General features: G+C 70.9%; 40 protein-coding genes, 1 pseudogene and 1 riboswitch. Of the genes and pseudogenes, 10 read left to right on the forward strand and 31 right to left on the reverse strand.

Features of this window, described 5'->3' with window-relative positions; genetic code table 11:
* From TX83_RS23935 to rlmE, 3 genes are all read right to left on the reverse strand, one after another.
* Positions 1-410, reverse strand: a 410-nt coding sequence (locus TX83_RS23935; RefSeq protein WP_261370137.1) for a dihydropteroate synthase, incomplete at its 3' end; no start/stop codon positions are given.
* Between the two features lie 262 nt (positions 411-672).
* Entirely contained in the window at positions 673-2,574 is a 1,902-nt protein-coding gene (gene ftsH / locus TX83_RS14085) for an ATP-dependent zinc metalloprotease FtsH (protein ID WP_064748602.1), read from the reverse strand.
* Between the two features lie 113 nt (positions 2,575-2,687).
* Positions 2,688-3,335 (reverse strand): 23S rRNA (uridine(2552)-2'-O)-methyltransferase RlmE, encoded by a 648-nt coding sequence (gene rlmE / locus TX83_RS14090; RefSeq protein WP_064748603.1) that lies wholly within the window; start codon positions 3,333-3,335, stop codon positions 2,688-2,690.
* A gap of 78 nt (positions 3,336-3,413) precedes the next feature.
* On the opposite strand from rlmE, the gene yhbY reads away from it, so the two are divergent.
* From yhbY to TX83_RS14105, 3 genes are all read left to right on the forward strand, one after another.
* A complete protein-coding gene (gene yhbY, locus TX83_RS14095; RefSeq protein ID WP_064748604.1) occupies positions 3,414-3,719 on the forward strand; it encodes a ribosome assembly RNA-binding protein YhbY in 306 nt (101 codons plus the stop codon).
* A gap of 113 nt (positions 3,720-3,832) precedes the next feature.
* Entirely contained in the window at positions 3,833-4,207 is a 375-nt protein-coding gene (locus TX83_RS14100; protein ID WP_064748605.1) for an Mth938-like domain-containing protein, read from the forward strand.
* Between the two features lie 130 nt (positions 4,208-4,337).
* Complete coding sequence (locus tag TX83_RS14105) at positions 4,338-4,919, forward strand: D-Ala-D-Ala carboxypeptidase family metallohydrolase (protein WP_064748606.1); 582 nt, start codon at positions 4,338-4,340, stop codon at positions 4,917-4,919.
* Between the two features lie 223 nt (positions 4,920-5,142).
* Here the strand turns inward: TX83_RS14105 and TX83_RS14110 are convergent, their stop codons facing one another.
* From TX83_RS14110 to surE, 4 genes are all read right to left on the reverse strand, one after another.
* A complete protein-coding gene (locus tag TX83_RS14110; protein WP_064748607.1) occupies positions 5,143-5,940 on the reverse strand; it encodes a peptidoglycan DD-metalloendopeptidase family protein in 798 nt (265 codons plus the stop codon).
* A gap of 82 nt (positions 5,941-6,022) precedes the next feature.
* The gene (locus TX83_RS14115; RefSeq protein ID WP_064748635.1) at positions 6,023-6,634 is read right to left on the reverse strand and encodes a YqaA family protein; all 612 of its coding nucleotides are present in this window, start codon (positions 6,632-6,634) and stop codon (positions 6,023-6,025) included.
* 25 nt (positions 6,635-6,659) lie between these two features.
* Positions 6,660-7,340 (reverse strand): protein-L-isoaspartate(D-aspartate) O-methyltransferase, encoded by a 681-nt coding sequence (locus TX83_RS14120; protein ID WP_064748608.1) that lies wholly within the window; start codon positions 7,338-7,340, stop codon positions 6,660-6,662.
* Entirely contained in the window at positions 7,337-8,134 is a 798-nt protein-coding gene (gene surE, locus TX83_RS14125) for a 5'/3'-nucleotidase SurE (RefSeq protein ID WP_064748609.1), read from the reverse strand. The genes TX83_RS14120 and surE overlap by 4 nt, the downstream gene beginning before the upstream one ends.
* A gap of 105 nt (positions 8,135-8,239) precedes the next feature.
* Between surE and TX83_RS24095 the strand changes: the two genes are divergently transcribed.
* Together TX83_RS24095 and TX83_RS14135 are read left to right on the forward strand one after the other, a co-directional pair.
* Positions 8,240-9,007, forward strand: coding sequence for a helix-turn-helix transcriptional regulator (locus TX83_RS24095; protein WP_064748610.1), 768 nt, complete (start codon positions 8,240-8,242; stop codon positions 9,005-9,007).
* A 256-nt stretch (positions 9,008-9,263) separates the two neighbouring features.
* Positions 9,264-9,842, forward strand: a complete 579-nt coding sequence (locus TX83_RS14135) for a Smr/MutS family protein (protein WP_079248232.1) — start codon at positions 9,264-9,266, stop codon at positions 9,840-9,842.
* Positions 9,843-9,889: 47 nt separating this feature from the next.
* Here the strand turns inward: TX83_RS14135 and TX83_RS14140 are convergent, their stop codons facing one another.
* The 12 genes and pseudogenes from TX83_RS14140 to TX83_RS14195 form a co-directional block, all read right to left on the reverse strand.
* A complete protein-coding gene (locus tag TX83_RS14140) occupies positions 9,890-10,123 on the reverse strand; it encodes a hypothetical protein (protein WP_064748611.1) in 234 nt (77 codons plus the stop codon).
* Between the two features lie 173 nt (positions 10,124-10,296).
* On the reverse strand, positions 10,297-11,394 hold the full coding sequence (gene truD / locus TX83_RS14145; protein ID WP_064748612.1) for a tRNA pseudouridine(13) synthase TruD: 1,098 nt from the start codon (positions 11,392-11,394) through the stop codon (positions 10,297-10,299).
* Entirely contained in the window at positions 11,391-11,870 is a 480-nt protein-coding gene (gene ispF, locus TX83_RS14150) for a 2-C-methyl-D-erythritol 2,4-cyclodiphosphate synthase (protein ID WP_064748613.1), read from the reverse strand. The genes truD and ispF overlap by 4 nt, the downstream gene beginning before the upstream one ends.
* Before the next feature lie 115 nt (positions 11,871-11,985).
* The gene (ispD, locus tag TX83_RS14155; RefSeq protein ID WP_064748614.1) at positions 11,986-12,663 is read right to left on the reverse strand and encodes a 2-C-methyl-D-erythritol 4-phosphate cytidylyltransferase; all 678 of its coding nucleotides are present in this window, start codon (positions 12,661-12,663) and stop codon (positions 11,986-11,988) included.
* 142 nt (positions 12,664-12,805) lie between these two features.
* Positions 12,806-13,165: pseudogene (ftsB, locus tag TX83_RS14160) on the reverse strand (cell division protein FtsB); the annotation flags it as partial.
* A gap of 20 nt (positions 13,166-13,185) precedes the next feature.
* Entirely contained in the window at positions 13,186-14,472 is a 1,287-nt protein-coding gene (eno, locus tag TX83_RS14165; protein ID WP_064748615.1) for a phosphopyruvate hydratase, read from the reverse strand.
* On the reverse strand, positions 14,469-14,747 hold the full coding sequence (locus tag TX83_RS14170; RefSeq protein ID WP_261370138.1) for a helix-hairpin-helix domain-containing protein: 279 nt from the start codon (positions 14,745-14,747) through the stop codon (positions 14,469-14,471). Before TX83_RS14170 ends, eno begins: the two co-directional genes overlap by 4 nt.
* Positions 14,747-15,580, reverse strand: coding sequence for a 3-deoxy-8-phosphooctulonate synthase (gene kdsA, locus TX83_RS14175; RefSeq protein WP_064748616.1), 834 nt, complete (start codon positions 15,578-15,580; stop codon positions 14,747-14,749). Before kdsA ends, TX83_RS14170 begins: the two co-directional genes overlap by 1 nt.
* Before the next feature lie 101 nt (positions 15,581-15,681).
* Positions 15,682-17,340, reverse strand: a complete 1,659-nt coding sequence (locus tag TX83_RS14180; RefSeq protein ID WP_064748617.1) for a CTP synthase — start codon at positions 17,338-17,340, stop codon at positions 15,682-15,684.
* A 172-nt stretch (positions 17,341-17,512) separates the two neighbouring features.
* A complete protein-coding gene (locus TX83_RS14185) occupies positions 17,513-17,899 on the reverse strand; it encodes a DUF488 domain-containing protein (RefSeq protein WP_064748618.1) in 387 nt (128 codons plus the stop codon).
* A 217-nt stretch (positions 17,900-18,116) separates the two neighbouring features.
* Complete coding sequence (locus TX83_RS23370; protein ID WP_064748619.1) at positions 18,117-18,344, reverse strand: hypothetical protein; 228 nt, start codon at positions 18,342-18,344, stop codon at positions 18,117-18,119.
* Between the two features lie 234 nt (positions 18,345-18,578).
* On the reverse strand, positions 18,579-18,989 hold the full coding sequence (locus TX83_RS14195; RefSeq protein WP_064748620.1) for a globin: 411 nt from the start codon (positions 18,987-18,989) through the stop codon (positions 18,579-18,581).
* A 346-nt stretch (positions 18,990-19,335) separates the two neighbouring features.
* On the opposite strand from TX83_RS14195, the gene parE reads away from it, so the two are divergent.
* Positions 19,336-21,237 (forward strand): DNA topoisomerase IV subunit B, encoded by a 1,902-nt coding sequence (gene parE, locus TX83_RS14200; RefSeq protein WP_064748621.1) that lies wholly within the window; start codon positions 19,336-19,338, stop codon positions 21,235-21,237.
* Positions 21,238-21,453: 216 nt separating this feature from the next.
* Positions 21,454-21,807, forward strand: a complete 354-nt coding sequence (locus tag TX83_RS14205) for a hypothetical protein (RefSeq protein ID WP_141233511.1) — start codon at positions 21,454-21,456, stop codon at positions 21,805-21,807.
* A 24-nt stretch (positions 21,808-21,831) separates the two neighbouring features.
* On the opposite strand, the gene TX83_RS14210 is transcribed toward TX83_RS14205, so the two are convergent.
* The 5 genes from TX83_RS14210 to TX83_RS14230 are packed head-to-tail and all read right to left on the reverse strand — an operon-like array spanning position 21,832 to position 28,807.
* On the reverse strand, positions 21,832-23,085 hold the full coding sequence (locus TX83_RS14210; protein WP_064748623.1) for a winged helix-turn-helix domain-containing protein: 1,254 nt from the start codon (positions 23,083-23,085) through the stop codon (positions 21,832-21,834).
* Between the two features lie 31 nt (positions 23,086-23,116).
* On the reverse strand, positions 23,117-23,935 hold the full coding sequence (gene hutG, locus TX83_RS14215) for an N-formylglutamate deformylase (RefSeq protein ID WP_064748624.1): 819 nt from the start codon (positions 23,933-23,935) through the stop codon (positions 23,117-23,119).
* 10 nt (positions 23,936-23,945) lie between these two features.
* A complete protein-coding gene (locus tag TX83_RS14220) occupies positions 23,946-26,063 on the reverse strand; it encodes a S9 family peptidase (RefSeq protein WP_075575173.1) in 2,118 nt (705 codons plus the stop codon).
* Between the two features lie 57 nt (positions 26,064-26,120).
* Positions 26,121-27,515, reverse strand: coding sequence for a glutathione-disulfide reductase (gene gorA, locus TX83_RS14225; RefSeq protein WP_064748626.1), 1,395 nt, complete (start codon positions 27,513-27,515; stop codon positions 26,121-26,123).
* The gene (locus tag TX83_RS14230) at positions 27,512-28,807 is read right to left on the reverse strand and encodes an NAD(P)/FAD-dependent oxidoreductase (RefSeq protein WP_064748627.1); all 1,296 of its coding nucleotides are present in this window, start codon (positions 28,805-28,807) and stop codon (positions 27,512-27,514) included. Before TX83_RS14230 ends, gorA begins: the two co-directional genes overlap by 4 nt.
* Before the next feature lie 592 nt (positions 28,808-29,399).
* On the opposite strand from TX83_RS14230, the gene TX83_RS14235 reads away from it, so the two are divergent.
* Entirely contained in the window at positions 29,400-30,998 is a 1,599-nt protein-coding gene (locus tag TX83_RS14235) for a M4 family metallopeptidase (RefSeq protein WP_075575174.1), read from the forward strand.
* A gap of 80 nt (positions 30,999-31,078) precedes the next feature.
* Here the strand turns inward: TX83_RS14235 and TX83_RS14240 are convergent, their stop codons facing one another.
* Complete coding sequence (locus tag TX83_RS14240) at positions 31,079-32,335, reverse strand: DUF418 domain-containing protein (RefSeq protein ID WP_064748628.1); 1,257 nt, start codon at positions 32,333-32,335, stop codon at positions 31,079-31,081.
* 143 nt (positions 32,336-32,478) lie between these two features.
* Complete coding sequence (locus tag TX83_RS14245; protein WP_064748629.1) at positions 32,479-32,958, reverse strand: FKBP-type peptidyl-prolyl cis-trans isomerase; 480 nt, start codon at positions 32,956-32,958, stop codon at positions 32,479-32,481.
* 132 nt (positions 32,959-33,090) lie between these two features.
* Between TX83_RS14245 and TX83_RS14250 the strand changes: the two genes are divergently transcribed.
* The gene (locus tag TX83_RS14250; RefSeq protein WP_079248233.1) at positions 33,091-33,669 is read left to right on the forward strand and encodes a C40 family peptidase; all 579 of its coding nucleotides are present in this window, start codon (positions 33,091-33,093) and stop codon (positions 33,667-33,669) included.
* A 152-nt stretch (positions 33,670-33,821) separates the two neighbouring features.
* Complete coding sequence (locus TX83_RS14255; RefSeq protein WP_261370140.1) at positions 33,822-34,556, forward strand: C40 family peptidase; 735 nt, start codon at positions 33,822-33,824, stop codon at positions 34,554-34,556.
* 526 nt (positions 34,557-35,082) lie between these two features.
* Here the strand turns inward: TX83_RS14255 and TX83_RS14260 are convergent.
* The 5 genes from TX83_RS14260 to TX83_RS14280 form a co-directional block, all read right to left on the reverse strand.
* Positions 35,083-35,379: a DUF2149 domain-containing protein gene (locus TX83_RS14260; RefSeq protein ID WP_064748631.1), complete on the reverse strand. Its 297-nt coding sequence runs from the start codon at positions 35,377-35,379 to the stop codon at positions 35,083-35,085.
* Entirely contained in the window at positions 35,376-35,810 is a 435-nt protein-coding gene (locus tag TX83_RS14265; RefSeq protein ID WP_087960732.1) for a MotA/TolQ/ExbB proton channel family protein, read from the reverse strand. Before TX83_RS14265 ends, TX83_RS14260 begins: the two co-directional genes overlap by 4 nt.
* Positions 35,811-35,883: 73 nt before the next feature.
* Positions 35,884-40,263: a cobaltochelatase subunit CobN gene (locus tag TX83_RS14270; protein WP_064748633.1), complete on the reverse strand. Its 4,380-nt coding sequence runs from the start codon at positions 40,261-40,263 to the stop codon at positions 35,884-35,886.
* A 199-nt stretch (positions 40,264-40,462) separates the two neighbouring features.
* A riboswitch (cobalamin riboswitch) is annotated at positions 40,463-40,743 on the reverse strand.
* A 199-nt stretch (positions 40,744-40,942) separates the two neighbouring features.
* Positions 40,943-41,437, reverse strand: coding sequence for an acyl-CoA thioesterase (locus tag TX83_RS14275; protein WP_064748634.1), 495 nt, complete (start codon positions 41,435-41,437; stop codon positions 40,943-40,945).
* A partial coding sequence (locus TX83_RS14280; RefSeq protein WP_222423769.1) for an NADPH-dependent FMN reductase occupies positions 41,434-42,032 on the reverse strand: 599 nt, incomplete at its 5' end. The genes TX83_RS14280 and TX83_RS14275, both read right to left, overlap by 4 nt.

The following is a 42,032-nucleotide window of genomic DNA, read 5'->3' on the forward strand; positions in this document are numbered from 1 at the left end:
AGTCCGGCGGCGGCGTCGAGCGCGCTCTCGCGACGCAACGCGTAGACGTCGTTGATCAGGCCGGCGCCGGCGGCGACCGCGGCGCGCATCACCTCCGGCTTAGAGGTGTCGATGCTGATCGGCAGCGGGGTTTCGCGCGCCAGCCGCTCGATTACCGGGATCGTGCGCCGCAATTCCTCCTCGACCGACACCTCGCCGGCGCCCGGCCGGGTCGACTCGCCGCCGACATCGAGGAGGTCGGCCCCCTCCTCCGCCAGGCGCAGCGCATGCGCCACCGCCGCCTCGACCGAATCGTGCGCCCCGCCGTCGGAGAACGAATCCGGCGTGACGTTGACGATGCCCATCACCCGCGGGCGATCGAGCTTGAGCGGGCGGCCGTTGCAGTCGAGGATCGGGGAGAGGTCGAACATGGGATTGGGGATTGGGGATTGGGGATTGGGGATTGGGGATTGGGCGAGAGTGTTCGTCCCTTCGGAGCTTACGCAAGCCCTCCCCAGCTTTCACCTGCACTCCAGAACCACGCCTGCCTGCTTCCGCCCATGCTCCCCAAAAACCCCAACCCCGTCCAAAAACAAACGGCGTCCGGTTGCCCGGACGCCGTCTGCTTCAAGGTTTTGTTTTGGGGTTTGGCTACTGACGAATCCCCAATCCCGAATCCCCCATCCCGGCCGATCAGGTCTGCGCCGCCGGCCCGCCGATCGCGCCCGGACGGTTGTCGTCCTTCGGCGGCGGCAGCTTGCCGGCCTTGGCCCAGTCGGCCGGCGGGCCCGGTTCGCGGCCGGCCATGATGTCGTCGATCTGGGTCGCGTCGATGGTTTCGTACTGCAGCAGCGCTTCGGCCATCACGTGCAGCTTGTCGAGGTTGTCCTTGAGGATCTGCGAGGTGCGGCCGTAAGCCTTGTCGAGGATGCCGCGCACGACTTCGTCGATCCGGCGCGCGGTCTCGTTGGACACGTTCTTGTGCTGGGTGACCGAACGGCCGAGGAAGACTTCGTCCTCTTCTTCTCCGTAGGCGATCGGGCCCATCTCGTCGCTCAGGCCCCACTTGGTGACCATGTTGCGGGCCATCTTGGTCGCGCGCTCGATGTCGTTGGACGCGCCGGTGGTGACCTTGTCGACGCCGAAGATCAGCTCTTCGGCGACGCGTCCGCCGTACAGCGAGCACAGCTGCGATTCGATCGCGACCCGGTTCATCGAGTACTTGTCGCCTTCCGGCAGGTACATGGTCACGCCCAGGGCGCGGCCGCGCGGGATGATAGTGACCTTGTAGACCGGGTCGTGCTCGGGAACGATGCGACCGACGATGGCGTGGCCGGCCTCGTGGTAGGCGGTCAGCTTCTTCTCGTCCTCGCTCATCGCCATCGAGCGCCGCTCGGCGCCCATCAGGATCTTGTCTCGCGCCTTGTCGAAGTGCTCCATGCGCACGTCCTTGGCGTTCTCGCGCGCGGCGAACAGAGCCGCCTCGTTGCACAGGTTGGCCAGGTCGGCGCCGGAGAAGCCCGGGGTGCCGCGGGCGATGGTCATGGGCTCGACGTCGTCGTGCAGCGGCAGCTTGCGCATGTGCACGCGCAGGATCTGCTCGCGGCCCTTCACGTCCGGCAGGCCGACCACCACCTGGCGGTCGAAGCGGCCCGGGCGCAGCAGCGCCGGGTCGAGCACGTCGGGACGGTTGGTCGCGGCGATCACGATCACGCCTTCGCCGCCCTCGAAGCCGTCCATCTCGACCAGCAGTTGGTTCAGGGTCTGCTCGCGCTCGTCGTGGCCGCCGCCCAGGCCGGCGCCGCGATGGCGGCCGACCGCGTCGATTTCGTCGATGAAGATGATGCAGGGCGCGTGCTTCTTGGCCTGCTCGAACATGTCGCGCACGCGGCTGGCGCCGACGCCGACGAACATTTCGACGAAGTCGGAACCGGAGATCGAGAAGAACGGCACCTTGGCTTCGCCGGCGATGGCGCGGGCGAGCAGGGTCTTGCCGGTGCCCGGCGGGCCGACCATCAGCACGCCGCGCGGGATCTTGCCGCCGAGCTTCTGGAACTTGGACGGGTCGCGCAGGAACTCGACCAGCTCGCCCACTTCTTCCTTGGCCTCGTCGCAGCCGGCGACGTCGGCCAGGGTCACCTTGACCTGGTCCTCGCCCTGCAGCTTGGCGCGCGAACGGCCGAAGCTCATCGCGCCCTTGCTGCCGCCCTGCTGCATCTGGCGCATGAAGTACACCCAGATGCCGATGAACAGCAGCCACGGCAGCACGTTGACCAGGATCATGATCAGCGAGGGGCTGCTCGACGGCGGCGTCTGCTCGGTGACGACCTTATGGTTGATCAGGTCGTTGATCAGGTAGGGGTCGCGCGTGCTGTAGGTGGTGAACTTGGTGTCGTCCTTGCGCGTGCCGGTGATCGTGGTGCCGTCGTCGGAGATCTTCACTTCCTTGATCTTGTCCGACTGGACCTGGCTGATGAACTGGTCGTAGGCCAGCACGTCGGTGCCCGGGGTCCGCGGGCCGAACGCCTGGAACACCACCATCAGCACGACGGCGACGATCACCCAAAGCAGCAGATTCTTGGCCAAATCGTTCATTTAATTCCTACCCTGCGGCCCCGCAGGGCCTCGTGTCCTCCGACGCCTCGTGCGCCGGCGGGTACCGCCAGATTGCCCAGATTGTCACACCGGCGCGCGGCCGGCACCTGCCGTCATGCGGCGGTTGCGCGCTTGCCCTGCGCCAATGCGTACACCTCCGGCGACCGCTTGCGCGAGGCCGCCGGCTTGCGGATCGAGACCTTGGCGTAGCGTCGGCGCAGTTCGCGCACGTATTCGTCGAAGCCGACGCCCTGGAACAGCTTGATCAGGAACGTGCCGTCGACTTTCAGGTGCCGGTCGGCGAAATCCATCGCCAGCTCCGAAAGGTGCATCGCCCGCGGCAGGGCCACCGCATCCACACCGCTCATATTGGGGGCCATGTCGGACAGCACAAGGTCCACTGCCTGCCCGCCCAGGGTGGCTTCCAACTGCGATAACACCGCATCCTCCCTGAAATCGCCATGAAGGAACTCGACCCCGGCCAGACCGGGCATGTCGAGGATGTCCAGGGCGATGATCCGGCCCGGCTGCTTCGGATTCAGCCGGTCCAACTCCTGCCGGACCCACTGCGACCAGCCGCCCGGGGCGGCGCCGAGGTCGACCACCACCATGCCCGGCCGCAGCAGGCGGTCGCGCTCGACCAGTTCCTCCAGCTTGTAGGCCGCGCGCGAGCGCAGGCCCTCGGCCTTGGCCTTCTTCACGAAGGGGTCGGAGAAGTGCTCTTTGAGCCAGCGATGGCTGGATTTGCTGCGGGTCGCCATGGGCGGGCGGCCGTCCCGGTGGGGTTTGGGGGCGCCATGATACCCTGAGCGACCTTTCTACTCCGTTCGTGTGACCCGATGCCGACCCTGCTGACCTCCGCCCAGACCCGTTTCCTGCGCGGACAGGCCCACGATCTCAAGGCCATGCTCCAGGTCGGCGGCAAGGGGGTGACGGACGCGCTGATCGCCGAAATCGACCTGGCGCTGGAACATCACGAGCTGATCAAGGTCAAGGTCGGCGCCGAAGACCGCGAGGCCCGCGACTCACTCATCGCTGAGATCGCCGACCGCACCGGCTCGGCTCTGGTCCAGCGCATCGGCCACACCGCCGTGCTCTACCGCCCGAGCAAGGACAAGCGCCAGATCGTGCTGCCGCGGGCCTGAACGGCCGGGATTGGGGAGTGGGGATTCGGGATTCGCCACGCGGCCCAGCCTCACCTGTCGCCTCACCCGCGCCCCTGCTTTGACCGAATCCCAACTCCCGAATCCCCGCCCCCATGCTCCTGTCACTCGAAACCCCCGACCACGAGTTCTTCCTGCGCGGGGCCGACGGCCGGGTCGCGCTGGTCAACGACCGCCGGATCGAGCGCAGCTTCGTGCTGGCGCCGAACCGGCTGATCGAGGATTGGGCAGTCGGCGACGTGCGCACGCTGAGCATCGACGACCTCGCCCCCCTGCTCGAGCTGCAGCCGGAGCTGATCGTGCTCGGCTGCGGCGCCAGCCAGGCATTCCCGCCGCCGGCCACCCTGGCCGCCTGCCTGGGCCGCGGGATCGGCGTGGAAAGCATGACCAACGCCGCCGCCGCGCGGACCTTCAACGTGCTCGCCGGCGAAGGCCGGCGGGTGGTCGCCGGCTTCGTCCTCGGCCAGTGAGCCCGGAATGCCCCAGGGACGCCGGGGATTAAGCCCGCTTAATCCCTCCCGTTCCTGGGGCGCGTCCAACGGCCACAGGGGCCTCCGGACCAGCGCACTGCTGGCGGCTCTGGCCGTCGCCGCCCTGCCCTTGCTGCTGCAACGCGACCGCAGCGACACGCCCGAACAGCGCTATCAGGCCTGGCTGTCCCGAGGCCATGCCGAGCAGGCCGAGGCCTACCGCCGCTATCTGCGCGCGCAGCGGGTCGACGACGTGCTGCCGCTGCGCCAGTCGCCGCGCAGCGGCCGGCATTGGCGCCGCTGCGGGGCGGCCGAATTCGTCGTACCGCCTAAACAGTTGTGGGCGGCCACGGTGCCGAGCCTGCGCCTGATCCGCGAGCTGCGCGCGCAAGGCTGGTTGAACGGGGCGACAGTGGAATCGGCCTATCGCGACGAGGCCTTCAACCACTGCGAAGGCGGCGCCCGGCTGAGCCGCCATCGCCATGGCGGCGCCTACGATTTCGACCTCGCCGCCGACGTACCGGTACAGGCGCTGTGCGCATTCTGGCGCCGCCGCGGCGCGGCCACCGGTTTCGGCCTGGGCTTCTACGACCGCCGCCATATCCACGTCGACACCGCCGGTTTCCGCACCTGGGGCGAGGACTTCAGCCGCAAGACCTCGCTGTGCCGAGGGTCGGCCCGGGGTGGCCCCGCCGTGCCGCGGACGCTATGACCGACCGCACTCGGCCGCGGCCGGCGGCCGCGCATGGAGGCGCACGATGGATCCGTCCCCCGCCGCTAGCGACGACCGCGTGCCCCTGGACCCGCGCGTTCGACCCGCCTCCGCCGCGGCCATGAACGGTCGGGCGACACGGGCGCGATGTTCCTGCCGTCTGACCAGGCCGCGCGGCGAAAGGGATGCCGGGATCATGCGCGCTTGATCCTTACGTCCTTGCTCACTTCGCCGGCAGGTACAGCAGCGGATCGACCGGCTTGGCGTTGTAGCGGACCTCGAAGTGCAGCATGTCGCGCGCGGCGCCGCTGCGGCCCATCTCGGCGATCTGCTCGCCGGACTTGACCACCTGGCCTTCGTTGACCAGGCGTTTGCGGTTGTGGCCGTAGGCCGACAGCCATTGTTCGTTGTGCTTGACGATGACCAGTTCGCCGTAGCCGACCAGGCCGGTGCCGGAGTACACCACCACGCCGTCGGCCGCCGCGCGCACCGGCGCGCCGCTGGCGCCGCCGATGTCGATGCCCTGCTTGGTCGGTTCGTTGGCGACGTAGCGACCCAGCAGCGGGCCGTCGGCCGGCCAGCGCCAGCGGATGCCGCTGTTGACCGGCGCCGCAGGCACCGGTGCCGGTGCCGTGCGCGGCGGCGTGCCGGTCGAAGCGGAGGAGGAACCCGAACCGCCGGACGGCGCGCGGCCGCCGGGCGGATACAGGCGCAGGCGCTGGCCCGGATAGAGGTTGTACGGCGCCGACAGGCCGTTCCAGGCGGCCAGATCGCTCATCGCGATGCCGTGGTTGGTGGCGATGCGGTACAGGCCTTCGCCGCGCTGCACGGTGACGGTAGCGCCGTACTTCGGCGTCGACGGGCGCGGCGCCGGGCGCGAGGCCGGCGGGCGCGCGCCGGGGCGGCTGGAACCGCCGCGCGAGGGTTCGCGGACGACCGTGCTCGAACAACCGATCAGGACGAGCGAGGCCAGTACGCAGGCGGCCATCGCCAGGGTCGGGGTTCGGGTCGTCTCGCTCATGCTCTTCCTCTTGCTGCGCCTGGGTTCGCGCGCACTCGTTCCTGATTGCGGCCGCCGGCGACAGTGTCGCGTCCGGCGCGGCTTAGTGTTGTGAACGCCAGATCAGCCAGGCCACTGCCGCGGCCACCAACACGGTGGCGATCCAGCCGATCGGCTCGATATAGCGCCGCAGCGCCGCCTCGGCGCGCTCGCCGCCGATCCGGATCGCCAGCGCCAGCAGGTACACGCGCTTGCCGCGGCCGATCAGCATGCTCAGCACGTATTGCAGCATAGGCACGCCGACGATGCCCGACGCCCAGGTGAACACCTTCATCGGAATCGGCATGAAGCCGCCGAGCACCAGGAAGAAGAACACCGCCCACGGCGACTCGGCCATCTTGGCCTGGACGGTAGCGATGCCCGACTCGATCGCCGGCAGCATGCCCAGCGCGGCGAACATCGGCTTGAGCGCCTCGAAAGCGTAGTGGCCGAGGAAATAACCGACCAGGGCGCCGGCCATCGAGCCGATCAGGCTCAGGGTCGCGAACCAGAATGCCCGCCTGGGCTGGGCCACCGACATCGGCGCCAGCATGACCTCGGGCATGACCGGGAAAATGATCGCCTCGACGAAGCTCAGGCCGGTCAGGTAGGCCGGCGCGTGGCGATGGCGGGCCCAGGCGATGGTGCGCTCGTAGAGCGGTCCGAAGATCTTCAATGCCATGTGGGGTCGGCTGCGGGGGTCAGTCGATCATGCCCGACAGCAGCGGCACGAACACCACCGGCGCGAGCGAGGTTTGGCTGAGGTTGCCGTCGGCGTCCTTGCGCAACTGCAACAGCGATTGCGACGACGCCGCGCCGACCGGCGCGATCAGGGTGCCGCCGGGGGCGAGTTGTTCGGTCAGCGCGTCGACCAGGGCCGGTGCGGCGGCGGTGACGATGATCGCGTCGAAGGGGCCGTTTTCGGGCCAGCCGATGCGGCCGTCGTCGTGCTTGCTGCGCACGTTCAGGCCGAGCTGGCGGAAGCGCTTGCGCGCGGTGCGCAACAGCTCGCCGATGCGCTCGACGGTATGCACTTCCAGCCCCAGTGCGGCCAGAATCGCGGCCTGATAGCCGGAGCCGGTGCCGATCTCCAGCACCTTGGCCGGCACCCGTTCGGCCAGCAGGGCCTCGGTCATCTTCGCCACCACCCAGGGCTGGGAAATGGTCTGGCCGTGGCCGATCGGCAGCGCGGTGTCCTCGTAGGCGCGCATCGCCAGGGCTTCGTCGACGAACAGGTGGCGCGGCACGGTGCGGATCGCGTTGAGCACGCGCTCGTCGCGGATGCCGGCCTCGCGCAGGCGCTCGACCAGGCGGTCGCGCACGCGCTGCGAGGTCAGGCCGCTGCCGATCGCCTCGGGCTGCAGGCGCATGCGCTGGATCATGCCGCCGGCTCCGCGGCCGCGCCCGGCTCGAGCGCGGCGGCCAGGCCGCCGACCCAGCTGGCGACCTGTTCCAGGGCCTGGTAGCGGGTCAGGTCGACATGAATCGGGGTGATCGAGATGTTGCCGGTACGCACGGCATGAAAATCGGTGCCCGGGCCGGCATCGGCCTCGGGACCGGCGGCGCCGATCCACCACCACTGGCGGCCGCGCGGGTCCTGCTGCGGAATGCAGGCCTCGGCGCGATGGCGGTTGCCGAGCCGGGTGACCTCGAAGCCGGCGATCTCGCTCCAGGGCAGATCCGGCACGTTCACGTTGAGGATGGTGTCGGCGGGCAGCGGATCGGTGCGCAGGCGGGCGATGATCTCGACCGCGGCGCGGGCGGCGGTTTCGTAATGCCGGCCGACGTGGTCGACGGTGACCAGCGACATCGCCACCGCCGGCAGGCCGAGGAAGCGGCCTTCCATCGCCGCGGCGACGGTACCGGAATAGATCACGTCGTCGCCGAGGTTGGCGGTGTTGTTGATCCCGGAGACGACGATGTCCGGCTCGGCCTCGAGCATGCCGGTGATCGCCACGTGCACGCAGTCGGTGGGCGTGCCGTAGACGCGCCAGGTCGCCTCGTCGACTTTGTTCACGCGCACCGGCATGTCCAGGGTCAGCGAGTTGCTGGCGCCGGAGCGGTCGCGGTCGGGGGCGACCACCAGCACTTCGTGACCGGCATCGCGCAATCCCTGGGCCAGGACGCGAATGCCCGGGGCGTCGACGCCGTCGTCGTTGCTGACCAATACGCGCATGGGGATTCCGCGGTGAAAGGCCGAATCATACCCGATCCGGCACGGGGCCCGGCCGGCCATTGGGCGGTAAGATGACCGCCGTACGGTCTGAATGCAGGGCAAGGCATGCAGTACTGGGAACATATCGAGCGCGTGTTCCGCGCCCGATCGCTGGACGACGTGAAGTCGGCGACGAGCGCCTATACCAAGGCGCTCGGGTTTCAGCATCATGGCTATGCGATGAAACTGCAGGAGCCCTCGCTCCTGCCCGGCCTCGCCGCGGTCCCCGGCAACGATTTCTTCTACTTCGAGGATTTCGCCAGCGACTGGTCCAAGACCTACCCCGCGCTGGCCGCGCCGCAGGCCGAACGCGCCGATCCGCGCATCATCCAGTCGCGCGAAGGGCTGCCGGCGGCGTCGTGGAACGCGCGCGGCGAGACCAGTTACGAGCTGCGGCCGCGCGTGTACCTGATGCAGCGCACCCGCCGCACCCTGCAGATGGCCGGCGAGCACGGCCTGCGCGGCGGCATCACCGTACCGAGCTGGTCGCCGGGCATGCGCTGGTCGTTCATGACCTTCACCCACACCGCGCTGTTCGACCCGCGCGAGATGCTGCCGACCGTGGCCTCGGCGGTGTATTTCGTCAATTGCATGCAGGCCGCGCTGGACCGCCTGCTGCGTCAGCGCCAGCCGTTGCCGACCCTGAGCGAACGCGAGCGCGAGGTGCTGCGCTGGTCGGCGGTCGGCAAGACCTCGTGGGAGATCTCGATGATCCTGCGGATCAGCGAGCGCACAGTGAACTTCCACCTGCAGCAGGCCTCGCGCAAGCTCGGCGTCAAGGGCCGCCGCGCGGCCTGCGCGCGCGCGGTCGCGCTGGGGCTGATCACGTTGTGAAACCGCAGGCACACCGGGTGTCGAGCGGCGCTCGACCCTTGCCTGCCTTTTGGCGACCTGTCTGTTCTGACAGGCGCGGCGACGGCGGCGGTGCGACGCGTGTTGAACTGTGCCCATGCGGTGTCGCAGACGCAGCGGCGCTGAAGAGCGCCAGGGGGCTGGCCGGCGCGCACCGCGCGCAGGTTTTCCCCGGTGCCGGCCCGATACCGACGGGCCGCAGGTCCCAAGGACGGGCCGGGGCTTTTATCCTGTGGCCATGATGCCGCCTCCCGACCGCCCCGCCGACGACGATTCCGACGATGCCGCCCTGTTCCGGGCCGCGATCGGCGATGTCCGGCGCCTGCCCGACGCCGCGCCGCCGCCGGCCGGGCCGAAGCCGCGGCCGCGCGCGCGCATGGCCGAGCGCGACGAGGCGCAGGCGCGCGAGGAATTCCGTCACGCCCTGGAAGACAGCCTGCTGGAAGCCGGCGACGCGCTCAGCTACCGCCGCGACGAACTGCCGCCGCGGGTGTTCGCGCGGCTGCGCCGCGGCGAGATCTCGGCCCAGGAGGAACTGGACCTGCACGGCAGCGACGTGCGCGAGGCCGAGCAACTGCTGCGCGCGTTCCTGCACGACGCGCGCGAACACGGCCTGGGCTGCGTGCGCCTGATCCACGGCAAGGGCCGCAGCGGCAGCGGCGGCGATTACGTCGACAGCCGCGGCGTGCCGGTGCTGAAGAACCTGGTCGACCGCATGCTGCGCCAGCGCGCGGACATACTGGCGTTCCATTCGGCGCCGCCCGCGCAAGGCGGCACCGGCGCGGTGCTGGTGCTGCTGGCGCCGCGCCGGCGTTGAAAGGGACGAAGGGAGTCGAGCGCGCTAGACGGCTCCGTCCCGCGCATTCATTCGTCCTGGACGGACTCGCGCTGCGGCGGATTGACCCAGACCACATCGATGCCGCGGTTGCGGGCGATGCGCTCGATGGTGGCGATATAGCGCTCGTCGCGCGACATCGACGATTCGGCGCGCGGCGCGCTGGCCGGCTCGACATAGCTGCTCTTGGTCTGGGTGCCGGCGCAGGCGGCCAGGCCCAGGATCGACAACGACAGGACGGCGACACGCACGGTAGCGTTCATGACCAGGCTCCCTGACGCGGTGGAGTCCGGTCCCGGTACGCCCGGCGGCCGGACGGCAACCGGCCCGTGCCGGCTGTCAATTCCGGCTTATACGCCGGCCGGACCGGGGTTCCAGTGCCATCGGCTGCAAACCGACGAGCGGTCGGCCGCAGGGTCGCAACGGTGCGCCGCGCTCAGCCCGCGGCGCCGGAATGCAGTTCGCCGAGTTCGGCCAGGACCACCGTGGCGTAGGCGCCCGCGGGCAGCGCGAAGCTCACTTCCAGCGCACCGTCTTCGCGCCAGCGCCAGCTCAGCGCGTCCGGCCGCAGGCGCAGCGCGCGCCGCTCCTGTTCCAGACCGGCCGCTTCCAGCCCCGCGCGCAAGGCCAGCGCCTGCGCGTCGTCGAGCGCGCCCGACTCCAGCGCGGCCACTTCGTCGCGGCTGCGCAGGGGGCCGCGCCCCCACAGGGGGCCGCTGGGGTGGATGTCGAACGCGGCCAGCCGTCGTGCGAGATCGTCGCTCCACGGTTCCGGCCCGAACACGCTGCGGCTGCCGGCCAGCGCCCAGACCTCGCCGTCCAGCGGCGTGCCGTCGCGCAGGCCGCTCCAGCTGCGGTCCGACACCCGCGCGGCCAGCACGCGATTGAACAGTTCCGAACGCGCCGCCGACAGCAGCAGGCTGCGCTGTTCGCGCCGCACCCGGCGCCCGCCGAACATCGCCAGCGCATTGGCGACGTTGTCGCCGTCGCGGCCGAAGCGCTGTTCGCCGAAATAGTTCGGCACGCCCTGTTCGGCGATCCGGCGCAGCCGGGCCTCGATCGCCTCGCGCTCGCCGGCCGGCTCGCGCAGGGTCAGCACGAAACGGTTGCCGGCCAGCGCGCCGCGCGGCAGCTTCTTGGCGTGCCATTGGCTGTCGAGCACGCGCAGTTCGTCGCTTTGCAGCGCGTCCAGCTCCGGCGCGACCCGCTTGGGCAGGTGCACGCTGAATCGCTGCACGGTCACGGCGTGGCGGTCCTTGAGCCCGGCGTAGCCGATCGCGACCTCGCCGACGCCGGCCCAGGCCGCGAGGCGCTTGGCGGCGAAGGCGGTGTTCATGCCGCGCTTCTCGATGGTCAGCAACAAGTGCTCGCCGCTGCCGCTGGCGGCGAAGCCGGGCAGCTCCTCGACCCGGAAATCCTCCGGTCGCGCGCGCAGGCGCGCACGCAGCACCGCCGCGCCGTGGGCGCGCGGCAACAACGGTTCCTGAGCCGGGCGATCCGCCCCCGGCGCGTCCTGGGTGTCGTGCTCGCTCATGCCACGACCAACAGGCACACCGCCATCGCCGCGATGCCCTCGCGGCGGCCGGTGAAGCCCAACTGCTCGGTGGTGGTGGCCTTGACGCTGACCGCGTCGACCGCGATGCCCAGGTCGGCGGCGATGGCCTCGCGCATCGCCTGCGCGTGCGGACCGACCTTGGGCCGTTCGCAGACCACGGTGACGTCGGCGTTGCCGACCCGATAGCCGCGCTCGCCGATCAGCGCATTGCAGTGGCGCAGGAACTGGCGGCTGTCGGCGCCGCGCCAGCGCTCGTCGCTGGGCGGAAAATGCCGACCGATGTCGCCCAGCGCGAGCGCGCCGAGCATGGCGTCGCACAGCGCGTGCAGGACCACGTCGCCGTCGGAATGGGCGAGCACGCCGCGATCGTGCGGCACGCGCACGCCGCCGAGCATGACGTGGTCGCCGGCGCCGAAGGCGTGCACGTCGTAGCCTTGGCCGATGCGGATGTTCATGAATGAGTCCGGAGAAAAAGACGGAAGCTAGCGTATAGGAGTCGGGCGTCGGCGAAAGCGGGAGCGACTGCGCGCGGGCCGCTTCCGCCAACCTGCGACAGCGATCGGCCGATCGCTAGGCGCCCAGCAGGTACTCGGCCAAAGCCAGATCCGCCGGCGTGGTCACCTTGAGATTGTCCTCGCGTCCCTCGACCAGGCGCGGACGCAGGCCGATGCGCTCCATCGCCGAGGCCTCGTCGGTGACCACGACGCCGGCGGCGGCCGCTTCGGCCAGGGCCGCGGTCAGCGCGCCGCGGCGGAAGGCCTGCGGGGTGAACGCGCGCCACAGGCCGTCGCGCGGTTCGGTGGCGAGGATGCGGCCGTCGCCGGCGCGCTTGAGGGTATCGCGCAGCGGCGCGCCGAGGATGGCGCCGGCGGGGTCGGCCTCGGCCGCTGCGATCAGCGCGTCGAGGTCGGCGCGGCGCAGGTTCGGTCGCGCCGCGTCGTGGACCAGCACCAGGGTGTCGTCGCCGGCGTGCCCGGGCAAGGCGCGCAAGCCGGCCAGTACCGAGTCGGCGCGCTCGCCGCCGCCGATGCAGCGCAGCACCGGCTTGCCGAGCAATTCGCTCCAGCCCGGCCACAGCGCATCGTCGGCCGACAGCGCGACCATCGCTCCGCTCACGCGCGGATGCGCGAGCAGGGCAGCCAGGGCATGCTCGATCAACGGCTTGCCGGCGGCGTGCAGGTATTGCTTCGGGATCGGGCCGCCGAAACGCTGACCGCGCCCCGCGGCGGGAAGAACGGCCCAGATCATGCGCTCGCTCGCCAAGAATCGGTACGGATGAATGCCGCCACCGGCCTCACCGCGCCGGCGCGGGCGGTTGCGGTTCCGGCGCCGCCGGCGGCAACTCGGTCGGCGGTTCGTCGACCTGCTCTTCCAGGCTAGGCTCGGCGGCGTCGGCCGAATCGGCTGCCGCCCCGCTCTGCATCGCGCTGACGGCCGCGGCCGCGTTCGGCCCCGGCGCCTGCGGCTTGGCCTCGACCACGCGGTAGAAGGTTTCGCCGGGCTTGATCATGCCCAGCTCGCTGCGCGCACGCTCCTCGACCGCCGCCTCGCCGGACTTGAGGTCCTCGACTTCGGCGGCGAGGGCGTCGTTGCGCTGCTGCAGGCCCTGGTTTTCGCGGGTCTGGCCATCGACCTGGGCCTGCAGCGCGGCGACGCTGCCGCCGCGCCCGTCGCCGGCCCACCACAGCCGGTACTGCAGGAGGGCGAGCAGCGCCAGCAGCGCCACCACCGAGACCCGCACCCAGCGCATGCCTCCGCCTCCCGTCGCGATCAGCGGCGCAGCGACACGAACGCGTCGCGGCCGGCGTAGCGGGCGGCCGCGCCGAGCTGCTCTTCGATGCGCAGCAGCTGGTTGTACTTGGCGACGCGGTCGCTGCGGCACAACGAGCCGGTCTTGATCTGGGTCGCGGTGGTGGCGACCGAGATGTCGGCGATGGTGGTGTCCTCGGTTTCGCCGGAACGGTGCGAGACCACGGCCGCGTACTTGGCGGCGTCGGCCATCGCGATCGCTTCCAGGGTCTCGGTCAGGGTGCCGATCTGGTTGACCTTGATCAGGATGGCGTTGGCCACGCGCTGGTCGATGCCTTCCTTGAAGATCTTCGGGTTGGTCACGAACAGATCGTCGCCGACCAACTGCACCTTGTTGCCGATCTTCTCGGTCAGCAGCTTCCAGCCCGCCCAATCGTCCTCGGCCATGCCGTCTTCGATGGTCACGATCGGGTACTGCGCGGCCCAGTTGGCCAGGAAATCGACGAACTGCTCGCTGGTCAGGCGCTTGCCCTCGCCCACCAGGTGGTACTTGCCGTTGTCGAAGAATTCGGTGGAGGCGACGTCGAGGCCGAGCAGGATGTCCTCGCCGGCCTTGTAGCCGGCCTTGCCGATCGCCTCGAGGATGGTTTCCAGCGCTTCCTCGTTGCTGCGCAGGTCGGGGGCGAAACCGCCCTCGTCGCCGACCGCGGTGCTGAGGCCGCGGCCCTTGAGCACCGACTTCAGCGCATGGAACACCTCGGCGCCGGCGCGTAGCGCCTCGGCGAAATTGCTCACGCCCACCGGCAGGATCATGAACTCCTGCAGGTCGACGTTGTTGTCGGCGTGGGCGCCGCCGTTGATGATGTTCATCATCGGCACCGGCAGCACCGGCGCGCGGTCGCCGGCCAGCGACTTCCACAGCGGCAGCTTCTTCGAAGCGGCCAGCGCATGCGCATTGGCCATCGACACGCCGAGCAGCGCGTTGGCGCCGAGGCGGGCCTTGTTCTCGGTGCCGTCGAGGTCGATCATGCGCTTGTCCAGCGCGGCCTGATCGCCCGCGTCCATGCCCTTCAGGGCCTGGGCGATGACGGTGTTGACGTTCTCCACCGCCCTGCGCACGCCCTTGCCCAGGTAACGGGTCTTGTCGCCGTCGCGCAGCTCGATCGCCTCCTTGCTGCCGGTCGAGGCGCCGGACGGGACCATCGCGCGGCCGAAACTGCCGTCGGCGAGGGTGACTTCGGCTTCCAGGGTCGGGTTGCCGCGGCTGTCGAGGATTTCGCGGGCGTGGATCTGGGTGATCGTGGTCATGTCGAAGGGGTCAGGGAGGGGTGAGAAGTGGTGTTGGCCAGGCCAACGATAGCCGAGATCGCGGCGCGCGCCTGAGGGCTGTTGCCCCAGCAACTGGCGCGCAGCATACCGGCGACTTCGGCGCAGATGCGCGCCGGGTCGGCCCCGGAGAGGTCGTTCAGCGAGCCGTAGCCCGACTGTTCCAGGCGCGCGATCACGGTTTCGCCGACGCCTTTGAGGGCGAGCAGACGCTGGCGTTCGAACTCGGAAAAGGCCATCGGCGCCGGGTCGGGCATCAGAAATCCTGCTCCAGGAACCCGTTCTTCTTGGTGATCCGGTCCAGCTCGACCAGGGTCTCCAGCAGGCCGCGCATCTTCGGCAGCGGCACCGCATTGGGGCCGTCGGACAAGGCTTCCGCCGGGCGCGGATGGGTTTCCATGAACACGCCGGAGACGCCGACCGCGATCGCCGCGCGCGCCAGCACCGGGACGAATTCGCGCTGGCCGCCGGACTTGCCGTCCATGCCGCCGGGCAACTGCACCGAATGGGTCGCGTCGAACACTACCGGGCAGCCGGTGTCGCGCATCACCGCCAGCGAGCGCATGTCGCTGACCAGGTTGTTGTAGCCGAAGCTGGCGCCGCGTTCGCAGGCCATGATCTGCTGGTTGCCGGTGGCCTGGGCCTTGGCGGTGACGTGCTTCATTTCCCACGGCGACAGGAACTGGCCCTTCTTGATGTTCACCGGCTTGCCGGCGCGGGCCACGTTCTGGATGAAATCGGTCTGCCGGCACAGGAAGGCCGGGGTCTGCAGTACGTCGACCACCGAGGCGACCTCGGCCATCGGCGTGTACTCGTGCACGTCGGTCAGCACCGGCACGCCGATCTGGCGCTTGACCTCGGCCAGCACCTTCAAGCCCTCTTCCAGGCCGGGGCCGCGGAAGCTGGTGGCCGAGGTGCGGTTGGCCTTGTCGAAGCTGGACTTGAAGATGAACGGAATGCCCAGCGCGGAGGTGATCTCCTTGAGCTGGCCGGCGACGTCGAGCTGCAACTGCATCGATTCGATCACGCAGGGACCGGCGATCAGGAAGAACGGCTGGTCCAGGCCTACGTCAAAACCGCAGAGTTTCATGCTTGAGTTCCGGTTGCGTTCGTGGGTCGATCAGATGGCGGCCGAAGCCGGCGCCGGCAAGGCCGGCGCATGCGTCGCGCCGGCCGTCGTTCACGGCGGACTTACTGCTTGACCTCGCGCAGCAGCTTGCCGCCGGCCTTGGCTTCGCGCGCGGCGCGGACGAAGCCGACGAACAGCGGGTGGCCGTCGCGCGGAGTGGAGAGGAACTCCGGGTGCGCCTGGCAGGCCAGGAACCACGGGTGCGCGCTGCGCGGCAGCTCGACCATCTCCACCAGCAGGTCGTCCATCGACTTGGCCGAAATGACCAGGCCGGCGTCCTCCAGCTGGGTGCGGTAGCGGTTGTTGAACTCGTAGCGGTGGCGGTGACGCTCGCCGACCACGTCCTTGCCGTACAGCTCGCGCGCCAGGGTGCCGGGCTTGATCCGCTGGTCCTGCAGGCCCAGGCGCATGGTGCCGCCGAGGTCGCTGGCTTCGCTGCGGCGTTCGATCTCGCCGCTGGCGGTGCGCCATTCGGTGATCAGGCCGATCACCGGGTGCGGGCTGTTCTTGTCGTTCTCGGTGCTGTTGGCGTTGTCCAGGCCGACCACGTGGCGCGCGTAATCCACCACCGCCGCCTGCATGCCGTAGCAGATGCCGAAGTACGGCACCTGGTGTTCGCGCGCGTACTGGGCGGTGGCGACCTTGCCTTCGAAGCCGCGGTCGCCGAAGCCGCCGGGCACCAGGATGCCGTCCACGCCCTGCAGCGAGCCGACGCCGTCGCGCTCGATCTCGCTGGATTCCAACCACTTCAGGTTGACCTTGGTGCGCTGGCGCAGACCGCCGTGCTTGAGCGCCTCGGCCAGCGACTTGTAGGCGTCCTGATGGTCGATGTACTTGCCGACCACCGCGATGGTGACCTCGTCGACCGGATGGGTGCTGGCGTCGACGACTTCGTTCCACTCGCTCAGGTCGGCCGGGCCGGCCTGGATGCGCAGGCGGTCGAGGACGATCGCGTCCAGGCCCTGCTCGTGGAACCACTGCGGCAGCTTGTAGATGTTGTCCAGGTCGACGGCGGAGATGACCGCCTTCTCCGGCACGTTGGTGAACAGCGCGATCTTGCGCCGCTCGCTGTCGGGCAGCGGCTGCTCGCTGCGGCACAGCAGCACGTCGGGCTGGATGCCGATCGAGCGCAGTTCCTTGACCGAGTGCTGGGTCGGCTTGGTCTTGAGTTCGCCGGCGGCGGCGATGAACGGCACCAGGGTCAGGTGCATGAACAACGCGTGCTCCGGGCCGCGCTCGGTGCGCAGCTGGCGGATCGCCTCCAGGAACGGCAGCGACTCGATGTCGCCGACGGTGCCGCCGATCTCGACCAGGGCGACGTCGTAGCCTTCGGTGGCCTCGACGATGCAGCGCTTGATCTCGTCGGTGATGTGCGGGATCACCTGCACGGTGCCGCCGAGGTAGTCGCCGCGGCGCTCCTTGCGGATCACGTTCTCGTAGATCCGGCCGGTGGTGATCGAATTCTTGCGGCTGAGCCGGGTGCGCAGGTAGCGCTCGTAGTGCCCCAGGTCCAGGTCGGTCTCGGCGCCGTCGTCGGTGACGTAGACTTCGCCGTGCTGGAACGGGCTCATCGTGCCCGGGTCGACGTTGATGTAGGGGTCGAGCTTCATCATCGTCACGCGCAGCCCGCGCGCTTCGAGGATGGCCGCCAACGAGGCCGCCGCGATGCCCTTGCCAAGCGAGGACACCACGCCGCCGGTGACGAAGATCAGGGGAGTCATGGATTTTGCAGCCGCTGGAAAGCCGTAGTTTACCGACAGTCGGGTGAAGCCGCACGGCTTGACAGTGCGCACGGACCGTTCCAGACCCCGCAAGTCCCGCCGCAAGTCCTTGTCGGGCGGGGCATTTGCGGTCAGGCGCGGATCGCCCGGGCCGGCCCCGGGGGGCGCGGGCTCAGGCGAAGCGGGCGCCGCGCGCGGCCAGCAGTTCGCGCAGGATCGAGCGATGGCAGTGCGATTCGTCCTCGCAATAGCAACCGACCGAGACCTCGCTGGCCTGCGACAGCGCCGCCAGCAGTGCCAGCGCGTGCGCCGCCTCCGGTGCGGCCATCTCGGCCTTGTACTTGCGCACGAAGGCGTTCCACTGCGCCGGCGTGGCCGCGGCCTGGGCCTGTTTCATCGTCTCCAGGCTCGGCGCCAGGTTCGGGAACCAGACGTCGTACCAGTCCCGGGACGCGAACTCGCTTTTGGGCACCCCGCGCGGCGGCCGCCGCACGGTGCCGATGCGCAGGCCCTCGCCGGGCAGGCGCGGGCTGCCGAGTCTGACGATGCGCAGTGCCATCGGGGCTCTCCTGGCCGGGCGAGGTTCCGGCGTTCGCGGGCGCGGCGGCGCACGCGTCCCCGGAAACATAGCCCAGGGCAGCTGCGCCGGCCAACGCGGCGCGGGGGCCGGATCCGGGCCGCGCCGGTCAACCGACCGGCCGCAAAGAAAACGCCCCGGCAGGGCCGGGGCGTCGCAGGGGTTCGAACGGGCCGGCGGGCGCCGGCGGCCGCTGCGATCAGCGGTCGCCCTCTTCTTCCGGCTCGACGCCGCGGTCGCCGGACTTCTGACGCTTCTCGGCCTCGGCCTTCTTCTTGGCTTCCGCCTTCTTCGCGTCCTCGGCCTTCTTGGCCTCTTCGGCCTTCTTGTCGGCCTGCGGATCCTGCTGCGCGAACGCGGTCGGCGCGACCAGAGCGAACAGCGCGGCAGCGATGGCGGTGGGGAGCAGCAGCTTGCGGATCTTCATGGGGTGACTCCGTACGGATGGGGAACGGCCGGTTGGGAGCGGCGCCCGGGGCGCCCCGGCTCCCGGGCCGGACGGTCGTCGCGCCGCATCCTGCGGCGTCGGGCGAACCCTAGTCCCGCCTGCCTCGCTCGCGCCTGAACGGCCGTGCCCGGCAGGGGGACCCGAAGTCAGCATGGGGGTGCCGCCGGCCCGGTTCAAGCCACCGGCCGACCGCGGCGGGCGCCGGCGACGATCTCAATAGCGCGAACTGAACATCGCCGTGACCGAATGCATCGCCGTGCGCCAGCGCGCCAGCAGGGCGTCGTCGGCGCGCTCGTCGTACTCGCCGATCGCCAGCAGCAGGCTGTCGATCCAGTACGGGTACAGCGCGGGCGGCACCGGCGTGCGGCCCTGGCGCGAATGCACATCGGCCATTTGCTCGCAGGTGCGCTTGACCACGGCGCTGCCGGCCGCATGGAAGATCGCCACGCTGATGCCGCGGCGCAGGGCCAGGCGCTGCTTCTGGAAATCGGTGCGTTCGAACATCGGCGCCACGTCGGGGTGGCTGGCCATGAAGATCTCGTAGAAGCGTTCGATGAAACCCTTGCGGATGAGGCAGCGGCCGTAGCTCTGCTGCAGATCGAAATACTGGTCCTGGGTGGACACCCTGCCCTCCTGTGGCGCGGAAAGAAACGGCGCGCAGGATGGCAGCGCCGGCGCGGGCCCGGCTTGCGCCAGATCAATCCGCGGCGCGAAGGCGCCGGTCCGTGCGCCCAGCCGTGGCCCAGGTCTCAACCGGCGAGACGGCGACAGGCGTGAATATCGCCCGCGGCCGGCGCGGCTTGACCCGGCAGGCCCCGGTCGCCATGCTCGCTGCGCCCCGCGCCGGGCCCGCCCGATGCGCGGCCGTCACCCGCCGATGGCAAGATGGCCGCCGCCCGGCCCGCTCCGCCGGCGCGCCGCTCCTGCGGCGCCGGCGCGGACGCCACTCCTTACTACCGATGCAGGTTTCATGAGCAGTCGTTACAACGCCGCAGACATCGAAGTCCTTTCCGGCCTGGACCCGGTCAAGCGCCGGCCCGGCATGTACACCGACACCGCGCGCCCCAACCACCTGGCGCAGGAAGTCATCGACAACGCCGTCGACGAAGCGCTGGCCGGCCACGCCCGCAGCATCGAGGTGACCCTGTACGCCGACGGCAGCTGCGAAGTGGCCGACGACGGCCGCGGCATGCCGGTCGACATCCATCCGGAGGAGAAAGTCCCCGGCGTGGAACTGATCCTGACCCGCCTGCACGCCGGCGGTAAGTTCAGCAACAAGAACTACACCTTCTCCGGCGGCCTGCACGGCGTCGGCGTCAGCGTGGTCAATGCCCTGTCCAAGCTGGTGGAAGTGCACATCAAGCGCGAGGGCAGCGAATACCGCATGACCTTCCGCGACGGCGACCGCGCCACGCCGCTGGAGGTGGTCGGCACGGTCGGCAAGAAGAACACCGGCACGCGGGTGCGCTTCTGGCCGGATGCGAAGTATTTCGACACGCCCAAGTTCGCCCTGCGCGCGATCAAGCACGTGCTGCGCGCCAAGGCGGTGCTGTGCCCGGGCCTGAACGTCAAGCTGTTCGACGAAGCCAGCGGCGAACGCCTGGAGTGGTACTACGAGGACGGCCTGCGCGACTACCTGTCGGGCGAACTGCGCGAAGGCCAGGCCCAGCGCGAGCTGCTGCCGCCGGATCTGTTCGTCGGCCAACTGAAAAAGGACACCGAAGTCGTCGACTGGGCGGTGGCCTGGGTGCCGGACGGCGAACTGGTCCAGGAAAGCTACGTCAACCTGATCCCGACCGCTCAGCACGGCACCCACGTCAACGGCCTGCGCACCGGCTTCACCGACGCGCTGCGCGAGTTCTGCGACTTCCGCAACCTGCTGCCGCGCGGGGTCAAGCTGGCGCCGGAGGACGTCTGGGACCGGGTCGCCTTCGTGCTCAGCATCAAGATGACCGACCCGCAGTTCAGCGGCCAGACCAAGGAACGCCTGTCCTCTCGCCAGGCCGCCGGCTTCGTCGAGGGCGCCGCCCACGATGCCTTCTCGCTGTGGCTGAACCAGCACACCGAACTGGGCGAGAAGATCGCCCAGCTGGCGATCGAGCGCGCCGCCGCGCGCCTGAAGACCGAAAAGCAGATCGTCCGCAAGAAGGTCACCCAGGGCCCGGCCCTGCCCGGCAAGCTCGCCGACTGCACCTCGCAGGATCTCTCGCGCACCGAGCTGTTCCTGGTCGAAGGCGACTCGGCCGGCGGCAGCGCGCGCCAGGCCCGCGACAAGGACTTCCAGGCGATCCTGCCGTTGCGCGGCAAGATCCTCAACACCTGGGAAGTCGCCTCCGGCAGCGTGCTCGGCTCGCAGGAAGTGCACGACCTGGCGGTGGCGATCGGCTGCGACCCCGGCAAGGAAGACATCGCCGGCCTGCGCTACGGCAAGGTCGTGATCCTGGCCGACGCCGACTCCGACGGGCTGCACATCGCCACCCTGCTCAGCGCCCTGTTCCTGCGCCACTTCCCGGCCCTGGTCGCGGCCGGCCACATCTTCGTGGCGATGCCGCCGCTGTTCCGCGTCGACGTGGGCAAGCAGGTGTTCTATGCGCTGGACGAAGAGGAAAAGCGCATCCTGCTGGAGAAGATCGAGCGCGAGAAGATCCGCGGCGCGGTCAACGTCACCCGCTTCAAGGGCCTGGGCGAGATGAACGCCGCGCAGCTGCGCGAGTCGACCATCCATCCCGACACCCGCCGCCTGGTCCAGCTGACCGTCGACGACAACGCCCAGACCCATTCGCTGATGGACATGCTGCTGGCCAAGAAGCGCGCCGGCGACCGCAAGCAGTGGCTGGAGACCAAGGGCGACCTGGCCACGCTGGAGGTCTGAGTTCCGCCTGCGGACTGCGCTCCGCCGCGACGACGCAAGCGCCGCCTCCGGGCGGCGCTTCGTTTTTGCAACACCTCTGCGGTCCGGCGCTCACGCCGCCGTGCGCCGGGATAAGGCATGCTGGGCGCGTCGATACCGGCCCGGAGATCGATATGAACGGACGCTGCCGCATCGCCCGCCGCGCCGCGCGCGGTCCCCGTCGCGGAGGACGCGGCCATGGCGGTTGAACGCCTGCACCTCCCCTTCCGCCTCAACATGCACATGCCGCCTGCGGCGCAGACCCGTTTGTTCGGGATTCTGGCCTGGTGCGCGCTGCTGCTCGGCCCGCTGCTGTCGTGGATGCTGGTGTTCGCTTTCACCAGCGACGATCAATGCGGCAGTTGGGACCTGCGCTGCACCGGCCAGGCGATTCTGTGCACCGCCGCCTGCTGGCTGTTCGGCAGCCTGTCGGCGATCGCCGCGCTGTTCCGCCACGAACCGCACGACACCGCGGTGCCGGCGCTGGGATTGAACCTGGTCGCCCTGGCGGGGTTGATCGGCGCGATCGTGCTGATCTCCAAGTTCGGCTGAGCCGGCCGCAGCGCGCCGTATCCTTCACTCCGCCGCTGCGGCGCTGAGCGCGCGCCTGAGCGAAGGCGCGAACGCGGCCGGCCGGCAGCGGCCGAGCCTGACCTTCGGTGTGCCGTGCCAGCGCGCGCATTCGTCGATCGCTGCGGCGACGTCTTCGGCCAGGCGCTCGGACGGTTCGACGCCGCCCTCCAGGTACAAGGCCTTGACCTCGAACTCGCCGGCGGCGCGATGCGCCTTGGCGTCCAGGCGCCCGACCAGGCGGCCGCCGGCCAGGATCGGCAGGACGAAATAGCCGTAGCGCCGCTTGGGCTCGGGGACGTAGCACTCCAGGGTGTAGTCGAAGCCGAACAGCTCGCTGGCGCGTTCGCGGTCCCAAACCACCGGGTCGAACGGCGACAGCACGGTGGCGCGGGTCGGGCGCAGGCGCCCGGCCGCGGCCTGCGCCAGCGCCGGCGCGTGCGCGGGGTGCACGTAGCCCGGCGCGCTCCAGCCCTGCACCTGGACCCGCAGCAGCGCGCCTTCGGCGACCAGCGGCTCGAGATCGGCGTCGCGCAGGCGCGGCTTGATGCGGAAGTAATCGGCGATCCAGCGCGCCTGGGCGATGCCCAGCGCCTGCACCGAGCGCAGCACGGTGTCGCGGCGCACGATTTCCGGCTCGATCCGCGCCGTGTCCCAGTCCGCCACCGCCACGCCGGCCACGCGCTCGGCCAGGTCGTAGACGCGATGGAAGTTCTCGCGCCGCGCGACCATCAGCTCGCCCAGGGCGAAGCCGGCTTCGAGCCAGCGTTTCTCGTCTTTCCAGCCCCACCAGCCGCCGCCGGCGTCCTCGCGCTCGAAGTCGGAGGACTTGACCGGGCCCCGCTCGCGGATGTGCTGCAGCAGGCGGTCGATGTGCGCGCCGTTCCTGTCGCGGTGGCTGCGCGCGTTGCGGATCGCCCAGTGATGCTCGCGCTGCGGCAGCGCGTTGCGGTGCAGGATGTAGTCGCGCATCGAGGCGAAGCAGGCCTCGTGCGCCCAAACCTCGAAGATCGCGCGCTCGGCCAGCAGTTCTTCCAGCCACTGCCGCGGGTAGTCGCCCAGGCGCGAGAACAGCACCAGATAGGGGCTGCGCGCGACCACGTGGATGGTGTCGATCTGCAGCAGCTGCATGCGCTCGATCGCCGCCACCAGGTCGGCCTTGCGCGCGCGCCGGCGCGGCCGCGCCAGCAGCCCCTGTGCGGCCAGGTGCAGCGCGCGCGCCTGCGCCGGGCGCAGCGGCGCCGTCGGGGTCAGATCCATGGCGTCGCGTCCATGCCGCCGCTCCCGCGGCTCATGCCGCCTGCGATTCCAGCGCGGCGCGCAGCAGCGCCTGCAGCAGCGGCTGCAGGCGCGCGGCCTTGGCTTCGTCGTAGGCGAAGCTGTCCTCGTCCATGTAGTTGCGCTGGCTCAGCTCCAGCTGCACCGCCTGCACGCCGATCTCCGGATCGCCGTAATGGCGGGTGATGTAACCGCCCTTGAAGCGGCCGTTGGCGACCCAGTCGTAATCGGTTTGCGCGCCGAGCGCGCGCTCCAGGCGCATCTGCAACTCGGGCAGGCAGCTCTTGCCGGCGGCGGTGCCGAGGTTGAGGTCGGGCAGTCGGCCTTCGAACAGGAACGGCAGTTCGCCGCGGATCGAATGGCCTTCCCACAACACCGCGCGGCCGTGCTCGCCGCGGATGCGGTCGAGCTCGGCGACGAGCGTGTCGTGGTATGGCCGCCAGTACCGCTCGACCCGTTCGGCGACCTCTTCTGGCTGCGGCGCCTGTCCGTCCCGATACACCGCCTCGCCGCTGAACTGCACCGCCGGGCACAGCCCGGTGGTGTTCTGGCCCGGGTACAGCGAGGTGTCGTCCGGCGGGCGGTTCAGGTCGACCACGTAGCGCGAGTAATGCGGCACCAGGATCGAAGCGCCGAGCTCGCGCGCGAACGCATACAGCCGCGAGACGTGCCAGTCGGTGTCCGGCGCGCGCCGCGCGGACTCGACCATGCGCGCGGCGATCGGCTCGGGAATGCGCGAACCGTCGTGCGGCAGGCTGATCAGCAAGGGCGCCGTGCCGCGGTGCAGTCGGAACACGGGCTCGGTCGGCGGCGGTACGGTGACGGCGTTCATGCGATGGCGTTCAGTCGGCGGCGCCGGGCTGCAGGTGCCGGCGGAAGAAGGCCATGGTACTGCGATGCACCTGCAGCCAGGTCGCGTGGCGCAGGAAGAAGTGGTCCTCGTCCGGCAGGACCAGGGTTTCGACCGGCGCTCCCCGCGCGCGCAGGCGCTCGACCAGTTCCACGCTCTGGGCGAACTTCACCGCCCGGTCGTCGTCGCCGTGCATCAACAGCACCGGCGAACGCCAGGTGTCCACGTGCGCCATCGGCGAGGACTGCCAGGCCAGCTCCAGTTCGTCCGGCCGCAGGCCCCACAGGCCGCTGTTGTCGCCGCCCTTGGCGCTTTCGCGCCAGTCGTGGACGCCGTGGCGGTCGGCCCCGGCCGCGAACAGGTCGGAGTTGCGCGCCAGCGCCGAAGCGGTCAGGAAGCCGCCGTAGGAGCCGCCGTAGATACCGATCCGGCGCGCATCGACGTCGTCGCGCTTGGCCAGATACGCGTGCGCGGCCAGCACGTCCTGGTACTCGCTGGCGCCGCGCGGGCCCTGCTTGGCAGCGCGGCGGAAGGCTTGGCCGTAGCCGGTGCCGGCGCGGAAGTTCAGCGCCAGCACGACGAAGCCCTGGCTCGCCAGCCACTGATTGCTGGCGTAATCGGCGTAGTAGTAACTGCCGTAGTGCCAACCGGGCAGCATCTGCCGGATCGGCCCGCCGTGCACGTAGACCAGCGCCGCGCGCTTGCCCTTGAACGCGGCCGGCGGCTCGAACACGGTCGCATGCGAGACCACGCCGTCGCCGGCGCGCAGGCTGATCGTCTTGGGCTCGGCCAGGCGGTCGATCGGGAAGCGCGCCGGCAATTGCGCCGGGAAGATCCGCCGCGGCTCGCCGCCGCTGCGCGGCACCAGCGCGATCGCGGTCGGACGGCGCGCGTCGGCGTGGCGGAACGCGAGCCATTGCCCGCCGGCGACCGCGACCGGTTCGGTGGCGATCTGGTGCTTGTCGGTCAGCCGCGTCTGCGTGGCGCCCTTGGCGTCGACGACGAACAGCTGCCGGTAGTCGAGGTCGGCGCAATTGCCGCTGAAGAAGAAGTTCCCGTCCTCGGCCAACGCGCTGGTTTCCACCTCGCATTCGCCGCGGCTCAGCGCGACCGGCTGGCCGCCGTCGGGCGAAAGCGCGTACCAATGCAGCCAGCCGCTCTGTTCGGAGCTGAATACCAGACGATCGTCGCGGCTCCATTGCAACGCATCGGGCTCGGCGAACTGGGCGTAGCCGCCGGCGCTGTCGCTGGAGCGGAACACGCGCTTGGCCTGGCCGGTAGCGACCTCGGCGACCCAGATTTCGAACGGATGGGCGCCGGTCAGGTCGAAGGTTTCGCCGTTGCGCGCCGCGGCGGTGCGCAGGAACGCGACGCGGCGGCCGTCGGGCGACCAGGCCGGCTGGCTGTCGCGGTTGAAGTCCGCGCCCATCCAGCGCACGGTGCGCGCGGCCAGGTCGAGCACGCCGACGAAGCTGTGGTCGCCGCGGCCGCTGACGAAGCCCAGCGATTTGCCGTCGGGCGAAAACACCGCGCTGCCGTTGCTGCCGCGGGTCCGGATCAAATCGCTCTTGCACCACGCCGGCGCCTGGACGCCGGGCAAGGCATGGCAGGCCGGCGCCTGGCCTTGGACCAGCAGCGCATCGCTCCGCGGCGCGAACTGCATGCCGCGCCCGGCGGCGATGCGTTGCGGCGCGCCCGAACCGTCGCTGGCGACCACCCACACCGCCTGCTCCTGGCCGTCGGGGTCGCTGGTCGGGTTGCTGTTGTGGCCGGACGCGTCCGGACCGCTGCCGCGCACGTAGGCCAGCCAGCGGCCGTCGGCGCTGAGCTGCAGGGGGCCGATCGCCTGGCCGTCGTCCTCGCCGTACGCGGTCAGGCGTTTCGGCGCGAAGTCCGGCGCGCGCGCCGTCCATACGTTGCGCACGCCTTGATCGTTCGATACCCAGGCCAGCACCGGCGCATCGCTGGCGCCGACCAGTTGGTCCGGCCGCGGCACGCTCAGCAGATCGGCGATGTCCATCGCCGGCGCGGCGACCGCCACGGCCGCCGCGATGCTCATCACGCCGGCCATCGCGCCGGCCGCCATCCAACGACGTTCCCTGTGTTTCATCGAAGCCCCTATCGGATCGCGCGCGTGGCCTGCGTCCGCGCGGCGAGCGTCGCCGGGCTAGCGCATCAACACCACTTCTTCGGCGCTGGTGGGATGGATGGCGACCGTGTCGCGCAGGTCGTCCAGGGTGATGCCGCGTTTGAGCGCCACCGCGAACCCTTGCAGGATTTCGTCGGCGGCCTCGCCCAGCAAATGAATGCCGACCACGCGGCGCTCCTGGCCGACGCAGATCAGCTTGAACAGGCTGCGCTGCGGCGACTCGGCCAGGGCGTACAGCATCGGCCGAAAGCCGGCGCGATAGATGTGCAGATTGTCACCATGTCGTTCGTCGCCGTACCGCGCCCGCGCCTCGTCCTCGCTCAGCCCGACCTTGCCGATCGGCGGATGGGAGAACACCACGCTGGGGATGTCCTGCCGGCTCAAGCGCCCGTCGCGGCCGCCGAACACGCGGTCCATCAAGCGCCGCGCGGCGGCGATCGCGACCGGGGTCAGCTGCGGGTCGGCGGTGACGTCGCCGACCGCGTCGATGCCGGCGACATTGGTCGCGTTGAGTTCGTCGACCGCGATATGGCCGCGCGCGTCCGTCGCCACGCCGATGCGCTCCAGGCCGAGGCCGGCGCTGTTGGGCCGGCGCCCGGTGGCGAATACGACCTGATCGAAAGCCTCGCTGAGCGAACCGTCGGCGCCGCGCAGCCGCACCCGCCCCGGCTCGCCCTCCAGCGCGGCCACCGCGTGGCCGAAATGCAGGCGCACGCCGTTCTGGCGGTAGTCCTCGGCCAGTTGCGCGGTCAGCTCGGCATCGAAGCCGTCGAGCAGGCGCGCGCCGCGCGCGAACAATTCGACCTGGCTGCCCAGCGCCTGCAGCACGCCGGCCAGTTCGACCGCGATGTAGCCGGCGCCGACGATCGCGACCCGCGCCGGCGCGGCGCACCATTGGAAGAAGTCGTCGGACACCGCGCCGAGCCCGGCGCCGGGAATGTCGGGACGCAGCGGCCGGCCGCCGGTCGCCAGCAGAATCCGCGCCGCGCTCAGGCGCGCGCCGTTCTCGCATTCGACCGTGTTGGCGTCGACCAGTTGCGCGCGCATCGGCAGCACCGCGATGCCGGACGCGTCGAGGCGGCGCCGGTAACTGTCATGGATGTTGGCGATGTAGCGCTGGCGATGGACGATGAAGGTCGGCCAGTCCAGGGCGCAAGGCCGCTGCGGATCGGCGTGGAGGCCGAAGCCCAGGCTTTGCGCCATGCGCAGCTTGCCGGCGATGTCGGCGGCCAGCCACATCGCCTTCTTCGGCACGCAGCCGACGTTGACGCAGGTGCCGCCGAGCGCGCCGGGTTCGAGCAGGGCCACGCGCGCGCCGTACTCGGCGGCGCGGAAGGCGCCGGCCAGGCCGCCGGAACCGCCGCCGACCACGATCAGGTCGTAGCGGCCGTCGGCGCTGTCGGAAGAGTTCATGCGAAGCGCTCCGGTCGATAGGGATGCGGATCGATCGCCGGCGCGCGGCCGGCGATCAGGTCGGCGATCAGCTGGCCGGTGCCGGCGCTCATGCTCACGCCCATCATGCCGTGGCCGGTCGCCAGCCACAGGCCGTCGCGGCCAGGCACCGCGCCGACGATCGGCACGTCGTCGACGCTCATCGGCCGCCAGCCGTACCAGCGCTCGCGCTCGACCGGGCCGACCGGATGGTGCAGGTACTCGGCCGCGCCGCGCTCCAGCGCCGCCAGGCGGCGCGGGTTGAGGCTTTCGTCGTAGCCGGAGAATTCCATCGTGCTGCCGAGCCTGAAGCCGCTGTCCCACATGGTCACGCAGACCTTGCGCTCGCGCAGCACCACCGGCCGGCGCGGCACCAGCGCCGGGCGATCGTAAGTGATCGAATAGCCCTTGCCCGGCTGCATGGCGCGTGGCAGCGAACTCAGGCCGATCAGCTGCGACAGCTTCGGCGACCAGGCGCCGGTCGCGACCACCACCTGGCCGGCGCGCAGGACGCCCTGCGAAGTCAGTGCACGGTATTCCTCGCCGTCGCGCTGCAGATCCTGCAGCCGGCACTGCTCGATCAAGTCGCCGCCGCGCGCGCACACCGTGCGCGCGAGTTCGGCGACGTAGCGATCCGGGCGCAGCACAGCGTCGTGCTCGAAGCGGATCGCGCCGGCTACGCCGGGCTTGAACGCCGGGTCCTGGGCTTCGTAGCGGGCGCCGTCGATCACTTCGACCTGGATGCCGAACTCGCGCAACAAGTCGAGTTCGAACTGGCCGCCCTCGAAGGACTTGCGCTCGCGGAACACGTAGTCGACGCCGGCGTTGTCGAACTCGCAGACCAGGCCGTAGCGGCCGACCCAGTCTTCCAGGCGCGCGCGCGAATCGTTGAGCAGGGCCGACTTGGCCTGCGCGCTGGCGCGCCAGTCGCGCTCGTTGCAGCGCGCGGCGAAGCGCAGCAGCCAGCCCCACAGCTGCAGGTCGAGTTTGGGATGCACGTACAGCGGCGCGTCGGGGGTCAGCATCCAGCGCAGGGCCTGGGCGATCACCCCCGGCGCCGCCAGCGGCGTGGCGTGGCTGGGGGTGATGGTGCCGCAATTGCCGTGCGAGCTGCCGCCGCCGATCCGACCGGCGTCGATCACCCGCACGCTGCGCCCGGTTTCCAGCAGGGCCAGGGCGCAGGCCAGGCCGATCACGCCCGCGCCGACCACGATCACATCGCTGCGGCCGCGGTCCGTCCGCGCCTGCGCTTCCGCCACTTCTGCTTCGCCCATCTGCCCTTTCAGCCGTCCGGAGTCTGGTCGTGCGGCCGCGCGGCGTGCGCCGGCGGCCCCAGTGCCGTCGGGGAGCCGTTCGGCACACGCCCCATAGTACTAAGACTGGACCGGTCCGGCCGGGCCGGGCTTTGCGCGTTGCGGCGGGCCGTGGCGGCGAGTCGGCCGCGGTTCTGTGATAAGCGGCAGAAAAGTCCGCCGCGTTGTGTGACCACGAACGCGGGTTTCGCGTTCAAGCCGCTTGCCGCCTCCGCCTAAGGTCGCATTCGTCCACCGACACGCGCATCGCGGCCGCCACCCGCGTTCCAGCGTCGAAGCGCTGGACCCGACGCCATGACCCGCACCGACCGCCGCCGCGGCCGGCAGGGACGGCTGCGGCCTAAAAAACCACTTCAGGGATCCATCCATGCACGCCAAGACCGCTCTGCTCAGCGCCGCCGTCGTCGCCGGCATCGCCCTCCTCGCCGCCTCGTCCCGCTCCGGCTCCGAAACCACGCCTGCCGGGGCCGCGACCGGCTTCGCCGCCGGCCGCAGCGCAACCGCGCCCGCACCGCGCGCCGATGCCGCGCGCGCGCATCGCGCCGTGCAGGCGATGCAGCTCGCCGTCGGCAGCCGCCGCGAGAGCGACCTGCTCGCCGCCTCGACCTCGCCCGAACAGGCCGCCGCTTCGCCCGCGGCCCAGCGCGCGCGCCGCCTGCTCGAAACCGTCGCCGCCGACGCAGTGCACCGCACCCAGGCCGACGGCTTCGTCGCCCGCGACGTGATGATCGATCGCGACGGCACCGAGCACGTGCGCATGGAGCGCAGCTACCGCGGCCTGGCGGTGGTCGGCGGCGACCTGGTCGTGCATTCGCGCAACGGCGAACTGCTCTCGGTCACCCAGGGCGACAACATGCGCAGCTTCGGCCGCCCGTCGATCGAACCGAAGCTCAGCGCCGAACAGGCCGGCATCGAGGCCGGAGGCGCGTTCGACGGCACCGTCGCCGCGATCGCCCCGGCCCGCCTGGTGATCTTCGCCCGCGGCACCGAACCGACCCTGGCCTGGCAGGTCGACGTCGAAGGCGACCGTCGCAACGACCCCGCACCGGGCCTGATCAGCTACTACCTGGACGCGCGCACCGGCAAGCTGCTGCAGGAAGACGACCGGGTGCACTCGGCCGCCGCCAACGGCACCGGCCGCACCCTGACCCTGGGCAACGTCGGCCTGGTCAGCAACTCGGTCAGCGGCGGCTACACCCTGACCGATCCGACCCGCGGCAACGGCCAGACCCTGGACGCGCGCAACCAGAGCGGCACCAGCGGCGCGACCGCGTTCAACGACAGCGACAACGTTTGGGGCAACAACACCACCTCCGACCGCGCCTCGGCCGCCGCCGATGCGCATTACGGCGTCGCCGCGACCTTCGACTACTTCAAGAACGTGCACGGCCGCAACGGCATCTTCAACGACGGCCGCGGCGTCAAGAGCTACGTGCATTACGGCCCGACCAGCCTGGTTAACGCCTACTGGACCGGTTCGGCGATGGTCTACGGCGACGGCGACGGCGTGACCTATCGCCCGTTGGTCGCGCTCGACGTCGCCGGCCACGAAATGGCCCACGGCGTGACCGGCGCCACCGCGCGCCTGGGCTACTACAACATCAAGGACAGCGGTGGCCTCAACGAATCCACTTCGGACATCTTCGGCACGCTGGTCGAATACAGCGTCGGCAACGCCAACGACCCGGGCGACTACCTGCTCGGCGAGGAGGTCTACATCAACAACCCGGGCGACACCAAGGCCTTGCGCCTGATGTTCAAGCAGGACGCCGACGGCCGCTCGTTCTCGTGCTATCCCAGCGGCGGCTTCACCGCTTCGCTGACCTACCAGAACGGCAAGTACGACCCGCACCTGAGCTCGGGCGTGGGCAACCGCTTCTTCTACCTGCTGGCCGAAGGCGCGGTCACGCCGAAGGGCTTCAGCTACACCCCGGCGCAGCTGGTCTGCAACGGCGACACCACGATCGCCGGCATCGGCCGGGCCAAGGCCGGCGCGATCTGGTACCGCGCCCTGACTCGCTACTTCGTCTCCAGCACCACCTACCCGCAGGCGCGCACCGGCACCCTGCAGGCGGCGGCGGATCTGTACGGCAGCACGTCGGCCGAATACAAAGCCGTGGCTCGCGCCTGGAGCGCGGTGTCGGTGAACTGATCCCGCTTCGGCCTGACATCCACGGACCGGCCCGCACGCGCTGGCCGGTCCGCGTCGGCGTCCCGGCGCTCGCGCCTTCGTCAGCGCGAGCGCCGCAACGGCGGTACGCGCCAGTAGGTGAAGGCACGCCACAGCCATTCGGCCGGGCCGAAACGGAACCGGCGCAGCCACAGGTGCGCGAGCCGCATCTGCGCCAGGTACAGCAGGCAGGCCGCCGCCAGCAACGGCGCCGGCGCCAGTCGGCCCCACAGGCCCAGGCCGTAGCCGTAAAAGACCCAGGTGCCGACCAGGGACTGCATCAGGTACAGGCTCAGCGCGACACGGCCGGGCGCGACGAACGGCCGCGGCCAACGCCGGCCGCGCGCCAGCGACAAGACCACCGCCGCGACCAGCGCCAGGGCCAGCGGCAAGGCACCCATCATGTGCAGGGTGCCGGCGAGGAAACTGCGCGCGGTCAAGTGCGCGTTGGAGACGGTCGGGTCGATCGCCAGACTCGCGGCGGTCAGCGCCGCGCCCGCGCCCAGCCCGCCCCACAGCAGGCGCCGCCACAACCCACGGTGCGCCTGCGGCTCGGCGAACGCGCCGCTGCGGGCCAGGCCGGCGCCGATCAGGAACAGGCCCAGGGCCAACGGCAGCATGACCGGCGCGCCGGACAGGGTCAGCTCGGCGAATTCGCGCATGCGCTGCACGGTCGCATCGGCATAGCTGCCGTGCGCGTAGGCGGCCACGGCCTGCGCGCGTTCGGCGGCGCTGCGCGCCTGCGCCTGCGCGTCGTCGCCGGCCACGCCGGGCAAGGTCAGCAGCCCCGCCAGCAACAGCAAGAACGCGCACGGCACCGCGTACAGCAAGGCGCCCAGCCGCCACTGCGCCTGCGCGCCGAGCCCGCGCAAGGCGTACAGCGCGAATGCGCACAGCGCGTAGGTGACCAGGATGTCGCCGGACCAGATCAGCCAGGCATGGACCAGGCCGATCGCCAGCAAGCCCAGGCTGCGGCGCAGGTACAGCGGACGGAAATCGCGGCCGGCGGCCCGTGCGCGTTCGCCCATCACCGCGAAGCCGATCCCGAACAGCAGCGAGAACACGGTCCAGAACTTGTGCCGGACCAGCACATAGACCGTCATCGCCGTCCAGCGGTCGATGCCGCGCAGGGCCGGGTCGATGCCGTCGGACAGATCCGCCAGCGGCGCGGTGAAGAACGGCGCATTGCTCAGCAGGACGCCGAGCAGGGCGATGCCGCGCAACGCGTCGAGCGCATCCAGGCGCTCGCCGGCGGCGACCGGCGCCAGCGGCAGGGGCGGCGGCAGGGGCGGCGCAATCGGGCCGGGCTCGGTGGACATCGCGGTTCCTTAGGTAGCCGGCTCTTATGTAGCCCGTCCCGGCCGCGCAAAACAGCGCCGCCAACGCGGAGGCGGAAACCGCCCCGCCCAAACGGGAACGGCCCGCGCGAGCGGGCCGTCCGGAACATCGATCGCGGCGGCGGTCAGTGCTGGTGGCCGCCGTCGCCGTGGACGTGGCCGTGCTCGACCTCTTCCTTGCTGGCCTCGCGCACTTCGACGATCTCGATCGCGAAATGCAGGTCCTTGCCGGCCATCGGATGGTTCAGATCGACGTCGACCACGCTCATGCCGACCTTCTGGATGGTCACCGCGCGCGGGCCGAAGCTGGTCGGCAGCACCGCCTGCATGCCCGGGCTCAGCTTGGCGTCCTTGAAGTACTTCTTCGGCACGCGCTGGGTCAGGCCTTCCTGGCGGGCGCCGTACGCGTCGACCGCGGCCACGTCGACTTCGAACTTGTCGCCGGCTTCGCGACCGTCCATGGCCTTCTCCAGGCCCGGAATGATGTTGTTGTGGCCGATCAGGATCGCCAGCGGATCGCGGCCTTCCGAGCTCTCCAGCGGCTCGCTGCCCTGCTCGGAGACGGTGTAGTGGAAACGGACGACGCGATCTTTCTCGATTTTCATTGCTGGATCCGGATGGAGACCGCACGCTGCGGTCGGTAATGGGGACACGGCGCCGCGCAGAATGCGCGGACCGCCACAAAACGACAGGGACGCTGTCTTGTCGCCGCTGCCGTTAGCCGCCAAGCTAGCGACGTGACGAAGGCCGCGCATTATCCCGGCAACACCGCTCCCGCGCCAGCGCGCGGCCCGCTGCCGTTGCCGGCGCTGGCCCTGGCCGCGGCCCTGAGCGCGCTGCTGGCGGGATGCGGCGGCGGCCGCGAACTGGTCCGCAAGCCGGCCCCGCCGAGCGCCCCGATCCGGCACTGGCCGCACGTCCAGCCCGAGGACCCCGACTCCGCCAATGCCGTGCTGATGCGCGCCATCAGCCTGGTCGGCACGCCCTACCGCTACGGCGGCAACACCCCGGACAGCGGCTTCGACTGCAGCGGCCTGGTCAACTACGTCTATCGCGACATGCTGGCCCTGAGCCTGCCGCGCACCTCGCGCGACCTGGCCGCCTACCAGGGCCCGCGGATCGAACCGACCCGGCTGGCCGCCGGCGACCTGGTGTTCTTCGGCAGCCGCGGCAACGTCAGCCATGTCGGCATCTACGTCGGCGAAGGCCGTTTCGTCCACGCCCCCAGCACCGGCGGCACGGTTCGCCTGGACCGGCTCGACGGCCCTTATTGGGTCGATCACTACAGCGGCGCCAAGCGAGTGCTGAACAAGTGATCCGACTTTCCTGAACGGGGGTCGGCACCGGGTCGCGGTTAAAAATGTGAATCAAATCACGCGCTTGTTAACGAGCATCTAACGAAATTTAAACCAATGTCTCCGGCGCCCCGGGCATCATCCTTCCCCGGTGACGACTTCGTGATGACTGCGTGACGCCTCAATTCACTCGCCAACGCCGCCAGGCTGCTACCCCCGAAGCCCCCCTGGCCCAGAGCACCCGCACCGCTCGGGCTACCCAACGTCTCCTGCTCACCGCCGCGCTGGCGGTTTGCGCCCTTCCCGCTTTCGCCCAGTCCTCGACCGCCACCGGCCTGTCGATGGGCGCCCTGCCCGGCGGCCCCTCGCTGCGCAACGATTCGGCCGACGCGCCGGAGTCCACCGCCGGCAGCATGCTGCCGGAGGCGATGACCCTGTCCGACCGCGCGCTGCTGCTGGCCACCGACCTGAACCGCCTGCTCGGCCCGAACGCCAACCTGGGCAAGGCCGACCTGCCGGTCGCCGAACAGAGCCGGATCAAGAGCCTGCTGCAACGCGCCCTGGGCCTGCTCGGCACGCCCTACCGCTGGGGCGGCAGCAGCCCCGACCAGGGCTTCGATTGCAGCGGCCTGGTCGGCTACGTGTTCCGCAACGCCCTGGGCATCGAACTGCCGCGCGTCTCGCGCGAGATGGCCAAGACCGGCGCAGTGATCGACCGCGCCTCGATGACCGAGGGCGACCTGGTGTTCTTCGGCCGCCGCGGCCGGGTCGACCATGTCGGCATCTACCTCGGCGACGGCCGCTTCGTCCACGCTCCGCGCACCGGCAAGGACGTCACCGTGTCCAGCCTGGACACCGGCTACTGGAGCGGCAAGTTCATGGAAGCCCGCCGCGTCGACGGCATCTGAGGCGACCGCCCGAGCATCCCAACACAAGCCGCCTTCGGGCGGCTTGTTCGTTTTGGGGCCGCGGCGGCGCGATCGGCCGGTGGCGCCGTGGTTGCCAGGCCCGGGTCATGGCTTGCGCCGCTCCTACTCCCGCGACGGTTTCGGGCTTCGATCAATGGCGATGGCGTTGGTTTCTCTGCGCGTTCCGTGGTCGCGGCTTACGCCGCTCCTACAGGGAGACATGGGGAAGGACGCGGCGAGAGTGAAGGATGGCGGTCGCGGCTTGCGCCGCTCCTACTCCCGCGACGGTTTCGGGCTTCGATCAATGGCGATGGCGTTGGTTTCTCTGCGCGTCCCGTGGTCGCGGCTTACGCCGCTCCTACAGGGGCATGGGGCAAGGACGCGGCGAGAGTGGAGGATAGCGGTCGCGGCTTGCGCCGCTCCTGCTCCCGCGACGGTTTCGGGCTTCGATCAATGGCGATGGCGTTGGTTTCTCTGCGCGTCCCGTGGTCGCGGCTTACGCCGCTCCTACAGGGGGCGGTGCCGCTCAGCGCTCGATCAGGATCAGCTTGCCGGTCTTGGGGTCGCGGTAGACCTGGCCGACCTCCTGGTAGCCCGGCCCGGCGCCCTGCTGCCCGCGATGCGGGCGCTCGATCGCCTTGCCGCGCGCGACCTCGACCGGAGTGCGCTGCGGCGTCACCGCGGTGATCGCGGCGAGCAGGCCGCAGGCGAACACCAGCATCACGTCGACCAGATTGACCAGGCTGGCGCGCGGGTCTTCGTCGTCGTGGTCGAAACGCGTGCGCAGCCGGCGCCGCGCCGCGCGCGAGGCGCGCACGCTCATGCCGCCGCCTCCATGCGTTCGAGCAATTCCTCGTACCAGCGCCGGCGCAGGCGGCCGATCCACAGTCCGGCGATGCCGGCGATCAGGCCGAGCACGGTAGCGTCGAAGGCCACCGTGACCGCGCTGGCGAGCTGGGCCGGATCGCCCTGGCCGAGCGCGGCCAGGCCGGGGCCGAGCGGGATGATGGTCGCCATCAGGCCCAGCATCGGCGGCACCCGCGCCAGCAGATCGCAGCGCTCGACGCGCCGCCGCGCCAGGCGCTCGACCAGGGCCGGATCGCCGGCGCGCTCCAGCCGGCGCAGGCCCAGCCAGCGTTCGCCGATCGCCAGGCCGGCCTCGATCAGGGCCGCGCCGCAGGCCGCCAACAGCACCGCCATCGCCACCGGCAACAGCCGCGCGATCAGGTGGTGCAGCCAGTCGAAATGCGTCATCCACTCCATCGTCGTCTTACCTCGTATTCGTTGACCTGGTCGATCGCGCGGCCGCAGCGGCCCGCGCTCTACGTCATCCCGCCCGCGCCGCCGGCACCGCCAGGCCGCGGCGCAGGCCGAAGCCGAGCAGCAGCGCGATCGCCAGCGCGATCAGCGCCGACGGCAGCGGATGGCGCTGGACCAGCGCCACCGGCGCCAGGGTCGACAGTTCGCTGACGCGCGCGTTGCGCGCCGGCTCGGCCGGCTTGGCGGGCGCCGGCTTCGATTCGGGCGGCTTCGGCGCGGCCTGCGGCGCCGGCACGGGCGGCGACGGGCGATTCGATGCCGCGGCCGGGTCCGGCGCGGCCGCGGCCCGCATCGCCGCCTGCTGCGCGCGCGCGGTCTCGCCGCGTGCGAACGTCGACACCGCGCCGCGCTCGCCGCGCGCGCGCGCCAACACTTCGGCCACCTGCGCCTGCGCTGCCGGCGACAGCCGCGGTTGCAGCCAGCCCCACAACGGGTGGTCCGGCGCGGCGTGGCCGCTGCCCGGCAGGCCGTTGCGCGCGACCAGCGCGGCCAGTTGCTCGCCCAGGCGCGCGAGGTTGGCCTCGGGCGTCTTCCAATAGCCCTTCTGCGCCGCCACCAGCATCAGCGCCAGCATGTGCGCCTTGGCCTGCTGGGCGTGGCCGCGCTCGAGGAAGTCGGCGACGCCGAGGCGGTAGCGGTCGTCGAGGTAGACGCTCTGCACTTCGTCCCAGGCCCAGCCGTGGATCACGTCCGGCCGGGTCACCTGCCAGCCCCACAGGTTTTCCAGGAACTCCTGACTGACCGTGCGCGCGCCGGCATAGCCGTGTTTCATCAGCGGGCGGATCCAGGCGGGATTGAGGTAACGGCCGCGGAACTCGCGCAGCAGCGCGGCTTCCAGCGGCTCGACGTCGGCGCGCTCGGCGTCGGCGTTGTACAGCACCTGCGCCTGCGGCACGCGCCCGGTCAGGGTCTCCACCGCCAGCGACAGGCCGCCGAAGTAGTCGAAGGCATCGTTGTTGTCGAGCAGGCCGTACAGGTGCGAGGCGCGGCCGTGGTAGCTGCGCTCGACCCGGCCCAGGCCGATCTCGAACGCGCGGTGCGCGGCGCTGCCGTCGGCGTCGAGACCGTAGGCATGCCCCATGCGGTTGAGATAGGCGCGGCCGATCTGGCGCCGTTCGCTCCAGGCGCCGGAGCGCTCGGTGAGCCGATTGACGCCGGCGCCGTACGCGCCGGGCGCATCGCCGAACACCCGCCAGGCCGCCTCGCGGCCGGCGTCGGCCAACGGCACGCCCTGCGCGCGCAGGGCGTCGGTGCGCTGCAACCATTCGCGAGCGACGCCGTTGCCGGCCACCGCTTCCTCACCGAATTCGACCTGCTCGCCCAGCGGCGCCAGCGCCGCCGCCAAGGCCGGCGCCAACTCCGGCCGCTGCGCGCGCAGGGTCTTGGCGCTCGCCGCCAAGGCCAGGCGGCCGCCGCGGTCGAGCAACTGCACCAGGTTCGGATAGAGGTCGCGGAACAAGCCCGAGGTGGTGACGATGACGTCGCGGCGCGGCTGCCCCTGCGGCATCGGCTTGAGTTCCAGCCCCTGGACGATGCCGCGTGCGTTCCAGCGCGGCTGCACGCCCATCAGCGCCAGCGAGAAGCCGACCATGACGCCTTCGTCGCGCACCGCGTCGGACGCCCACAACACCACGCCCTCGCTGCCGCTGCGGCCGTCGCTGCGCGCCAGCACCCGCGCCGCCTGTTCGGCGCCCAGGCGCTGCGCCAGCGGCGACGGCAGCACGTCGCCGTCGAGGCCATGGAAGTTGCGCCCGGTCGGCAGCGATTCCGGCGCGCGCAAAGGGTCGTTGCCCTTGCCCGGCCGGACGAAGCCGCCGTCCAGGCCGTGCAGCAGCGCGGCCATTTCCGCCGGCGGCGATTCGATCAGTTTGCCGCGCAGGGCCTCGCGTTCGCCCAGGCCGCGCATCGAGTCGAGCATCGTGTCGAGCTGGCCCGCATCCCAGGCCTGGCCGAACACGTGCAGGCCGTGCGGCATGAATTTTTCCTGCAGCTTGGTCAGGTAGTGGCCGATCTCGTGCGCGAGCAGGTCGTCGTCGGCCTGTTCGAAGCCGATCCCGCGCACCTTGAGCACGTCGGCCATGCTCGCTTCCAGTTCGGCGCGCAGCTGCAACGCCTCGACCTGGGCGCGCATCTCGCTCGCGGCCTGGGCGCGCAGCGGTTCGCTGCTGCTGCTCTCGAAGCTTTCGACCAATTGGCGCAGGGTCAGCAGGCGGTCGTACAGCGAGGTCGCCGCCAACGGCGGGGTCAGGTGATCGACCATCACCGCCAGGCCGCGGCGCTTGGCCTGGGTGCCTTCGCCGACGCCGTCGACGATGTAGGGATAAATCCCGGGCACGTCGCCGGCGATCAGGCGCGAGTAATCGTCCTCGGCCAGGCCGACCGCCTTGCCGGGCAGGAACTCGTAAGTGGAATGGCGGCCGATGTGGACGATGGCGTCGGCGCGGAACACGTCGCGCAGCCAGTGGTAGTAAGCCAGGTACTGGTGCGGCGGCGGGATCTGGGTGTTGGCGTGCAGCAGTTCCTCGTCGACCTCCCAACCGCGCGGCGGCTGCGGGCCGATGAACACGTTGCCCAGGCGCAGGCCCGGCAGCACCACGGTGTCGTCGTGCACCATCACCCTGCCCGGCGCGCGGCCCCAGCCGCGCAGGCCCGGCACCTGCAGCGCCAGCAGGCGGCGCTGCGCGGCGCCGGCGTCGGCGCAGCTCGCTTCGGCCGCCGCGGCCTCGGCCTTGAGGCAGCGCAGATGGGCTTGGATCAGGTGGCGGAACTCGGCCAACGCCGTGTCGCGTGCCGGATGATCGATGCCTTCGAGCAGATGCAGCAGTTCGCGTTCGGCATCGCGCACCCGGCGTTCGCCGAGTTCGGTCTCGTGCGCGGCGCGCGCCAGCGCGACCTGCGCCTGCAGGCGCGCCAGCGGGCCGTCGCTGACCTCGCCCTGCACCGCCGCCGGCAGGGTCGCGAACCAGCGCCGATAGTCGTCGCCGGACAGGGTGGTCGCCTGGGCCGCCATCGCCGCCAGTTCGCCGCCGTCCTCGGGCGTGTTGACGCCGAGCTGCATCATCCGCTCGAGCAAGGCCTCCGGCGTGGCCGGCAGGTCGTCGATGCGATAGCCGTGGTCGCGCATGGTCCGCAGCATGCCGTGCAGCGAAGCCGGCACGTCGAGGTTGTCGGCGCCGATGTTCTGCCGGCCGGGCGGGTGGTTGTAATAGATCAGGGCGATGCGCCGTTCGCTCGCCGGCTTGGCGCGCAGCGCGCGCCAGCGCCGGGCGCGCTCGACCAGGGCGCGCATCTCGCCGCTCAGCGGCTCGGGCCGCTGCAGGCGCACCCCGGTCAGCGGATCGATGCGCGGCGCGCCGGCCGCGGCCAGCACCATCGGCTGGCTGCTGCCCTGCAGCTCCGACATCGCGACCCGGTACTGCACGCTGGAGGCCGGCAGGCCGTCGCCGGACAAACGCCATTGCGCTTGGCCGCGATCGAGCAGGCGGATCGCCTTGAACACCGGCACGTCGAGCGCGGCGATCGCGCGGGTCGCCGCGTCGCGGCCTTCGGCGGCGCCGACCACGAAGTCCTGCAGCACCACCAGCCCGGCCAGCGGCTGCGCGCCGAGCATGGCACGCAGGTTCTGCACCGCCTGCAGCGACGCCTCGCCCCAGCGTGCGTACAGCCCCAGGCAGGCCAGTCCCTGCGCCTGCGCTTGTGCGCACAGCGCGTCGCCGGTGGCGACGTCGGCGTTGTTGAGGTCCAGCACCGCCAGCAGCGGCCGGGCATCGGCGGCCGGCGCGGCGACCGCCGCGCCGTTCTGGCGCAGCACCAGATCCGGCTGCGGCTGCGCCGCCGGCACCGCGCCGCCGTCGAGCAGAAAGGCGTAGCTGCGCTGCAGGTTGCGGTTGCCGCCTTCGCGCCACAGCGCGCGCAGGTCGAGCCATTCGCCGGCGAAGGCGTCGCCGCGGGCGCGCCGGACCAGCTCGGGCGGCGGCGTTTCGGCGGTGACGCGGATCAGTTCGTCGGCGCTGAATGCGCCCAGGCCGTGACCTTCGCGATGGCTGGACTGGGTCAGGCCGGCTTCGCCGTGAAAGGCGTACAGGCGCTGCGGACCGCGTCCACGCTGACGCAACCAGGACGCCGCCTCGCGCAGGCGCACGCCCTGTTCGCCGAACAAGGCCACTGCGATCACCGCGTCGCTGCCGCCGACCAGTTCGCGCAGTTGCCCGCGATCCAGGGCTTCGAGCTGCTGCGGCGTGCGCAGCACGATGCGGTCGCCGGGTCGGGTCGCCAACAATTCGCGTGCGGCCTCGGCCGCTTCCGGCGCGGCGCGCTCGGAGACTACGCCGAACACGGTCTTGGCCGGGGCGGCGGCGGCGAACGCCAGCAGGGCCGCGGCGCCCAAGGCGCGCCATCGGCGAGCGACCGCATGCCCAAGGACTCCGCGCTCACGGACACCACGCTCGACAACACCACGCGCAACACGCATCGACGGCCTCGCTCGCCGCACGCCCTGTGCGGAGCTGGATGAAGGAGGCGAACGACGGACGAAGAGACAGGCCACGGACCCGGTGCACAGGCGCGCGACGCCGCCCTCCGCGACGTCCACCGCGTACGCACCGGCCGGTCTCCGGGCTTGCGGGGGCCGGGACGAACCCGGCGCATCGGCGCCTTCCCGGAGCGCAGGCTCCAGTGGCTGGGCGAGTGCGGGCGGTTCGCATCCACGCCGGACGCGACCGCCGGCCGTCGCCGACGTGCCGATGCTTTACCCGCCTACCGTTGCAGGGGCAGCGCCGGACTGGTCCGCAGCCTCGCGGACGCACCGGCTTCCCGTTTAACCGCGTCGCCGGAGGGCGAGGCGGCACCAGATGCAAAGCGCGCGCAATCTAGCACAGCGCGCCGGCACGGCGCGGACGCGGGAGTATGGAGACGGCGGCAGCGTGCCGAGCCGGTGGGCGCCGCGTCGGGCGTGCGGAGCCCATCCTCCCGCGCTGCGAACCCCGCTCAGCAACCCAGTTGCGCCGGGCGCTGGCCCACTCTTTCGAAGGGGGCGATCGATGACGCGCCGACTCCCCGCACGCCGCTCACCCCTCGTGCACGTAACGCTCGACCGTCGCCTCGATGCCCTTGCTGAGTTCCATGATCTTCAGCGCGTACTCGGCCAGGCGCTTGTCGTCCTCGGTCAGCGGCGTCCACGCCGGCACCGGCGTCGGCTTGCCCTCGGCGTCCATCGCCACGAACACGATCACGCAGTGGGTGCACAGGCGCTCTTCGGCCACGCCGTCGTCCAGGCCCGGGTCGCGCGCCTTCACGTCGACCGCGAAGTGCATGCTGCTGGTCCCGGTGTGGATCAGCTTGGTGTGCACGGTGACCAGGTCGCTGATCCGGATCGGCGCGACGAAGCGGATGCCGCCGACCGCGACGGTGACGCTGTACTTGCCGCTCCAGCCGACCGCGGCGGCGTAGCCGGCCTGGTCGATCCACTTCATCACCATGCCGCCGTGGACCTTGCCGCCGTAGTTGACGTCGGTCGGCTGGGCCAGGAAACGCAGGTTCAATTCGCGTTGCTGCCCTTTCATGCCCGGTCCTCCCGCACGACCTTGATATGCCGCACTACCGCCGCGCCGACCCGGTGCACCGCCGCGCGCTGGCGCTCGTCGCTCAGCTGGCCGTAGTCGGCGAGCTTGTCGCCGGCCTGGCCGACCGCGACCTGCTGCGGCACCACCAGCAGGCCGAGCTTGGCCAGCGCGTCGCGCAGCACCAGCAGCGAGCGCAGCCCGCCGAGCGGGCCCGGCGAGGCCGAGACGATGCCGGCGACCTTGTCGGCGAACAGCGCGGTACCGGAGCGGCCGTCCGCGAGCGGGCGCGAGATCCAGTCCAGAGTGTTCTTGACCAGGGCCGGCATCGAACCGTTGTACTCCGGCGTGCTGATCAGCAGGCCGTCGTGCTCGGCCATCAGCGCCTGCAGCCGGCGCGCGTTGTCGGGCATGGCCTCGGCTTCGATGTCGCCGTCGTAGATCGGCAACGCGTAGTCGCGCAGTTCGATCAGGGTCACTTCGGCGCCGGCGGCGCGCGCCCCCTCGGCCAGAACCGGGATCAGGCGGCGGTTGAAGGAGCCCTGGCGCAGGCTGCCGGCGAAAGCCAGCAGGCGCGGGGCGGCGGAAGGAATGGCGG

The sequence above is a fragment of the Lysobacter antibioticus HS124 genome, assembly GCF_000336385.2.
Taxonomy (GTDB): domain Bacteria; phylum Pseudomonadota; class Gammaproteobacteria; order Xanthomonadales; family Xanthomonadaceae; genus Lysobacter; species Lysobacter firmicutimachus.

Excerpts from the sequence above, each read along its gene's own strand:
- ftsH (WP_064748602.1), bottom strand. The coding sequence starts at position 2,574 with ATGAACGATTTGGCCAAGAATCTGCTGCTTTGGGTGATCGTCGCCGTC.
- rlmE (WP_064748603.1), bottom strand. The coding sequence starts at position 3,335 with ATGGCGACCCGCAGCAAATCCAGCCATCGCTGGCTCAAAGAGCACTTC.
- yhbY (WP_064748604.1), top strand. The coding sequence starts at position 3,414 with ATGCCGACCCTGCTGACCTCCGCCCAGACCCGTTTCCTGCGCGGACAG.
- TX83_RS14100 (WP_064748605.1), top strand. The coding sequence starts at position 3,833 with ATGCTCCTGTCACTCGAAACCCCCGACCACGAGTTCTTCCTGCGCGGG.
- TX83_RS14110 (WP_064748607.1), bottom strand. The coding sequence starts at position 5,940 with ATGAGCGAGACGACCCGAACCCCGACCCTGGCGATGGCCGCCTGCGTA.
- TX83_RS14120 (WP_064748608.1), bottom strand. The coding sequence starts at position 7,340 with ATGATCCAGCGCATGCGCCTGCAGCCCGAGGCGATCGGCAGCGGCCTG.
- surE (WP_064748609.1), bottom strand. The coding sequence starts at position 8,134 with ATGCGCGTATTGGTCAGCAACGACGACGGCGTCGACGCCCCGGGCATT.
- TX83_RS24095 (WP_064748610.1), top strand. The coding sequence starts at position 8,240 with ATGCAGTACTGGGAACATATCGAGCGCGTGTTCCGCGCCCGATCGCTG.
- TX83_RS14135 (WP_079248232.1), top strand. The coding sequence starts at position 9,264 with ATGATGCCGCCTCCCGACCGCCCCGCCGACGACGATTCCGACGATGCC.
- TX83_RS14140 (WP_064748611.1), bottom strand. The coding sequence starts at position 10,123 with ATGAACGCTACCGTGCGTGTCGCCGTCCTGTCGTTGTCGATCCTGGGC.
- truD (WP_064748612.1), bottom strand. The coding sequence starts at position 11,394 with ATGAGCGAGCACGACACCCAGGACGCGCCGGGGGCGGATCGCCCGGCT.
- ispF (WP_064748613.1), bottom strand. The coding sequence starts at position 11,870 with ATGAACATCCGCATCGGCCAAGGCTACGACGTGCACGCCTTCGGCGCC.
- ispD (WP_064748614.1), bottom strand. The coding sequence starts at position 12,663 with ATGATCTGGGCCGTTCTTCCCGCCGCGGGGCGCGGTCAGCGTTTCGGC.
- eno (WP_064748615.1), bottom strand. The coding sequence starts at position 14,472 with ATGACCACGATCACCCAGATCCACGCCCGCGAAATCCTCGACAGCCGC.
- TX83_RS14170 (WP_261370138.1), bottom strand. The coding sequence starts at position 14,747 with ATGCCCGACCCGGCGCCGATGGCCTTTTCCGAGTTCGAACGCCAGCGT.
- kdsA (WP_064748616.1), bottom strand. The coding sequence starts at position 15,580 with ATGAAACTCTGCGGTTTTGACGTAGGCCTGGACCAGCCGTTCTTCCTG.
- TX83_RS14180 (WP_064748617.1), bottom strand. The coding sequence starts at position 17,340 with ATGACTCCCCTGATCTTCGTCACCGGCGGCGTGGTGTCCTCGCTTGGC.
- TX83_RS14185 (WP_064748618.1), bottom strand. The coding sequence starts at position 17,899 with ATGGCACTGCGCATCGTCAGACTCGGCAGCCCGCGCCTGCCCGGCGAG.
- TX83_RS23370 (WP_064748619.1), bottom strand. The coding sequence starts at position 18,344 with ATGAAGATCCGCAAGCTGCTGCTCCCCACCGCCATCGCTGCCGCGCTG.
- parE (WP_064748621.1), top strand. The coding sequence starts at position 19,336 with ATGAGCAGTCGTTACAACGCCGCAGACATCGAAGTCCTTTCCGGCCTG.
- TX83_RS14205 (WP_141233511.1), top strand. The coding sequence starts at position 21,454 with ATGGCGGTTGAACGCCTGCACCTCCCCTTCCGCCTCAACATGCACATG.
- TX83_RS14210 (WP_064748623.1), bottom strand. The coding sequence starts at position 23,085 with ATGGATCTGACCCCGACGGCGCCGCTGCGCCCGGCGCAGGCGCGCGCG.
- hutG (WP_064748624.1), bottom strand. The coding sequence starts at position 23,935 with ATGAACGCCGTCACCGTACCGCCGCCGACCGAGCCCGTGTTCCGACTG.
- TX83_RS14220 (WP_075575173.1), bottom strand. The coding sequence starts at position 26,063 with ATGAAACACAGGGAACGTCGTTGGATGGCGGCCGGCGCGATGGCCGGC.
- gorA (WP_064748626.1), bottom strand. The coding sequence starts at position 27,515 with ATGAACTCTTCCGACAGCGCCGACGGCCGCTACGACCTGATCGTGGTC.
- TX83_RS14230 (WP_064748627.1), bottom strand. The coding sequence starts at position 28,807 with ATGGGCGAAGCAGAAGTGGCGGAAGCGCAGGCGCGGACGGACCGCGGC.
- TX83_RS14235 (WP_075575174.1), top strand. The coding sequence starts at position 29,400 with ATGCAGCTCGCCGTCGGCAGCCGCCGCGAGAGCGACCTGCTCGCCGCC.
- TX83_RS14240 (WP_064748628.1), bottom strand. The coding sequence starts at position 32,335 with ATGTCCACCGAGCCCGGCCCGATTGCGCCGCCCCTGCCGCCGCCCCTG.
- TX83_RS14245 (WP_064748629.1), bottom strand. The coding sequence starts at position 32,958 with ATGAAAATCGAGAAAGATCGCGTCGTCCGTTTCCACTACACCGTCTCC.
- TX83_RS14260 (WP_064748631.1), bottom strand. The coding sequence starts at position 35,379 with ATGAGCGTGCGCGCCTCGCGCGCGGCGCGGCGCCGGCTGCGCACGCGT.
- TX83_RS14265 (WP_087960732.1), bottom strand. The coding sequence starts at position 35,810 with ATGACGCATTTCGACTGGCTGCACCACCTGATCGCGCGGCTGTTGCCG.
- TX83_RS14275 (WP_064748634.1), bottom strand. The coding sequence starts at position 41,437 with ATGAAAGGGCAGCAACGCGAATTGAACCTGCGTTTCCTGGCCCAGCCG.